Raw genomic sequence first — 57,008 nt, forward strand, 5'->3', positions numbered from 1 at the left:
CCTCCACACCATCGCCCTGTGACGCTCCGGGCCGCGGCCCGGAGCGTCACAGGGCGATGGTGTCCGGCCTCCTGCGTCCTCCGCTTCGCTCCGGCCGCGACATCTGCAGCAGGACCCCCTGCCGCCGTGGCACGGTCGGCGTGCCGGAGGATCCGTGGTCACCCGCCGGACTCGAGGGCCTGGGAGAAGTCCGCTCCGAGCTGCGACATCAGGTCCCTGAACTCCTTCTCGCTGATCGCCTCCCGGAGCACGGCCAGTACGGCCCGCACGCCCCGGTCGGCTTCCTCCTCCTTGAGCATGGTGCGTTCGGCCACGCGCCGCACGCCGTCGGAGTGGCCGAAGCGCTCGATGCGGTCCGTGGATCCCCGGCGCACCGCCTCCGCGAGGCCCTCGGGGAGTTCGGTGATCAGGTCCCTGGCCTCCCCGGGGCTCAGCCTGTGGGCCAGCGTCTCGAGGGTGGCCCAGGTCAGGTCCGCCGCCTCCTGACGGCTCAGTCCGGTGCGCTCGGCGACGGTACGGACGAAACTCCGCTCATCCATGCGTCGTCCTCCTTCGCTGCTGTGTTGCGTCGAACGGCGCGGCCCCCTGCCAGCCTGCCACGCCGACCCGGTCCGCGCCCGCGCACGGACGGCGGTGACCACGACCGGCCAGGACGGTGTTGAAGACGGACATCAGCAGGTGTGAGCAGGTGTGAGCAGGTCCGGGCGTGGGGACCCGAGCTACCCGACCTCAGGGAGGCGTCATGGACGCCCATGTCACTACCCAGAGAAGCCCCATCGCCACGGTCAATCCGTACACCGGTGAAAGGGTTCGCGAGTTCCCGGCGCTGAGCCCGGAGGAAGTGGGGCGCGCGATCGACGCGGCGCACCGTGGCTTTCCCGACTGGAGGGCCCGGTCGACGACCGACCGTGGGGCCGTCGTGCAACGTGCCGGCCGGCTCATGAAGGAACGCAAGGAGGAACTGGCGCGGTTGCTGACCCTCGAGGTCGGCAAGCTGATCAACTCGAGCCGTGCGGAGGTCGACCTCGCGTCCGACATCCTCATCTACTACGGCGAGCACGGCCCCGAGCTGCTGGAAGAACGACCCCTGCCGGTGCCCGACGGCACGGCCGTGCTGGTGAACGAGCCGCTCGGCGTCCTTCTCGGTGTGATGCCCTGGAACTTCCCGCTGTACCAGGTGGTCCGATTCGCGGGTCCGAACCTCGTCCTCGGCAACACGATCCTGCTCAAGCACGCGAGCAGTTGCCCCCAGTCCGCACTGGCACTGGAGCAGCTGTTCAAGGATGCCGGTGTGCCGACCGGGGTCTATACCAATCTCTTCGTGCGCGGCAGGGACGTCGGAAACATCATCGACGACTCCCGTGTGCAGGGAGCGTCACTGACCGGAAGCGAGCGCGCGGGCATGAGCGTGGGTGAGATCGCCGGCCGCAACGTCAAGAAGTCCGTCCTCGAGCTCGGTGGCAGTGATCCCTTCGTCGTGCTGGACGGTCACAACCTCGAGCGCACCGTGTACGCCGCGTTCCTCGGCCGGATGGGCAACACCGGGCAGTGCTGCGTGGCGGCCAAGCGCTTCATCGCCCTTGCCGACGTCTACGACGCCTTCCTCACCGGGCTGCGTGACCGGATGAGCGAGGTGCGGCCGGGAGATCCGGCCGACCCCGCCACCACGCTCGGCCCGCTGTCCTCCGAGGCCGCGGCCGAACACCTGATGGAGCAGGTCCGCGACGCGGTGGACAAGGGGGCCACGGTGGTGCTGGGCGGCGGGCGGCCCGACCTGCCGGGCGCCTTCGTCGAGCCGACCATCCTGACCGACGTCACACCGGACATGCGGGCCTACCACGAAGAGCTCTTCGGCCCCGTCGCCACGGTCTACCGGGTCGAGGACGAGGACGAGGCCGTGGCACTGGCCAACACTTCCCGCTACGGCCTGGGAGGCGCGGTCTTCGCCGCCGACCCGGAACGTGCTCGCGGGGTCGCGAACCGGCTGGAGGCGGGCATGGTGTGGATCAACCACCCGACCGCGTCGCGACCGGAGCTGCCCTTCGGCGGCATCAAGCGCTCCGGCTACGGGCGCGAACTAGGCGACGTGGGCATCGTGGAATTCGCGAACCGCAAGCTCGTGCGCTACGTGGACGCCGACGCCCCGATCGCGGAGGTGCTGGGCTGACCTCCGAGCCGGTCGACCGACCGGGCTCGGCGGATGCCGCCCGGTCGGCCGCGCTCGCTCGGCAGATGCCGCCCGTCGGAGGCTGAAGTCCTGGTTCTTTCCGGCGAGGAGTCAACCGGGCCCGCCCAGCACGATCTTCCACACTCGGGTCGCCACCTGGAGGTTCAGCCGGTCCTCGACGTCCGCGAGGTCCTTGCCGCTGATGTCGCGGATGCGCTGGAGCCGATAGCGCAGCGTGCTGCGGTGGATCGCCAGGGATTCTGCGGTCTCGTCGTAGTTGCCGCCGCAGTCGAAGTACCGGGACAGGGTCTCCACCATGGCCGCTTGGTGCCGGGAGTCGTAGTCGATGAGCTGCCCGAGCCACTCCTGGACGAACGTCTCCAGTTCCCGGTAATCGTTGCCGGGTCCCAGGATGCGGTAGATGCCAAGCTCTTCGAAGAACGACGTGCCACAGCGTTGGCGGCAGTGACGGCGCACTTCCAGGGCGCGCTGCGCCTCCTGGTAGTGGTGGGGGATGTCGGCCAGGGAGTCGCTACAGGCGCTCACCCCGATCGTCCCGGACCGTGTCCCGGTCTCCCGGGCGAGCGCCTCGTACAGCGCGTGGGCGTGCGGTCTGTCGTCCGCGATCAGGACGACGTGGTCGGAGCGGCGGGTCAGCAGCGAGCGCATGCCCACGGCAGAGGCCGCCCGGCCCACGGTCTGCGTGAAGGAGTCGTCCGCGGTCCGGTTCGACCACTGCACCACGACGACGTAGTGGCTGCGGTGCAGGTCGTGTCCGACCGCCTCGGACCGGGCGTAGGCGCTCGCCTGGTCCGTCCCTGCCAGGAGGTCGTCGGCCAGTTCGCGGTGCAGCCTCAGCTCCACTTCGGCCAGATTGCGCAGATGCGCCAGCTCCAGGGCGAGCGACGTGGCGGCGTGTCCGAGGGCGAGCAGGGTGTGCTCGTCGGCCTCGTACCGGGCATCGACCAGGGCCAGCACGCCGAGGATCTCGCCGTGCCGGCGGACCGGCATGATCAGCCGGTCCTTCATCCGCACCGGCCCCACTTCCCTGGCGACGTCGTGCAGTATTTCGTCCCGGCGCACGGGGTCCGGTTCGGGATACGGGTCGGGGCGGCCGGGCCCGGTCCAGGACCTCAGCCGGCCGAAGCGGTCCTCGACCAGCGCTGGAAGCCCGGTGAGTCTGTGCAGTGCGCGGGTGATGGCTTCCTCGCCGCCGCCCGAGGCGGCGACGTCGGCCATGAGCGCATGAACGGCCCGCTGGTACCCCAGCTCAGCCGCGACGGAGATCAGCTGCCGCTGGAGGGCTGTGCGTTCGTCCCTCAGTCGGCGCAGCTCCAGCGCGTCCTCGCGTTGACGGCGGTGTGCGGAGGCGACTGACAGGGCGGCAGCGGTCTGCCGGACGAGCGTGGCGAGCAGGTACCGCTCGGTCTCGTCGGGCCGGGAGCGGGACGTCACCACGAGGTAGCCGTGGAGCCCCTCAATGCCGCGGAGCCCCAGGGCCCGGCCCCAGGGCCTGCCGGGTACGGTCACGGGGCCGTCCTGCCCGGCCAGCTCTCGCACCCTCCGGCCCACGGACAAGGCGTGCATCTGCCCGTTCCTCGGGCTGGGGACCAGGTCGCCGCCCACGTTGAGGTACCCGGCCTCGGCACTGTACGGCCCCGCGGCGGCCATGTGGTCCATGGCCAGGCGCAGGATCTCGCCCTCGTCCGAGGCCTCGAACAGGGCGCGGGAGAGCGCGACCAGTTCGTGGAGGGCATGGTCTGATGGGGTGCGAGCGGGTGGGAGGGGCCCTCCGCGCGCGGCCGTGGGGTGCCGCCGCACTCCGCCCCGCGGAAGGTTGCTCTTCCGGCCGGAGTATCGGTGGTACAGGCTGTGCGCCCGACTGCCGGCCATGGGATCACTCCGTCCCTCGGAGCCTTCAGGAGAGGCGTTCCGCGTACCCGCCCCCGGGCCGGTTTACCCGAGATATGCGTATTCGTTCTCCCGTACTCGTGGGGCCGGGCCCTGTACTGGGAGGACGAGGAAACCTGGTCGTACCCCGCCTGCACCTGTCAGCGAGGGCCGGCGTCTCACGGGGCGGCGACGTTATGCCGGGGACATCCTGGGCACTGGGGACCGGCGGGGCAGCGAGAAGGGTCCGGTGATACGGGTGTCGTCGCAGAGCGTTACGCGCGTGACTCTCCTGGCGGACCCGGACACGCCGACGGAGATCGCGAAGCACCTGGCCCGGGTCCTTCCTGCTCGGCTCGCCCAGAGGTCGGGCCAGGGACGACGGTTCGACGTACAGGTGGTCAGTGAGCCCTTCACCGCAGGGACCGAGGACCTCTCCACCGTGATGCGCCGGATCATAGACCGTAGGAGAGCGGAGAACTGGGACATCGTCGTCGCCCTCACCGACCTTCCACTGCACTCGCATGGGCGCAAGCTCGTGGTGGACCTGAACCATGAACACGGCGTGGCGCTGCTGTCCCTTCCTCCGCTGGGGGGTCTGCGTCTCAAGAGAAGAGCCCTGCGGGCGGTGGAGGAAGCCGTGCTCAGCTTGGCGAGTCCGCCGGCCACCGGGGCTGGGGAACCTCCGCAGCGTCGGAGGCTGGGACGCTTCGTCAGTCGTCTCGCGCCTGTTCACCGGGGCCCGATCGCCGAGGAGGAGCCCGCTGATCTGCGGTACGTCGTCAGCGGGCCGCGCGGGTACCTCAGGGTGCTGGCCGGTATGGTCCGCGCCAACCGGCCGTGGCGGTTGGTGCCGGGCCTGAAGAAAGCCCTGGCCGCCGCACTCGCCACGGGAGCCATCGCCAGCGTGAACTCCACCATCTGGAGCCTGGCCGAGTCCCAGAGCACGCTGCGCCTCGTGATCGCCATGGTCGGGTCTGTCACGCTTATGATCGTCTGGCTGATCGTGGACGCGCACCTGTGGCATCGATCAAAAGACACCTCGCCGGAGGAGAGGAAGAGGACGAGCCTCTACAACGCCTCGACGATTGTGACCGTGGGTTTCGGGGTTCTTGTCTGCTACGCGGGTTTGCTGGTCGTCAACCTGGTGTGGGCGCTGTTCATCCTCAACGACCGAGTGTTCGCCTCCACGACACACACTCCGCTGCACGCCTCGGAGTACTGGACGTTGTCCTGGCTGGTCGCTTCGATTGCCACAGTGGGCGGCGCGCTGGGATCGGGCCTGGAGAGTGACGAGGCGATCCGGGCGGCCGCCTTCTCCAAGCGCGAACACGAACGTCGCCGGATGCTGCAGGAGGACCACGGTGACGAGGAGCCGTCTTCGAACGGATCTCGCCCGGAGCAGCAATGACGCGGGGACGACCGCCACTTCGCCGGAGACGTCGATCTTCTGATGTCCGGTGGCGATGCCGCGGAAACTCTCGGGCTGGCTGAAGCATCCCTCGATCCGGTTCCCGCGGCTCCGCGAAGCCTGTCAGACCTTGATCCGCGATGACGTGATCAGGACGGCGGCGTGATCGGCCCGGGCCGGTGCGGGGGCGCGGATCCGTCCCAAGAGAGCGCGCGCACACGCTGGACCGTCCGGTGACGGCGGCCTGCCCCGGTTCGCCGCACGCGCCCTCCCGTCGCGCCCACGGTACCGGCGGAAAGAGCAACTCCCGCTCCAGGCGTTGAGTTCGTGACGTTGTGTCACCATGCCGTCATCCATCACCCAGTGACCTTCGAAGACCGGCCCTGGTTCGTGCTCATGGGTTGGTCGATCGGCGCATGGTTGTTTCGGGTGGAGGGCTGGCGGGGACCCGGGCGGAGGGTCGTCGGCGGGCCGGTGTTGTGCCGGGGGGCCGGCGGCGCCCTTCCACCTGAACAGGGGTGAACGGCTTCCACAGGCGTGCCGGAGCGAGGGCCCGGGCCTCGGCGGGTTCACGGGCTCGGGGCTCCTTTGCGCCGTTTCCGTCACCGTTGCGCTGCGGCCGTGCCGCTGCACCCCAGGCGCCCGCAGACATCGCACGGACTCACGCGGCTACGGGGGCAGCCCGGGAGATCGCCGTTCAGAAAGGAACGAAGTCGTGAAGAAGCCCACAGCAAGCGGCGCGGTCTCCACCGTGGTCGAGATGGGAACCGAGGCCCTGAGCGCCGCGGTCTCAGTGGCCCGCCGCGCCGGCGAGGCCATCCGATCGGGAGCCTCCCACGCCCGGGAGACCGAGCCGCGCTGGCACGTGATGACAATCTACGCGTCCGCCGACGAAGTGGCGCCCGGCGGAAAGCTGCCGGAGCCGCTCGCCCGGCTCGAGGACGCCATCGACACCCAGTTGCGCCCCGCCCCCGGGGACCGCGGAACGGAACTGGCGGCCCGGCTGCGCGACATGGAGCATGCCGGGCTGCACGACACCTCCGAGCGGGAGACCGGACACGACCCGGTCCAGGAACTGCGCACCGCGCTGCGACACGCCAAGGCGCTGGTCGAGACGGGTGAGGTCCTCCTCCCCGACTGGCCGCCGACCGACCGGCCCACGGTCACCGGGCGCCCGCTGGACAAGATGATCGAGAAGGCTCAAGGTGGTGGACGGCTGTGAAGGCACTGACCTGGCAGGGCACCAACAACCTGTCCGTGGAGGAGACACCCGACCCCGCGCTCCGCAATGAGCAGGACGCGATCGTCAAGGTGTCGCAGACCGTGACCTGCGGTTCGGACCTGCATCTGCTGGGCGGGTACATCCCGTTCATGCGGGCCGGCGACATCCTCGGCCACGAATTCATCGGCGAGGTCGTGGAGACGGGACCGCGGGTGAAGCGGCACAAGGTAGGCGATCGCGTGGTGGTCTGCTCCTTCATCTCCTGCGGCCGCTGCTGGTACTGCAAACAGGGTCTCTTCTCGTTGTGTGACAACGGCAACACCAATCCCGCCATCACCGAGCACCTCTGGGGTTCCGCCCCAGGCGGCTGTTACGGCTACTCCCACGCCCTGGGCGGCTTCGCCGGGAGCCACGCCGAGTACATCCGCGTCCCGTACGCCGACCAAGGGGCCTTCCCGGTACCGGACGCCCTGGACGACACGACGGCGCTGTTCGCCTCCGACTCGGCGCCCACCGGGTGGATGGGTGCCGATCTCGGCGGGGTGAAGCCGGGCGACGTGGTTGCCGTGTGGGGGTGCGGAGCCGTCGGCCAGATGGCCGCGCGGGCCGCGATACTGCTCGGCGCCGACCGGGTCATCGCCATCGACCGCTTCGAGTACCGCCTGGACATGACCCGCCGGCACATCGGTGCGGAGACCCTGAACTACGAAAAGACCGACATCGACGCCGAACTGCGCGAGAGGAGCGGCGGCCGCGGCCCGGACGTGTGCATCGAGGCGGTCGGCATGGAGGCCCACAGCTCCGGAGTGCAGCAGCTCTACGACCAAGCCAAACAGCAGCTGCGCCTGCAGACCGATCGATCCGCCGCCGCACGCCAGGCCATCCAGGCATGCCGCAAGGGCGGCAGCGTATTCATCCTCGGCGTCTTCGCGGGCTTCGCCGACAAGTTCCCGCTGGGCGCGGTGATGAACAAGGGCCTGACCCTGCGCGGCGCCCAGCAGCACGGCCACCGCTACATCCCCATGCTCCTGGAGCGCATGGAAAAGGGCGAGCTGAAGACAGCCCACCTGGCCACCCACGTCATGCCCCTGGATGACGGGCCGAAGGGATACGAACTCTTCAAGGAGAAGCTCGACGGGTGCGTACGCGCGGTCTTCCAACCCGGCCGGTGATTGAAGCGTATGGACCAGTGACCGGACGGCGTTGGCCCGTGCCGGCTCATCACCGAAGAACTCGAACGGTCTTCAGGAGGACTGGGGGCGTACCGGCTTCACCGCGCCTCGTCGGCGCCCCTGTCGTCGGAGCGGGCTGCGCCAACTGGTGGGGCGTTCAACCAGGCCGGCCGAGTGCTGCCGACGGACGCAGGTCCTCCTCGAGTTCTTCGGCCATGGCCGCGCCGGCCAATGCCCGTCCCAGTTTGAGAGCGTCCAGCGCTTCGGGGTCCACGAAGCTGCCGTCCTCCCGCACCTCACTGTTGCCGGGGTAGGGGGCCGCGTAGACGCCCACCTCCCCGAAGTCGCCGCTGCTGTCCTGCAGGCAGGCGACCCGTTCCGGGGGCGCTCCCCTGAGCTGGAAGATGAGGCGGACGTGGGCTGCCGGCCGTACGGGGAGCAGCCCCACGTCGCGCGCCATCCGCGCCGTGCCCAGGCCCGCGCACACCACGGCCGTTGCGTCCGCGGCCCGTCGGATGCCACCTCGGGAACCCGGTCCATTCGATCGCCGACATGTCGTGCCCTCAGCCGGGCAGGCTTCAATGTGCTGCGGACGCGCAGCGCACGCAGGTCTTCGCCGCCGGCCGAACTTCGAGGCGCTCCGTCCGGATCGGCTCACCGCATTGCTCGCAGCGCCCGTAGTCGCCTCTCTCCAACCGCTCCAAGGCGTGATCCAGATCGTTCAGATGCTCGCGCGCCTGGGACAGCAGGGCGGCGACGTGCGCCCGCTCGAAGGCCGTGCTCGCCCCTTCCGGGTCGTGCTCGTCGTCAATGGCCACCAGCGCGTTCGCCTCGACGATCCCTTCGAACTCACGGCTCAGGGCGGATATCTGCTGCAGTGTGCTGACACGGTCGGCCGCGAGCAGCGCACGCGCCGACTCGCTCTGGTGTGCGGGAAAAGCCGCATTATTGCACGAATCACTCATACCGGAGGAAACCTCCTTGCCTTGTGCTGAATTCCCGGGTCTCGGGCACGACGACGGCCTCAGCGATGACGACGTGGGCGGCCACGCTGGTACTGCTTCGGCCATGGGACGTCGTCACCCAGCACGTGGGCCGCGCGGAGCGGCCAGGTCGGGTTGCGCAGCAGTTCACGCGCGAGCATGATCGCGTCGGCCGAGCGGTCCACGAGAATCTGGTCGGCCTGCTCCGGTGCGGTGATCAGGCCGACCGCGGAGACGGGCAGGGCCGCGCCCTCGCGGACGGCTCGGGCGAAGGGCACCTGGTAGCCGGGCTCCACCTCGATGCGGGCGTTGTGGACGAGCCCGCCGCTGGTGACGTCCACCAGGTCGACGCCGTGGGACACCAGGTGCCGCGACACCTCCACCGTCTCCTCCGGGGTCCAGCCGCCGTCGGCCCAGTCCGTGGCGGAGAAGCGTACGAACAGCGGGCGGTCCTCCGGCCAGTGCGCCCGTACGGCGTCGGTGACCTGGACGAGGAAACGGCTGCGCCCGTCGAGATCGCCTCCGTACTCGTCGCTGCGGTGGTTGGACAGCGGTGACAGGAACTGGTGCAACAGATAGCCGTGCGCAGCGTGGATCTCCAGAACCTCGAAGCCGGCGGACAGCGCCCGCGCGGCCGCCTCGCCGAAGGCCCGGACCAGAGCGCGGATGTCGTCCGCACTGAGCTCCCGCGGGGTCGGCCAGTCGCCGAACGGCAGCGGTGACGGTGCCACCGTCTGCCATCCACCGGCCTCCGGTCCGACGTACTCGTCACCCTCCCAGGGCGGTGCCGTCGACGCCTTGCGGCCGGCATGGGAGATCTGGATGCCGGCGATGGCTCCCTGCCCGTGGACGAAGTCGGTGATGCGCTTGTACGCGGCGGCCTGCCCGTCGTCCCAGATGCCGGCGTCGGAAGGGGTGATCCGGCCCTCAGGTTCCACTGCCGTGGCCTCCTGCATGACCAGGCCGGACCCGCCGCGTGCCAGGGAGCCGAGATGGACCAGATGCCAGTCCTGCGGATACCCGTCGACCGAGCTGTACTGGCACATGGGGGCCACCCAGGACCGGTTCGGGAAGGTCGTGCCGCGGAGGGTGAGCGGCGAGAAGAGACGGCTCATCGGAGGCCTCGCAGGGGGATGGGGGACGACGGGTGCCCCGCAGCCGTCGAGCCGTGACGGCCCGGGCTCGTACGGGGCGCCCCTCACGGTCCGTGCACCCGGGTACCCGGCCGCTGGTGGCACACACACCACCGGCCGGGCGAGCTTCGCCGAGGTGCCGGCACGCGGCGTCCCGGTCCGCGGTCCGGGTGAGGCGGCGCAGCTCCCGGGAAACCACCACGTGCAAGGGTGACCACCTGCGCAGAAGCAGAAGGAAGGCTCTCGCAGAACCGCCCGCTGCTCCGAGTGTCTGCGCACGTTCCCCGGGGCCGGCTCCGCTCGTCGGTGTCAGCGGCACATGGTGCCGCGGTTCGTCGGCGCGGTCCTCACGGCTTGAGGACGACCTTCTCGCAGCGGTCCTTCTTGTTCTTGAACAGGTCGTAGCCCGTCGGTGCCTCGGTCAGGGGCAGCCGGTGGGTGATCACCCGGGTGGGGTCGATCCTGCCCTGCTCGATCAGACCCAGCAGCCGCTTCATGTACCTCTGGACGTGGCACTGCCCGGTCCGCAGGGTCAGGGACCTGTTCATCCACGCACCGGCCGGGAACTTGTCGATCAGTCCGGCGTAGACGCCGATGACCGACACCACACCACCGCTGCGGCAGGACAGTATGGCCTGGCGCAGGGCGTGCGGCCGGTCGGTCTCGGCGCGGACCGCCTGCTTGGCGCGATCGAAGAGCTGGATGTGGGAGGCACCGTGGGTGGCCTCCATTCCGACCGCGTCGATGCACTTGTCGGGGCCGCGGCCGCCGGTGAGTTCCAGCAGAGCCGACCGTACGTCGACGTCCTCGAAGTCGACGGGCGTGTAGCCCTGGGCGGCGGCCATCTCCAGCCGGTAGCTCTCCTTGTCGATCGCGATGACCTTTTCCGCGCCCAGGACGCGGGCGCTGTCCATGGCGAACTGGCCGACCGGGCCGGCGCCCCAGACGGCGACGACGTCACCTTCGTCGATGTCGCACATGTCGGCGCCCATGTACCCGGTCGGCAGGATGTCGGACAGGAAGAGCACCTGCTCGTCGGCGAGGTCCGAATCGACCTTGAGAGCGTTGACGTCGGCGAGCACCACCCGGGCGTACTCGGCCTGGCCGCCGGCGAAGCCACCGGTGAGGTGTGAGTAGCCGTAGATGCCGGCGACGGGGTGACCGAAGAACTTCTCGGAGAGGCCGGCGTTGGGGTTGGTGTTCTCGCAGCACGAGTACAGCTCCGCGCGGCAGGCCACGCACGCGCCGCAGGCAATGGGGAAGGGCACGACGACACGGTCGCCGACGCGCAGTTTGTCGTCGCCGATGCCCGGTCCGACCTCGATGATCTCTCCCATGAACTCGTGGCCCATGACGTCGCCCTTTTCCATGGTGGGGACGTAGCCGTCGAGCAGATGGAGGTCGGAGCCGCAGATCGCCGCTGAGGTGATCTTCACGATGGCGTCGCGGCGGTTCAGGATCGAGGGTTCGGGGACGTCCTGCACCTCGACCGAGTTGCGTCCCGTCCAGCAGTTCGCCTTCATGCCAGGGCCTCCTTCAGTTCGTCTTCGGTCAGCGGTCGGGCCGGGTGCTGCGGGAACTCCCGGCGGGCCCGCTTGCCGCCGGGTGCGCCCTCGGAGCGGACGACCTCGCCGATCTCCGCGACCTGCTTGAAGCGGCGAAGGTCGTCGTCCAGCTGCTGGTGCGGCTCCTCGCCGAAGTAGCGGGCTGCGGCCTGGCCCAGCGCCCCGCCGGGCAGGTCATAGCGCAGGGTCACCCGGATCTCCGTGCCGCGGCCGCCGGGGGCGGGCGTGAAGCGGACCTCGCCGGAGTTGTCGACGTCGGCACCGGGTACCGACCGCCAGGCGATCAGCCGGCCGGGGACGTCCTCAGTGATCTCGGCGTCCCACTCGACCGTCCTGCCGAACGGCGCGCTGGCCCGCCAGTGGCTTGTGCGCGGGCCGGTGATGCGCACCTCGTCCAGGTGCGCCATGAAGTCCGGCAGTCGCTTCAGGTCGCGCCACAGGCCGTACACCTCGTCCGGGGGCCGGGTGACGGTGGTGGTCGCGGTCAGTTCCATGGGAGTGCTCCTACGCGTGCGGGTCACGGCCGCGTAGACGTCCGTGGCCGTGATCGCGGTGACCCCGGCGGTCGCGGCAAGGGTGCGGCCGAGGCCGCGGCCGTCGTGGTTCTTCAGGGCCCGGGTCAGCATCGTCAGATCCATCAGGTCGCCGCTGACGCGGCCCCAGAGCCAGGCGGGATGCGGCCGCCCCAGCAGTCCGGTCGCCGCCGCCAGCTCGCGCACTCCGACGGCGGTCGTGGCCAGACGATGCCGGGGGGCGTCGTCCACGCCCAGTGCCCGGGCGAAGCGCCCCGGGGCGACGACCTGGGGGACGCCCATGAGCGCACTGGCCCAGCCGAGGCCGCGGACGAGCGGATCGTGCTGCAGGGTGGTTTGGGTGTCTGTCTTCATGGGGGCTTCAAAGGTGAGGTGGGGGGAAGAGAGGCGGGTCACGTGAGTGAGAAGCTGAAGCACGCACAGCGGACGACGCCGGACTGACCGCGTGGTCCGCGTTCGGCCCTCAACCTCCGTGCCCAACCGGCGCAGTCGTCCGGTCGCGGCGTACGTGACGCGTGCCATGGGCTTGCCCAGCATCATGACCGGCCCAGATCCATGGCATTGACTTGAGGGATGGGCGCGGGCCTGGCGTGGAGGTCCGCACCGGTCAAGCTGGGCGGGCGGAATCGCTGGCCGTGTTGCCGGGCCGGAGGCGGGGGGTCGCCGTTGTGAAGGGCAGGACCACGTACTGGCCGACCTTGACCTTGCGCACCGCCGAGCCGACCTGCACGACCTGGCCCATGTTCTCGTGTCCCAGGGTCCGGCCGGACTCGAACGACGTGTTGGTGGTGGTGATCTTGACGATGATGTCGCACGGATGCTCGATCTTCGCGTCCGGCACGTCCTTCACCGCGACCGTGCGCGGTCCCTCATATACCGCTGCTTTCATGATGACTTCCCTACACGCCACGGCACGGCCGCAGCGCAACGGTGACGGAAACGGCGCAGAGGAGCCCAGAGCCCGTGAACCTGCCGCGGCCCGGGCCCTCGCTCCGGCACGCCTGTGGAAGCCGTTCACCCCTGTTCAGGTGGAACGGCGCCGCCGGCCCCCCGGCACAACACCGGCCCGCCGACGACCCTCCGCCCGGGTCCCCGCCAGTCCTCCACCCGAAACAACCATGGCGAGTCGGGAGGGACGCAGGTTCTGGCCGCTGCCGTAGAACGCACGGAACTTCATGATCAGGGGCCGGCGCGCCGGCCTCAGGACGCCGGGGTGACCCGGATGCCGACGGTGCCCCGCGTGCCCCGGCGCAGTCTGCTGCCGAGCAGCGTGAGACGGCCGAACACTCCGTACTTGCGGGCGATCAGGCCCCGGTAGCGTGCGGTGGTGGCCGGGTCGCAGATCTCCGCGGTCGCCGGCAGTTGGTCGCCGGTCGGGTTGCCACGCACGTCGCAGGGCCCGACGAGCACGTCGGGCCGGTTGCGGATCCGCTTCACCTTCCAGGAGCCGGCGGCCGTCCACACCCCCAGCGCCGCACCGTCCCGGACCACCCACACGGGGGTGGCGACCGGGGTGCCGTTCTGCCGGTAGCTGGTGATCAGCACGTACTTGCCGGCCGCGAGCCGCTCCACCACGGTGTCGTCCATGCGCGGCAGTGTAGGCAGCCGCCCGCGGAAAATGACATCCGTGGCACGGCACGGGAAAGGTAGGGTCGGACAGGGAGCTGACCTGGCATCACGAGGACGGGACGCGGCCGATGACGGAGGGTTCCTTCCTCGAGGTCGCCTGCGACGAGTCGGGGTCGGACGGTGAGAACCTCACCGGCGGCAACACCGACGTGTTCGCCCACGCCAGTGTGCGGCTGCCCGTGGCGGTCGCCGCCGGGTGCGTGCGGGAGATACGGGACCGGATCCGCTCCCCCGCCGAGGAGTACAAGGCCAACCACCTGCTGCGGGAGAAGCACCGGGCGGTGCTGGAATGGCTGCTCTCCCCTGCCGGCCCGCTGTACGGGCACGCCCACGTGCACCTCACCGAGAAGGCGTTCTTCGTCGTCGACCGGGCCCTGGGCGTGCTGCTCGGCGACTCGGCGGAGGCGACGGCGCTGTACCGGGCGGGGCCGGCGGCGTTCGGCGGGGAGCCGTGGCGGCACTTCCTGGAGGCGGCCAACCACCTGCTGCGCGTGCGGCACACCGCGGATCCCGCGGCGCCGGCGGACGACTTCCTCCGGGCCGTGGAGGCGCTGCGCGGCAGGCCCTGCGACGCGCGCGTCGCGGCGACGCTGGCGCGGCTCGCCGGCAGCCGGGCGCGCGCCGACGACTTCCGGACGCGGACGCTCGACGGTCCCGCCGTGGCCCCCCTGCTCAACCCGCTGCTGCCCGCCATCGTCCGCACGGCGGCCCACTGGAGCGCGGACGGCGGCCCCGTCCGGCTCGTGCACGACCAGCAGAACATGCTCACGGCGGACCGCGTGGAGTGGATCGTGCGGACGGCCCGGCAGGAGGGCATCCACCTGGCCGGGCTGAGGCTCGTCGACTCGCGGGAGGACCCGCGGGTGCAACTCGCCGACTTCCTCGCCGGCATCGCCCGCAAGCTCGCCTCCGACGAGCTGAACCGGCGCGGGGAGGCGGGGCTGACCGCGCTGCTGCGGCCCTATGCCGGCGCGTCCTCCGTGTGGGGCGACGCCGCGAGCTGGACCCGTCTGGGCCCGCCGGCGCCCGGCCCCGGCCCTGCCGCGCGGCCGGGCGCGGCCACCACCTGCTGACCGGCACGCTCCCGGGGCGACCACCCCGTGCTGAACACGGGCGGCCCTCGCCACGTATGGAGGACGGGCGTTCGACGACCGGAGCGCCCCGCGGTGTTACGGCCGCGTCTTCGGGGTTCGGGAGCCACGCATGAGGCACGTACGACGACGGGTCGTCCGGCGACTGACACGGCTGGCGGCCGTCGGCGGACTCGTCCTGGGAGGAGCCATGGTCACGCAGGCCATGGCGAGTGAGCCGGCCGGCACGTCCGCGGCGCCGCACAGCTCCACGCGCATGTCCGCCGGCACGGGAGCCGGCCTCGTGACACGGCTCGGCGCCTCCCGTACGGCCGGCAGCTGGATCGGCTCCGACGGGCGCCCCGTGGTCGCGGTGACCGACGCGGGGGCGGCGGCCGAGGTGCGGCGGGCGGGCGCCGAGGCGAAGCTCGTGCGCCACAGCCTGGGCGAGCTGAAGTCGGCGACCGCGGCCCTGCGCGCGGCGCCCCGGGTGGCGGGTACCGCGTGGGCGGTCGACTACCGGACGAACGAGGTCGTCGTGCAGGGCGACAGCACGGTCTCGACCGCGGACTGGTCACGGCTGACACGGGTCGCCGAGGGCATCGGCGGTTTCGTGCGCATGGAGCGCACCCGGGGCACGTTCACCACCCGCCTCAACGGCGCGCAGCCGATCCTGTCGACCGGCGGCCGGTGCTCGGCGGGGTTCAACGTGACCGACGGGCGCAGCGACTTCATCCTCACCGCCGGGCATTGCGGGCCCACCGGCTCCGTCTGGTTCGCGGACGGCCGTGCCGCGCGCCAGATCGGCAGGACGGTCGCCGGCAGCTTCCCGGGCGACGACTTCTCCCTGGTGCGGTACGCCGCGGGGCGTGCGGGCGACGGGGCGGACGTCGTGGCGGTCGGCGGCGGAAAGGGCGTGCGGATCACCGGGGTGGCCGATCCGGACGTCGGTCAGCGGGTCTTCCGCAGCGGCAGCACGAGCGGGCTCCACGACGGCCAGGTCACGGCGTTGAACGCGACCGTGAACTATCCCGAGGGCACCGTCTCGGGACTGATCCAGACCACGGTGTGCGCCGAGCCGGGGGACAGCGGCGGCCCGCTGTTCTCCGAGGGGATCGCCCTCGGCGTGACCTCGGGCGGCAGCGGCGACTGCGCGACCGGCGGCACGACGTTCTTCCAGCCGGTGACCAAGGCGCTGTCGGCGACGGGCATGAAGCTGATCGTGGCGGCGGGGCAGGCGCCCGGCGGGGCCGCCGGCTCGTCCGCCGCCCCGTCCGGCTCGGCGACGCACAGCGCCGTCGCACCCGGTGCCGCCTCCCCCGGCTCGTCGGCTCCGGCGGCGGGCGGCGCGGACGGGTCCGACCCGCTGTCGCTGCTCATGAATCCCCGCAACGCCGGACCGGGTCTACTGGTGATCGCCGGCAGTCTGATCGCGCTGGTGGCCAGCCGGTGGCTCCGGGCCGAACAGGACCGCAAGGCCTACCGCCGCCACTACTCCGCCAACTGGGGCTGAGCCGGACCGGGGCGAACCGGCGACGGCCGCCCGGCGGTGGCCGCCGTGCCCGCCGTTCGCCGTGGCTGCCGTGCCCGCCATCCGCGTCCGCAGTCTGCCTCGGTGGCGCGGTCCGGCGGCGACAGAGATGACGGCGCCTGCGGAGGACGACGTCACCGGGCCGAGCCGGGCGACGGGAGGCCGCGACGCGCACGCGGCGGGACGCCGAGGACGGGACGCGGACGCCGATGCCGGACGGGCGGGCGAGGCGGGCGCCCCTCGCGTTCGGGGGTGCGCCGGGGCGGTGGGCCGACGGGGGACGGGACCGGGTGAGCGGCGCCGCGACCGGTCGTGGCCGGCCGGTGCGGCGAGGCGGGCTCAGGCCGCGCTGACGCGCTGCGGAGCCGCCACGGCCCATTCCAGGACGAGCCGCCGGTACTCCTCGCGCTGTTCGACGCTCAGTGTCCCGCCCGACCGCAGCCACAGGGCCCGGATCTCCTCGTTGACCTCGTCCGCCGATCGCCCGGAGACAGGCTCAGGAGTGGAGGACATGGTGTGAAGCATACGGGCCACCGCGTGAAGACGATGTGAGGTATCACAAGCAAAGCGGACCTTTTGGACGTGTTGCTGCTCACGTCATCTGCCAACGGACGCCGGTGAGTTCGGCGCGCGAGCCACCGGACCGCCGCCCGGCCCCGCCGCCGCGCGGCTCGACCGCACCGGCGCCCCGCCGGGTGGCGGCACGAGGCGGCGCCGCGGGCGGCGGCAGCCGGGTGCACACACGGCGGAGGGATCGAGGCCCCCCGGGCCGGCCCGCTCAGGTGCCCGGCTTGCGGCCGTAGACGTAGACGTCGTCGCCCTTCTTCAGCAGGGACCAGTACTTCTTCGCGTCCTTGGTCGTCATGTTCACGCAGCCGTGCGAGCCCGGCGGGTTCCACATGCTGACGCCGACCGAGTGGAAGGCCTGGCCGCCGTCGAAGAACTGGCTGTAGGGCATGGGCACGTGGTAGATGCTCGACACGTGGTCGATGTGCCGCCAGTAGACCTTCTTCAGGCCGGTGCGGGTCTCGTAACCGTCGCGGCCGGTGCGCACCGGCACGGGCCCGTAGACGAGCCGGCTGCCGTCCTGGATCCAGCTGAGCTGGAGCGTGAGGTTCACACAGGCGATGCGGCCCTTGTCGACCGGACACCTGCCGTCCCTGTTGGGCTTGTCGCCGACGGCCTTCTGCTTGTTCATCAGGTTCATCACACCCCAGGTCACGGGGCCCGCGTAGCCGATGTTCGGCGTGATGCCGTGCCGGTTCTGAAAGGCCCGGACGGCCTTGCAGTCGGCGGCGGACTGGCGGCCGTCCACCGGGCGGCCGAGGAACTTCTCCACCTGCTTCTGGTACGGCCCGGTCTGCGTCGTGCAGCTCGCGGCCTGCGCCGGCGTGGCGCCGAGTGCGAGCGTGAGCGGCGCGACCAGCCCCGTGACGCCGAGCGCCACGGCACCTCGTCTGCCCATGTCCCTCATGTCCGTGCTTCCCCCTTCGTACGGTCGTGCGGACTCTGACCACTAGACCCCGGCAGGGGACCGCCGGTTGTACAACCGCTCCTGCTGAGACGAAACGGTGACAGTCGGCCGTGCGCGACCGCTCGCCGGGACGCCTGCGGCCGGCCGCGGCTCAGCGCTCGCCGCCCGTACGGACGGCCTGGAGGAAACCGGAGTTGACCGCGGTGAGGCCGCCGTCGACGACGAGGGTCGTGCCGGTGATCCAGGCCGCGTCGCGGGAGGCGAGGAAGGCGACGGCCGCGGCGACGTCCTCGGGCTCGCCCACGCGGCCGAGGGGGTACAGCCCCCGGACCGCGTCGAGTTCGGCGTCCCGCCCCTCCCAGGCCGAGGTACGGACCGTGCCCGGCACGACCAGGTTGGCGCGGACCCCGCGGGCGGCGGCGTGCCCGGCGAGGGTGCGGGTCAGGGAGGCCAGACCCGCCTTCGCCGCGCTGTAGGCGTGGTTGCCGAAGTCCTGCAGCCCGTTGACCGAGCCGATGCCGACGATCGCGCCGCGGCCGGTGGCCGCCAGGTGGGGCAGGGCGGCCCGGCAGCAGCGGTAGGCGCCGGTCAGGGTCACGTCGAGATCGCGCGCCCACGCCTCGTCGGGCCCGTCCTCGAAGAGCGGGCTGTCCGGCGTGCAGTGGGCGGCGCTGTTGACCAGGACGTCGAGGGAGCCGAGGGTGCGGGCCGCGTGTTCCACGGCCGTCTCCACGGACGTCCGGTCCGCCACGTCGCACCGGAACGCCTGGGCCGGGAGTCCGCGATCCCGCAGACGCGCCGCCGTCCTCTCGGCCTCGTCCGCGTCCACGTCGGTCAGCAGGACCCGCGCCCCCTCCTCGGCCAGCCTCCGCGCGACGGCCGCGCCGATGCCGCGGGCCGCCCCGGTCACGAGTGCGCCGTGTCCGTCGAAACGCCTGGAGTCCGTCATGCGCCCGAACCTACCGCCGGGACGATCACCGGGGCAGAGGGCGACCGGTCATTGCACGTCGCGCACGCCGACTCCCCACTCCTCACGCCCACTTACCGTTCCGTACGTCAACCCCCCTTCCGCCGCGGCCCCGTGACCGGCGGCGCCGACGGGAGGCCACCGGCGGTGCCGGCGTGGACGGCGGGTCCACGCCGGACCTTTCGACGCCCCGGACGAGGCGACCGCCGATGGTGCCGGCTCGGACGGCGGCTTCCGCACCGGGCGCACCGGCGCCCCGCCGCTGTCGCCGGCGATGCCGCGCGAGCGCGGGCGGTCAGCGGTAGCCGGACGTGTCCGCCGGCCTTCCCGCGTCCTGCACCTCGACCAGGTAGCGCCAGGCGTCGGGACGGCTGCCGTCCAGGTCGGTGAAGCCGTACTCGCGGGCCAGTCCGCCGCTGGACAGGGAGCGGCCGTTGAAGCGCGCCACGTGCGGGTCGGCGGCGAGGGCGGCCACGGCGCGGCCGACATAGCGCGGGGTCTCGGAGATGGCGAAGTGGGGCACCCGCTCCACCGCTTCGCGCCAGTTGTCCTCGCGCACGCCGAAATGGTCCAGCATCATCTCCGAGCGCAGCCAGCCGGGGGTCAGCGCGAGGGCGGTGGCTCCGCGGGGGCCGAGTTCGTGACCGAGCGCGAAGGCCATGCGCAGGACGGACGCCTTGGCGAGGTCGTAGAAGAAGTTGACGCGGTAGGTGTCCCGGTTGTACTCGGCGGTGCCGTCCGTCATCTCGACCACCAGCCCGCCGGGCCGGCGCAGCAGCAGGGGCAGGGCGTGGTGGCTGGTGATCGCGTGCGTCTCCACCGCGAGCCGCAGCAGCCGCAGGCCGTCGTCGAGGTCGTGCTCCCACACCGGGGTGTCCCAGGCGAAGAGGTTCTCACCGCCCCAGATGTCGTTCACCAGGACGTCGAGGCGGCCCTGTTCGCCGGCGACGCGGTCGACGAGGGCGCGCACCTGGTCCGGTTCCAGGTGGTCGGTGGGGACGGCGATGCCGTGGCCGCCGGCCTCGGTCACCAGGTCGGCGGTGTCCTCCACGGTCTCGGGGCGGTCGTACTCCGAGCGCCGGGCGCGGGTGGTGCGTCCGGTGACGTAGACGGTGGCGCCGGCCGCACCGAGCTCCACGGCGATCCCCCGGCCCGCTCCCCGTGTCGCACCCGCCACCAGCGCGACTCTGCCCTGCAGTGGCCCCGGCATGTCCGGCCTCCCGTCCGTCACCCGCCGACGCCGTCCGCCGGCATCGTCCTGTCGGTCGTGACCGAGGATGCCGTGAAAACCGGACACCTTGTGTCGCCCTTTTCCGGCGCACCCGAACCGGCACGACGGCGGCGCGCCGGCGCCGGACGGCGTGCGGCGCCGCCCGTGCCTCCGGCCGGCGCCGCACACGGTCCGGCACCGTGCGGACGGGCGGTGCGCGTCAGTGCCCGCGGGCGATCCACTCCTCCAGGTGCGGGGCCTCCGCCCCGATGGTGGTGGAGTCGCCGTGGCCGGTGAGGACCTTGGTCTCGCCCGGCAGCGTGAGGAGGCGCTCGCGGATCGACGTGATGATGGTCGGGAAATGGCTGAACGAGCGGCCCGTGGCACCCGGTCCGCCCTTGAACAGGGTGTCTCCGGTGAACACGGCGGCGAGCCCCGGGTCGTACAGGCAGACCGCGCCGGGCGCGTGGCCCGGAGTGTGAAGGACGGTCAGGTCGGCGCCGGCGGCCTCGATCACCTGCCCGTCGACCAGGTGCTCGTCGGGGTCCCGGTCGGGGTGGGTCTGCTTCCACAGGGGCAGGTCGTCGGCGTGCAGCCAGATGACCGCACCCGTCAGGTCGGCCAGCTCGGGCGCGGCGTTGATGTGGTCGTTGTGGCCGTGGGTGCAGAGGATGGCGGTGAGCCGGCGGTCGCCGACGGCCTCGGCGATGGCGCGGGCGTCGTGGGCGGCGTCGATGACGACCGCCTCGTGGTCGTCGCCGACGATCCAGACGTTGTTCTCCACGTCCCAGGTGCCGCCGTCGAGCGTGAACTGCCCGGAGGTGACTAGGCGTTCGATGCGGGCGCTCATCAGAACACCACCACCGAGCGCAGGACGTCGCCCTGGTGCATCCGCTCGAACGCCTTCTCCACCTCGTCCAGCTGGATGGTCTCGGTCACGAACTTGTCCAGCGGCAGGCGGCCCTGCAGGTGCAGGTCGACGAGCATCGGGAAGTCGCGGGTGGGCAGGCAGTCGCCGTACCAGGAGGCCTTCAGCGACCCGCCGCGCCCGAAGACGTCCAGCAGCGGCAGTTCGAGCTGCATCTCCGGGGTGGGCACGCCGACGAGGACGACCGTGCCGGCCAGGTCGCGGGCGTAGAAGGCCTGCTTGTACGTCTCCGGGCGGCCGACGGCCTCGATGACGACGTCGGCGCCGAAGCCGCCGGTCAGCTCGCGGATCGCCTCGACCGGGTCCGTCTGCCGGGAGTTGACGGTGTGGGTGGCGCCCATGGTGCGGGCGGTCTGGAGCTTGCGGTCGTCGATGTCCACGGCGATGATCTTCGTCGCGCCGGCCAGGTAGGCGCCCACGACGGCCGCGTCGCCGACGCCGCCGCAGCCGATGACGGCGACGGAGTCGCCACGGCCGACGTTGCCGGTGTTGACGGCCGCGCCGATCCCGGCCATGACGCCGCAGCCCAGCAGGCCGGCCGCCGCCGGGGAGACGGCCGGGTCCACCTTCGTGCACTGGCCGGCCGCGACCAGGGTCTTCTCGGCGAAGGCGCCGATGCCGAGGGCCGGCGTGAGCTCGGTGCCGTCGGTGAGGGTCATCCTCTGGGTGGCGTTGTGCGTGTCGAAGCAGTACCAGGGGCGGCCGCGCCGACAGGCGCGGCACTTACCGCACACGGCACGCCAGTTGAGGACCACGAAGTCGCCGGGCGCGACGTCGGTGACGCCGTCGCCGACCGACTCCACGACGCCGGCGGCCTCATGGCCGAGCAGGAAGGGGAAGTCGTCGGTGATGGCGCCCTGCTTGTAGTGCAGGTCGGTGTGGCAGACGCCGCAGGCCTGGACGGTCACGACGGCCTCTCCCGGTCCGGGGTCCGGGACGACGATGGTCTCGACGCGCACGGGCTCGTTCTTGCCCGGTGCGATCACGCCGCGCACTTCCTGCGCCATGGTGGTGCTTCCTTCCGTCGGCCGGTGTCCTCCTTCCGACCCTACGCGCAACCGATCGGTGACCGCACGGTTGGCCCGCCCGGGACCCCGGCCGCCGTGTCGACGTCAGCGGCAGGACCGGATCACGGCCCCCACCAGGCCCCTTGGGCGGTGCGCCCGGTCCCCGGCAGGAACGCGTGCCACGCCGCGGTGGTCACCGGCCGGTCCCCCGAAGCGGCGGAACGGCTCACCGCCGGTTCCGGCCGCCCCGCGGGCGTGGGCGTGCGTCAGCCGCAGCACCAGGACCGACAGCGGATGCGGTACGACGTCGATGTGCGCCTCCAGCGGCAGGCCGGGCAGCCGCCGGTACTCGCTGCGCGGCAGAGACGACGCCCGTCGCCCCCGACCGCCGGGGCAACTACGGCAACCAGGTCCGCGACCTGCCCGAGACGGCCGGGTGGCTGACCCGGCTGCAGGCCTCGCCGCCCGCCGCTGACCGCTCCCCTCCCCCGCTCCCCCAAGGAGATCCGACATGGCCGACCCCACGACCGTCTGCCCGCGCTGCGCGCACGGCACCGTCGAGCACGTCCACGCCTCCCCCGTCCCCGGTGTCCGGGACCGGCGCCCCTCGGCCGCCGGGTCCCCCGCCGGCCGCAGCGTTTGCCGTGGCCGCGGGGGCGGAGGAGCCTCGGAGGTGAGCCCGCCGCGGTCGGCTCGGCACGGCCGCGGTCCGCGGAGGAGGTCAGCATGGCTACCACGCCACCCCCCACCCTCGACACGGAAACGCTGCGCCGGTGCATCGAGGGGGACAGCGCGGCGGACCTCGTGTCGCTCTACGCGGACGACGCGGAGGTGCGCATCGTGGACCGCACCGCCCAGCCCAGCCACCCCAAGGTCCTGCAGGGCCGCGCGCAGATCGGCTCCATGCTCGACGACGTCTACAGCCGGGACATGACGCACCGGCTGGAGCGTTGCGTCGTCCAGGGCGACCAGGCCGCCTTCGTCGAGTCCTGCCAGTACGCGGACGGGGTCCGCGTACTGGCGGAGTCGATGCTGTCGCTGCGCGACGGCAGGATCAGTGAGCAGGTCATGATCCAGGCATGGGACGAGTAGGCAGGCGCCGGGCGAGGTTCCGTCTGGCCCGGGACGTTCTCGGCTCGCGCCGGGCCGGGGCGGTCCCGCTTCCGGCCGGAGGGCCGGCCTGCGCGGCGCGACGGCGGGTGTGTCCGTCCCGCTGCTCCGCCGGGCACTGGGCACGCCGCGGCCGGCCCTGCCCCGCGTCCCTCACGCCCGCGCGCGCCGCTCACCCGTCGTGACCGGCGATTCGGCCGCTGGTTTCGCACGCCCCGCGCGGCCCCGCACGCCGTGGCCCTGGCGTCAGCGTGACCGGCGGTTCGGCCGCTGGTTCCGCCCGGTCCTGGAAACGGCCGGTGCGGGGCGACCGGTCCTCGGCCGCCGCGTCCGGACGCCGAGCAGTCGGAGCTGTCGCGTCCGGCCGTGGCGCGCGTCCGCCGGCCGGCCTCAGGCGGGAGGCGGGCGCCAGCCCGGTGGGCGCAGGATGCCCAGCAGTTGCCGCACGAGTTCGTCCACGACCTCGTCCAGGGACGCGTCCACCCACCCGGCGCTCCAGTCGTGGAGCAGCCCGTTGACGCTGCCGATGAACGCGGCGGCGGCGATCCGGTAGTCGCGCGGTGCCGCCTCCCCGCGCGCCACGGCGGCCCGGGCCTCGGCGCGGATCAGGTCGACCCACTGGGCGCGGCGCGCCAGGCGCTGCTCCTCCAGGCGCGGGCTGACGCCGATGACCTCGACGAAGGTGATGCGGACCCGGCGCGGATCGGCGGTGACCCCGGCGGCGTACGCGTGGAAGAGCATGGCGACGCGTTCGGCGAGCGGCAGCCCCTCCGCTTCGGCGAGCGCGGCGAGGACCGCCTGTTCGGCCCAGTCGTTGACCTGCAGGTGCAGGGCGGCCAGGACGTCCTCGAGGGTGCGGAACTCCTCGTAGAACTGGCGGGTGGACAGCCCGGCGGCCTCGCTGAGGGCCGCGACGGTGGTGGAGCGGAAACCGGGGGCGCCGCCGAACAGCTCCAGCGCCGCGTCCAGGAAACGCCGCCGCCGCTCGGCCTGTCGCTCGGCGGCGGACTTGCCGCCGTAACGGCCGGTCGGCGCCCTGAGCCTGCCCGCCACGGTCCCTCCCTCGTCCCCCGAGGTTCGATTTTGTCGTGCACGCGCTCTTGTGGTGAAGGGCGCCTCTCCTTACTTTTCAGTAAGTTCACTGTGAAAGCGCGCCTGTTCAGACTTCCGGCCCGCCGCGCACCGCCGTGTCCGTGCGGGCAACCCCCCATCACAGAGGAGAGAGCAGTCATGCCCGCCTCCAGAACCAGGCACCTTCGCTCCGTGGCCGCCGCCCTCGTCCTGACCGTCGCCGCACCCGCCACCGCCGCCACAGCCGGCACCACTGCCACCGCCGTTACCACCGCCGCGCAGGCCTCCTCCGAAACCGCGCTGCGCGAGGTGCTGTTCGTCGGCAACAACTGGGACGGCACCGCCGACGTCATCGAGTCCAGCGGCGACTACGCGAGGATCGGCCGCGTCGACGTCGTCCCCGACCGGGCACAGCGGATGGCGGAGATCAACGCCGACCCCGTCCGGTGGATCTACTTCCAGGCCATCCGCAACGGCGTCGGCGAGGGCCACGACCAGTTCGCCGACGACATGTACACCACCCCGGACGGCACCGCGGTGGTGGTCTCGCGGCCCAGCTTCGCCGACGTGGTCTCCATCGACCTGGCCACCGGCAGGATCAACTGGCGCTTCCCCGTGTCCGGTTACCGCGCCGACCACATGGCCGTCTCCCCCGACGGCACCCGGGTGGCGGTCTCGGCGTCCACCGCGAACACCGTGCATGTGCTGGACATCCGCACCGGGAAGCAGCTCGGCTCGTTCGCGACCGGCGACAAGCCGCACGAGAACGTCTTCACCCGGGACGGGAAGTACATCTGGAACATGTCCATCGGGGACGTCAACACCTCGCTGGACGACCCCGGTTGGGACTGGACCAAGGGCGACCGGCACATCACCGTCGTGGACGCCGCCACCTACCGGCAGGTCCGCACCATCGACATGCGCCGGCGCCTGGACGCGATCGGTCTGAACGACTTCTCGGACGCGGTGCGGCCCGCCGTCTTCTCCCCCGACGAGTCCACGCTGTACTTCCAGGTGTCCTTCTTCAACGGCTTCCTGGAGTACGACGTCGCCGCCGACAGGATCACCCGGGTGAAGACCCTGCCGAAGAACCCGGCGACCAGCGAGGACCGCACCACCTGGGTGAACGACTCCCGCCACCACGGCATGTCGATGAACCCCGCGGGCACCAGGCTGTGCGTCGCGGGCACCATGGACGACTACGCCACCGTCGTGGACCGCGCGACCCTCCAGGAGGGGCCGCTCGTCACCGCCTCCAAGCCCTACTGGGCCACGGTCAGCGGTGACGGCAAGGACTGCGTCGTCTCCGAGAGCGGCGCCGACCGGGTCACGGCGATCGACTTCGCCACCGGGCGCAAGACCGTGTCCGTCCCGGTCGGCGACCACCCGCAGCGCGTCCGGCTGGGCCACGTGCCGGCGGACTGGTCCGGCTCGTCGGCCGGGTGACGCTCTCCGCCCCGCGCGGAAGGACGACCGGGGCAGCCGGCCGCCCCGGTCGCTCGGCGTCCCGGGGCGGGCGCCTGCGCTGATCAACGGCGCCACGGCACGGAGAGCCGGACGGGCGCCGGGCGGCGGACCACCGCCCGGCGCCGGGCTCGCCGCACTCGCCGCCTCCCGGGTGCGGACATAAAGTGACCTGCGTCACCTCGGTCACCGACTGCCCTGGCTTCCGCCCGCACCGTCCCTGGAGGGCGCATGACCCACATCTCGGTGAAGGTGGACGGCACCACGTACGAGGACGACGTCGAACCCCGGCTGCTGCCGGTCCACTACCAGCGTGACCGCCTGGGCCCGGCCGGCACGGAGTACGCGGTGACGGTCCCAGGCCGTGACAGGGGCGGAGCGGGCGGCCGGCCGCCGGGGCCCCGGACGGTTCGCCCGCCGGCACGGGACGGGCGCGGCCCCGGCGGGGGGCCGGCCGTAGTGGAAGGAGCGGAGTGTGCGTGACATCCTCCCGGTGCTCGGGCGCTGGTACGCGGCTCGGGCGCCGTTCGGTCTGGCCACGGTCGTCTCGGTGAGCCGCAGCGCGCCGCGCGACCCCGGCGCGGCCATGGCCGTCGGCCCGGACGACGAGGTCGTGGGCAGTGTGTCCGGGGGCTGCGTGGAGGGTGCGGTGTTCGAACTCGCGCGGGAGGTCGTCGCGAGCGGCGAGGCGCGCACGCAGACGTTCGGCTACAGCGACGAGGACGCGTTCGCGGTGGGACTGACCTGCGGCGGTGAGATCACCGTCCTGGTCAGGCCGGTGACGCCCGAGTCCGATCCGGCGTTCGGCGCGGTCGCGGCGTCGGTGGCCGCGGGCGAGCCGGTGACCGTGGCCACGGTGGTCGGCGGGCCCGCGCCCCGCGGGGCGGCGTTCGCGGTGTGGCCGGAGTCGGTGGCGGGCACGCTGGGCGCCCCGGGTCTGGACGTCGCGGTGACCGCCGACGCGCGCGGCGAACTCGCCCTCGGCGCCACCGGCCTGCGGCACTACGGACCCCACGGCGAGCGGCGCGAGGACGCCGTCACCGTCTTCCTGCACTCCTTCGCCCCGCCGCCGCGGATGCTGGTGTTCGGCGCGATCGACTACGCGGCCGCGGTGGCCCGGATCGGCGCGTTCCTCGGCCACCGGGTCACGGTGTGCGACGCCCGCCCGGTGTTCGCGACGCCGAACCGGTTCCCGGACGGCGTCGAGGTGGTCGTGGACTGGCCGCACCGGTACCTGCGCGGCACGGACACCGACGAGCGCACCGTGATCTGCGTGCTCACCCACGACCCGAAGTTCGACGTCCCGCTGCTGGAGGAGGCGCTGCGCCGGCCGGCCGCCTACATCGGCGCCATGGGCAGCCGGCGTACCCACGACGACCGGCTGAAGCGGCTGATCGAGGCCGGGCTCACGCGGGCCGAGCTGTCCCGGCTGCGCTCGCCGGTCGGACTCGACCTCGGGGCGCGCACCCCCGAGGAGGTCGCCGTGTCCGTCGCCGCGGAGATCGTCGCGCTGCGCTGGGGCGGCAGCGGGGCGCCCCTGACCGCGACCGCCGGAGCGATCCACCCGGCCGGCCCCCCGAGCACCGAGGAGTGAGTCATGGAACGGCACCACGAGTTCACCGCCCCCGTCCCGGTCGAGACGAGACCTGGCGGGCGCTCGTCGACATCGAGCGAAACAGCGACCTGTCGGTGACCGGGCGCCCGGCGCAGTTCGGGCGGGGGCTGGGCGAGGTGGGCGACCGGCTGGTGGGGCAGTTCGCGCAGTGCCTGTCACGGCAGCTCACCCGGGCGGCGGCGCAGACGCCCGCCGAGGCCGGGCAGGAGCGTGTCGACCGCGTCACCGCGGCCTCGGCACAGTCGTCCGTGGGGCGCGAGCGGAAGACCACGGAGCCCGGGCCGATCAACGTGCTCCGCACCGCGGGGCTCCCCCCGGCCCGGCGGGCCGCCGTCGTGGCGTCCGGCGCGGCCGTCGTCGTGCTCGTCGTCGTGTGCGTGCGCGGGCTGCGGCGGTCGTGAACCGGTGGCCCCGGGCAGATGGGCCCGCCCGGATTCGCCGGCCCGGCACTTTTCCGGTGATTTTCCGGATTCCGCAGTGTGGGGTCGGAAGGAAGGGGTAGTCGCCGCACGACGGATGAGGCGTGCATGGCCTCTGCCGCACATGTGCAGCAAACCGTACGTGGGAAGGAGGTCCGTGAGAGCGCACACTCGCAACGCTCGGGCCGCTTCCATGCGGGGAGTGGCCCGGCCCCTCCCGAGAAAGGCATGAACGACCTCGGGGCGGCCCCTGACCGGGGGTCGCCCCTCCTCCATGTCCGCCGCGCGTTCAGCCGTGCCGCCGCGCGCTGGGCCGCGGCGCCGCCGTCCCCGGGGCGGCGGCCGGGTGGTCCCGGCGCCGGGCGGCCGCCGCGCCGGAAGCGCCGCGCTGCCGGTCTCAGCGGCGCGGCAACCGGTGGAGTGCGACGTCCGTGAGCCGGCCGTCGGCGGCCTCCATCGTCATGTACGTGCAGTACGGCTGACGGCGGCGGTCGGTCGGCGATCCCGGGTTGAGCAGGCGCAGCCCGGAGGGCGCGGTGGTGTCCCACGGGATGTGGCTGTGGCCGAAGACCAGCACGTCGAGCTCCGGGAAGCGGGCGGCGCAGCGGGCCTCGCGGCCCTGGGCCGGGCCCGTCTCGTGAACGGCGCCGAAGCGCAGTCCGCCCAGTTCGGCGCGGGCCACCTCGGGGAGGCGGGCGCGCAGCTCGGGTCCGTCGTTGTTGCCGTACACGCCGATCAACCGGCGGCTGCGATGCTCCAGCAGGTCGAGGGTGGCGACGTCGATCCAGTCCCCCGCGTGGAACACCACGTCGGCGCGCGGAAGCTCGGCGAGCAGTTGGCCGGGCAGCTCCTTGGCGCGCTTGGGGAGATGGGTGTCGGACATCAGAAGCAGACGCACCGGCTCAGCGTACTGCCGGGCACCGGGCCCGCTCGTTCGGTCCTCAGGTCGAGCTGTTCAGGCTGAACTGGACAGTTTCACCTGACGGTCCTACGGTGACGGTATGGATCATCCTCCTGTCGAGGTACCGGCCGGGATCTCGCTCTCCGCCGCGCGCGCCGCGCGGGACCTGCGCGTGATGTTCAGCCGGCTGCGGCGCCGGATCCGCGAGGTCGCCCAGGACGAGGACCTCACGCCGTCGCAGGTGTCCGCGCTGGCACTGGTCGGCAAGCACGGCGCCGCCACGGCCAGTGCCCTGGCCTCCGCCGAGGGTGTCCGGCCGCAGTCGATGGCCGCCACGCTCGGCGCGCTCGACCAGCACGGGCTGATCCGGCGCAGCCCCGACCCCGACGACGGCCGGCGCCAGCTCGTGACGCTGACCGACGCGGGACGCGAACGTCTGGAGGGCGACCGGCAGGTCCGCGAGGAGTGGCTGGCCCGGGCCTTCGAGGACCGGTACACCGAGGAGGAACGACGGACGCTCGTCGAGGCTTTCGCCCTGATGGAACGGCTGACCCGGGCGTGATACCGAGGCCGGCCCGCACCGTCCGGACGAGCCGGGGGGCGGACCGGCCACCGCCGGCCGGCTTCGACCGCCGGCTGGTCGCCCCCATGGTCCTGGGCTCCGTCCTGAACCCGGTCAACTCCTCCATGATCGCCGTGGCGCTCGTCCCCATCGGTGCCGCCTTCGGGGCGCCCCCGGCGCGGACGGTGTGGCTGGTGACGGCGCTGTACCTGGCCACGGCCGTGGGACAGCCGGTCGTCGGACGGCTGGTGGACATGTACGGTCCCCGCCGCCTCTACCTCCTGGGCACGGCCCTGGTCGGCGTCGCCGGGCTGCTGGGCGTGTTCGCCCCGTCGCTGGGCGCGCTGATCGCCGCGCGGGTGCTGCTCGGGCTCGGCACCTCGGCCGCGTACCCGGCGTCCATGCAGCTCACCCGGCGCGAGGCCGAGCGCACCGGCCGGGACAGTCCGGCCGGGGTGCTGACCGCGCTCGCCGTCGCCAACCAGACGGTCTCCGTGGTCGGTCCCGCGCTCGGCGGGCTGCTGATCGGCGCCGCCGGCTGGCGTGCCGTCTTCACGGTCAACCTGCCGCTGTCCGCGGCCTGCCTGGTGCTCGGCGCACGGCGGCTGCCGAAGGAGAGCGGCACGGCAGGACCCCGGCGCGACGTCGACCTGCCCGGCATGGGCCTGTTCGCCGCCCTGCTCGTCTCGGTCATGCTGTTCCTGATGCAGCCCCGGCTCGCTCACTGGTACCTGCCGCTGCTGGCCGCGGTCGCGGCCGCCGCCTTCGCCGCGCGGGAGCTGCGCCGGGCGGAGCCCTTCGTCGACCTGCGCGTCCTCGGCGGGAACCGGCCGCTGCTGGCCACATACCTGCGCCAGCTGCTCGGCTACACCACCTCGTACGCCTTCATGTACGGCTACACGCAGTGGCTGGAGGAGGGCCGGGGGCTGAGCGCGTCGGCCGCCGGACTCGTGCTGCTGCCGCTGTCGGCCAGTGCGCTCGCCGTGTCGAGCCTCACCGGCCGGCGGGAGGCGATACGGGTCAAGCTGGTCGTCGGCGGCGTCGTCCAGGTCGCGGCCTGCGCCGCCCTGCTGCTGGTCGGTTCCGGCAGCCCCCCGTGGGTGCTGCTCGCGGCCGGTGCCGTGATGGGCGTCCCGCAGGGGCTGATCGGCCTCGCCAATCAGAACGCGCTCTACCGGCAGGCGGATCCGGCGCGGATCGCCTCCGCCGCCGGGCTGCTGCGCACCTTCATGTACCTCGGCGCGCTGGCGGCGTCCGCCGCCACGGCGGCGTTCTTCCCGCACCGCGCCGACACCTCCGGCCTGCACGACCTGGCGCTGTTCATGCTCGCCGGATCGGCGCTCCTCCTGGCGAGCACCCTCCCCGACCGTTCGCTTCTCACGCTCACCCCCCGAAAGGCCTGACCATGGCACTGACCGCCCTCGACCCGCGCACCGCCCTCGTCGTGATCGATCTGCAGGCCAGCATCGTCGCGGCCCCCACCGCGCCCTACTCCGGCGCCGACGTCGTCGCCCGGAACGTGGAGCTCGCCGACGCGTTCCGCGCCCGTGACCTGCACGTCGTCCTGGTACGGGTCTCCTTCGCCGCCGACTTCGGCGACGTCCCTCCCGGCCGGACCGAGGCGCGGGGCTCCGGCGGCGGCCGTCCCGAGGGCTGGGACGTCATCGTCCCGGAACTGGCGGGCCACGACGGCGACATCACCGTCACCAAGCACAACTGGGGCGCCTTCCACGGCACCGACCTGGATGTGCAGCTGCGCCGCCGCGGGGTGACCCAGATCGTGCTGACGGGCATCGCCACCAGCATCGGCGTGGAGTCCACCGCACGTGCCGCGCACGAGCACGGCTACCACGTCACCCTGGTCACCGACGCGATGTCCGACCTCGACGGGGAGGCCCACCGGGGCAGCGTGAAGCACATCTTCCCGCGCCTGGGCGAGACGGGCACCACGGCCGAGGTCCTCGAACTGCTGGCCAAGACGCACGGGTGACGATCGCCGGCCGGGCGCGACCGCGCGTACCCGGCCGGCGCTCCCCCGCTCAGCCGCCGGCGAGCTCCCGCCGGTCAGCCGCTGCCGGTGCCGCCGCTGCCGAACGAGCCGCTGGAGCCGTCCTCCCAGCGCGGGCGCGACTGGTCGTCGCTGCGCCGGCTGCCGGAGGAGCCGAGTTCGTGCGGGGTCAGCCGGCGACCGGTCTCCTCGGCGGAGGGGACCTCGTCCGGCTCGCGGCGCTGCCGTGTCTCGTGGGCCGGCCCGGAGTCGGGCAGCGTCGGGTGCTCACCGCGCCGCGGCGTCCTGGGTTCGCGCTGTTTCACCTTGATGCCGAGCCGGACGGCCCACACCAGGGCGCCGGCGACGACCAGACCGCCGACGACGGCGAGGACCACGCCGAGGGCCGGGCCGGACGCGGCTGCTTCGTACCGGATGGTGTCCATGGACGACGACTACCCGGCATCCCCGTGAATACGTGGCCCACGGGTCAGGCCGACGGTCCGGGATCGCTGCCCTCGCCGTCGCGTGCCGCCCGTTCGACGTCCGCCTCGATCTGCGTGCGGGGCCGGCCCTCGTCGCTCGCGTACTCGTTCACGGCGGCCTGCAGGTCACGCGCCAGGTCGCGCCAGGCCCGCAGGGCCGTCTCGTACGTCTGGGTCTGCACCCCGGTCCACCGCTCCTGCGCGGGCGGCCCGTACTTCGCCCGCATCTGTTCGACGCGGGCATGCGCCTCGTCCGCGGCGCGCTGCTTCGCCACCAGCTCTTCGAAGGTGTGTGACACAGGGAAAAACCCTACGCACGGCCGCCTCGCCGCGCCGCCTCGACGTGCCGGGCCGGTGTCCGCCGCACCCGTGTGGCGGGGTGGCCGGCGCGTCCTCCCGGTGCCGGTCCCTCACCGGTTGAGCACCAGCTCGCCCCACACCTGCTTCCCGCCGCCGGCGGGCAGCGTCCCCCAGGTATCCGACACCGCCTCGACCAGGAGGATCCCGCGTCCGCCGGTCGCCTCCCAGCCGATGCCCGTCGGCTTGACGGGGCTGCGCGGCGAGGAGTCGGCGACGGCGACGCGCAGGCGGTCGCCGACGAGGGAGAGGTCGAGACGGACCTGGCCGCCGGTGTGCACCAGGGCGTTGGTGACCAGTTCCGAGACGACGAGGAGGACGGCGTCCGCGTCCTCTGCCACTCCCCAGGAGCGCAGGGTGCGCCGGGTGAAGCGGCGGGCGTGCCGGGCCGCCTCCGGCACCCGCCACACCGTCCAGCTCTCCCGGAGCGGGTGCACGGCCATGCCGTCGTAGCGCACGAGCAGCAGGGCGATGTCGTCGTTGCGGCCGGCGTCGCCGAGCAGGGCGTCGGCGACCAGCCCGAGGTGGGCGGGGTCGGCGGCGGCCAGACCACGGGCGAACCGGTCCATGCCCTCGTCGATGTCGGCGCCGGCGGACTCCACGAGGCCGTCGGTGGTCAGGGCGAGCACGGTGCCGGGCTGGAGCCGCAGCGGCGTCATCGGGAAGTCGGCCCCTGTCTGGACGCCCAGCGGCGGTCCGCCGTCCGCCTCCGCGGTCTCGACCCGGCCGTCCGGGTGGCGCAGCAGGGGCGGCAGGTGCCCCGCGCGGACGCACCAGGCGGATCCGGCCTCCATGTCGACGTCGACGTAGCAGCAGGTGGCGAAGAGGTCCGTCTCCATGTCGAGCAGGAGGCGGTTGGCGTGCGAGACCACCACGTCCGGGGGGTGTCCCTCGGCGGCGTAGGCGCGCAGCGCGGTGCGCATCTGGCCCATCAGCGTCGCGGCGCCCGCGCTGTGGCCCTGGACGTCGCCGATGACGAGGGCGACGTGGTGGTCGGGCAGCGGGATCAGGTCGTACCAGTCGCCGCCGAGCTCCAGGCCGGCCGTGGCGGGCAGATAGCGGGCGACGGCCTCCGCGCCGGGCAGCCTCGGCAGCCGGCGGGGCAGCAGGGTGCGCTGGAGCATGCCGACGAGTTCGTGTTCGGCATCGAAGGCCCGGGCGCGCATCAGGGCCTGGCCGGCCAGGCCCGCGGCGGCGGTGAGCAGGGCGCGCTCGTCGGGGCTGAAGTCGTGCGGGGCGTCCCAGCCGATCAGGCAGGCGCCGGTCACCCGGCCGCCGGCGGCCAGTGGCAGCGCGGCGAGGCCGCCGCGGCCCACGTCGGCGAGGGCGGGTTCCAGGTCGGTCGCACCGGACCAGATGCCGGCCCGGCCCTCGCGCAGCACGGCGGCCAGGGTGGGCATGGACCGCACGGGCGCGTCGGGCCACTCGGTGCGCCACTCCTGGCGCCACAGCTCGGGCCAGGCCTCCGGCTCCGGCGGGTCGAGGACGGTGACGACCAGGCGTTCGTTCTCCAGTTCCGCGAGGGCGATCCGGTCGGCCTGGAGCGGCTCGCGCAGGGCGGCGACGACGGCCCCGCCGACGTCCCGGACGGTGACCGCGGTCGCCAGGGCCGCCGCGAGGCGCTGGACCCGGGCGACATCGGTGACGCCGGGACGCAGGGTGGAGGCGTCGGCGACGGTGCCGACCAGACGCGCCGGCCGGCCCTCCCCGCCCGGCAGCAGCCGTCCGCGCAGCCGCAGCCACTTGGGCGGCCCGGCGGCCTGCAGGACGCGGAACTCCAGCTCGCGCTCCCCGATGGACATGTGGTCGGCCTCGACCACGGACATCAGCGACGGAAGATCCTCCGGCACGGTCAGGGCGAGCAGCGTCTCGACCCTGCCGTCGAAGTCGGCGCGGGCGATGCCGAACAGGCCGAGGAGCCCGTCGCCGGCCTCCACCCGCCCGCTGTCCATGGCGAGGCTGAACGCGCCGGCCGCCGGCCGGCCCGCGCGGGCGGCCGCGGCGGGGGCCGGACAGTCGACGGCGCCGGCGATCAGTTCGAGGCACGCGCGGTCCTCGGGGCCGAACCCGCCGGGGGCCTCCGTCACCGCGAGCAGACAGCCGCCGGTCTCACCGCGCAGCGGCAGCGCGGCCAGGGAGACGTCCCCCTCGGGCATCCGCCGGGACTCGGCGTACCCGCTCAGCTCCTCGGGCCTCAACCACACGGCCCGCCCGGTGCGATGGGCCTCGGTGACGGGGAAGCATCCGGTGCGGGGATAGGCGTCCCGCAGTCCGTACAGCGTCCTCGGCACACCGGCGGCCTCCGCGAGGCACAGTGCGCCGCTGCGCTCGTCGGGCGTGTAGACGCCGGCGAACGCGGCGCCGCCGAAGACGAGGGCCAGTTCCAGGATCCGGCGGAGCCGGCCGGGCGCGGCGGGCTCGCCGATGACGGACGCCACAGCACGCTCGGCACGCGCGGCCTTGGTTCCCCGTACCGTTGCGCCCTCTCCGACCACGTTGGCCACTACAGCGCTTATGGGCCGTGCGCGCAGCCCCCTGTGACGGGTTCCGCGGACGTGCGGGACCCCGCTCGGGACGCGGACGGTGCCGGCGGCCGGCGGGCGTGCGTTCCGTGTGAACGCCGAGCGGGCATGACCGCCCTGCCGCTTCCGTCCCCGGTTCGAGGACCGCGTGCCCGGCGCTTGCGCGCGGCCGGAGGTCCCGCCGGCTGCCGGGCGCCGGACCGGGGGACACCGTCGGGGCCGTGCGCGACGGTTCATCGAGGACGCATGGGGCCAGTTCGACAACGACCACATCCGGCCCGGCGCCCCGCTGTTCCCGAGCGAGCGGAAGAACGCCGACGGTTCCGCACGCCGGGTCGGCGACGACGCCCTGCGCAACGGCCTCGACGACGCCGTCGAGGCTCATACTCCGGGCTGGGCAGACAAGTTGACGCCGCGGGTGCTGCGGCATTTCTGCGCGTCCGAACTCTAGGGGAATGGGCTGGACTTGCTCGCGATGCAGGAGGTCTTGGGACATTCCTGGATCGCTACCACCATGCGGTACATCGACGTGCAGCAGAGCCGGGTCGAGGACGCCTGGACCACCGGGATGGAACGGGGCGCGAAGCGGCTGGAAGGACTGGCCCGATGAGGTGGAACCCGCGGCTGACCGCCGCGATGTCGACCTCGGCAATCGCCGGACGCCGGCCAGGCTGTCGTAGGGCAGGCCCACACCCTGCGCGACGAGCACACCGCCCTGCGCGGCCCGGGCACGGGCTGGCACCTGCACGAGTACCGCCGTTCCGCCCTGACCCATCGGCGAGCAGGGTGCCTCGCCGCATGCTGATGGCGAAGTCCCGGCACAAGAAGCCGGAAGAACGTCCGCCGCTCCTTCAACCCCTCCCCCGAGGTGATCTCCGAGCTGTTCAGCTTGCTCGCCCCGGGTGACGCCCGCCGTTGACCGCCTGCGCCGGGCAGGGCCGGCCCGCGTGGGCGGGGGCGCTCAGCGCGGAATGACCCAGCCCGGTGCCCAGGTCCCGGCGGCGTCGTGGCCGGCCGTCGTGGCGGCGAGGTGGGTGCGGAGGGTGGCGAGCGCTGGGTGGGGGTTGTCGCGGTGCCAGAGGAGCGAGTGCGGGTAGACGGGTGTCGGGTCGGTCACCTGGATGCGGCGCAGGCCGTGGTCGGCCGGCCAGATGAGGCGGGTGTGCTCACCCATGAAGGTGGCCAGGGCAGGGGTGTCGGCGATGGTGTCGAGGAGCGCGTCGGAGCCGAAGTTGGGGCCGGCCACCTCGATGGTGAGGCCGAACTCGGCGACCAGGTCGTCGTAGTAGGCGCCCCACTCGGTACCGGGGGCGATGCCGGGCATCCAGATCCGGTGCCCGGTGAGCTGGGCGACGGTCACCGACCGGGCGCCCGCCAGTGCGTGGGCGGGGCCGGTGAGGAGCTGGAGCGGCTCGTCGAGCACCCGGGCGGAGGCGATGTCCTCGGGAAGAGGTCGGCCGGGCGCGGCGACGGCGCGGAAGGACGCGTCGATCGCACCGGAGCGAAGGGCGGCGACGGCGGTCTCGATGTCGAACAGCATCATCACGTCGAGGTCGATCTCGGGGTGTGCGCGATGGAAGCCGCGCATCAGGCTCGACTGCGCGCTGCGCGAGGCGATCACGTCGACGCGCAGCGGACGGCGGCCGGGGCGCACGGATTCGCCTGCACGCTCGGCGACGCGCAGCAACTCCCGTGCGTGGGGCAGGAACACCTGACCATCGATGGTGAGCTCAGCGCCACGTGGGGCACGGGTGAACAACCGCACGCCGAGGGTGCGCTCCAGCGCGGCGATGCGTTTGGAGACGGCCTGCTGGGTGATCGACAGGTCGGCGGCGGCTTTCTGAAACTGGCCCGCTCCCGCGACGGCGACGAAGGTACGTACTGCTTCGAGATCCACGCCGACCCACCCTAGTGAACAACCGGTCGTTGTGGATTGCCGGCAGATCGGTTGTTTGACCTGCTGTTGTCCTGCCCGCTTACCTCTCATCGGTCAACGTCGGCTTGTTCGGGTGGGACATCAAAGGGAGTGCGCTGAGCATGGTGGGCAGGAGACGGTTGGGCCGGCAGTTCGGCTGGCTGTGGGCGTCCTATGCGGTGAGCGCGTACGGGTCCGGGCTGGGGTTCGGGGCGTTGCCGCTGATCGCCGTGCTGGTGCTGCATGCCGGACCTGCTGAGGTGTCCGCGCTCTCCGCGGTGGGGCCTGCGGTGGGTGCGCTGATCGCGGTGCCGCTCGCGCCGTGGGTGGAGTTCCGGCGCAAGCGCCCGGTCATGATCATGATAGACCTGGCCCGGTTTGCGGCCATGGCGACGATCCCCGTCGCCTACGCCTTCGGACGGCTCGGTTTCGTCCAACTGCTTGTGGTCTCGGCCGTGGTCGCCGCAGCCAGGATCTTCTTCAACGCGGCCGGGGGCGCCTACCTCAAGGTCCTCGTCCGACCGGATGACCTGCTCGTCGCCAACGCGCGGCTCGAGTCCACGAACTGGAGTTCCATCGCGGTCGGGCCACCACTGGGCGGGGCGGCGATCGGCCTGTTCGGGCCGGTCACCACCGTGGTGGCCGACGCGCTCAGCCACCTGCTCTCCGCGCTGGGCATCACCGCGATCCGCGGCCGGGAAGAAGGAACGCGAACAACCGACAAGAACCTGGTCCGGGCAGGCGCACTGCTCGACGGTTGGCGACACATCATGGGCCACCCCGGGCTGCGGCCGCTCTACCTCAACCAAGTGCTCGTAGCCGGTCTGATCATGGCCACCGAACCGCTGCTGGCCGTGCTCCTGCTTCGCCAGCTCGGGTTCCCACCCTGGCAGTACGCCCTCGCCTTCGCCGCCCCCTGCCTCGGCGGGCTCATCGGCTCCCGGCTGGCCCGCCGGGTCGTGGCCCGCTTCGGCCGGCACTGGGTCTTCCGGACCGTCGGCACCCTGCGCGCCGTCTGGCTGATCGGCCTCGCCTTTGTCCGTCCCGGCGTCGTCGGCCTCGTCACCGTGATGGCCGTCGAGCTGGCAATCATCATCAACATGAGCCTGTTCAGCCCGGTGCTCGCCACCTACCGGCTCGAACAAACCCCAAGGCATCTCGTCGCCCGCACCCTGTCGGCCTGGTCGATCGGGCAGCAGGCGTTCATCGCCGTCCTCAGCGCGCTGGGCGGGCTGCTCGCCGATGACACCAGCCCACGCACCGCTCTCACGGCCGCGGGGCTGCTCATCCTGACCACCCCGTTCCTGCTTCCCCGACAGGAACAGACGTCGCACCACGAGCCGGAACTGTCCCGCAGTCACTCATGAGCCACCACAACTTGCCACTCGCAGGCCACGCCGCGTCAACCTGGCACACCACCGGTTATGGAGAACTCGCGTGAACACTGCCCCGCGCTTGACCCCCCTCACGCCGCTGGACTACACGGCGCCGAACCGGGTTTGGGCTTGCGCAGCGCGGGGCGCCGCTGGCCGCCATGCACCGGAACCGTACTGGCGCAGGGACGAGGGGCTGCAACTCGGCATCGGGCCTTCCTCTTCGGTCTGGAGAAGGCCGCGCGGGTCGAGGCGGAGACCACGCGGCAGCCGCCGGCCGCGTTCTTCGAGGCGGCGCCGGGGCACATGTGGGCGTGGGCGCGGGCGCGGCGGTGATGCCGGGGACGACGTCGAACCGGTGTGCCGGCGGCGCAGCGGGCCGGGGTGAGGGGGGTCTTGGTCAAGACCGGGAAGTATCCGCCGGAGACGCATGAGGCGGCGAGCGGTACGCCCGATCATGCGATCGACTCGTTCGCGGATCTGCCCACGCTCGTGCGGGAGTTGAGAGGGCCAGCTCAGCGGCACTCCTCCACAGAGCGGAATTACCGTTTTGGACGCTTTTAGTTCATTTGTTCTTGACCTCCGGGATGCCCGCTGGCCAGAATGGCCGTAGATTCGCAACGTAGACGTACCGGGGAGAGGACAGCGTACGTATACGTGCACTGGGAGCCTCTTCCCATGTCAGGAGGCCGTGCTGATGACCGGCACCGACACCCGCTCACTCTCCACCTCCCCGTGCACGGACCTGAACGGACCGCCGGGAAACACTACGCCGCAGCTCACCGTCGTCGTGCCGACCCGGAACGAGCAAGAGGTGATCCCTCTGCTGCTGCAATCCCTGGGGGACGCTTTTTCGCGCCTGCCCGTCGAGGTCCTCTTCGTCGATGACAGCGACGACGACACCCCCGCCACCGCCGCCGCTCACGCCGCGCTGTGTCCAAGACGCGTTCGGATGGTGCACCGCGCGCCCGAAGAGCGCTCGGCGGGGCTGGGGGGCGCGGTAATCACGGGAGCACGGCAGGCGCGCGGCGCGTGGGTGCTGGTGATGGACGCCGACCCGCGGCACCCACCGGAAGCGGCGGCGGCAATCGCCCGGACCGCCCTGGGACACGACGCCGACATCGTGGTAGGGACCAGCCACCCCGGATCGGGCTCCAGCGCCGGCCTGGACGGCGCCGGACGGTCTGCCGCCTCCAACGGCAGCGCGCTGCTCGCGAAAGCGTTCTTCCCACGCTGTCTGGCCACGGTCTCCGACCCGACGAGCGGGCTGTTCGCCTTCCGCAAGGACGCCGTCGACCTGGACCGGCTTCATCCGCTGGGGTTCAAGATCCTTCTTGAGCTCCTCGTCCGCAATCCGTCGGCGCGAGTGGCCGAGGTGGCTTGTACTTTCGCGCCGCGCGCCGCGGGCCGGTCCAAGGCATGGCTCCGCGAGGGGATCACCTATCTGCGCCATCTCGCACGGCTGCGCGCGGGACGCCGACAGAGCGGTGGGCACGCCGGTGAACTCGGCCGATTCGTCGGGTTCGGGCTCGTCGGAGCGAGCGGTGTCGGAGTGAACACGGCCGCCCTGTGGTTCTTCTACAGCCTCCTGAGCATCCCGGCCGTGCTGGGCGCGACCCTGGCGACCCAGGTGTCCACGGCCTGGAACTTCGCCCTCGTCGAAGCCCTTGTCTACCGGGGCACCGGCCACGGCATCCGTGCAGGTCGCGGAGTCCGCTTCTTCGCGCTGAACAACCTGTTACTGCTCGGCCGCCTGCCGGTCCTGGCCTGGCTGGTGGGCATCGGAATCGGAGTCCTCACGGCCAACGTCGTCACCCTCGCACTGCTGTTCCTGCTGCGCTTCCTGTTCAGCGACCGGCTCATTTACAGGGCCGGCGACCGTCCCACGGCGAAGCGAGATCCGGTGCGCACGCTGGTCGATCCCGCGGCTCCCGCCACCACGCCGTCCACGGCGCACGGCGGGCACAAGCGGACGCGGTACCTCTCCCACCGCTACGACATCGCCGGCCGGGTCACCGTCGGATCCCAGGTTCCACTGCCCGAACTGGAGTTTTTCCGCTGCCAATGGCTGTCAGCGACCGACTGCGACATCGTCGTCCGGGTCAGCGACATCGGGCGCCGCACGCCGCATCACCGTACCGCCCTGACCGAACTCGCCCGCGAGGTCGACGGCTGCCCCGCGAGCCTGCGGTACGAAGAACAACTCGGGCGTCTGGGTGCCAACTTCCGGGTCGATCTGGGCCACCCGATCTCCGTGGAGGTCAGCCCACTGCTCGCGCATTCCCCGCACGTCGTCTACACCAACGTGATCGAGGCCCTGCTGCGCTTCGTCCTCGTACCCCGCGGCTGGATGCTGCTGCACTCCGCGTGCCTCGATCTGGACGGTACCGGCGTGATGCTCTCCGCCCTGACCGACACCGGAAAGACCGCCACCGTCCTCAGACTCCTGCGCGAGCACGACTGGCGTTTCCTCTCCGACGACATGACCTTGATCGACGCCGACGGACACGGGCTGTGCTTCCCCAAACCGCTCACCATCAGCGCCCACACGCTCCGCGCGGTCCACGCCGACGACCTGACCAGAGCGGAATGGATGAAGCTGATGGTGCAGAGCCGGCTGCACTCCAAGGAAGGCCGCTCGTTCGCCCTCGCTCTTGCCCGCCTCAACCTGCCCATCATGGCCATCAATGCCCTCACCCAGATCGTGGTGCCACCGCCCAAGTACGCCGTCGACCGGCTCGTGCCCTGCACCATCGGCACCACCACCGAGGTCCGGGACCTGTTCGTCATCGAGCGGGGCGCCCCCCGGCTGGCCGAGGTGCCGTACGACGAGGCGCTCCGGCGGCTGCTGGGCAACACCGAGGACGCGTACGGCTTTCCCCCCTTCCGCTACTTCGCGCCGGCGCTCACGATCGACGGCCTCGACCACGCCCACCTACGCATCCGTGAACGGGAGATCCTCTCCGGGTTCCTGTCCGGCGTGCGGGTGCGGATACTGGCCTCCGACTGCTTCGGCTGGGCCGACGAGATACCCCGGCTGCTGGCCCGGGAAGGGGGGCAGGCGGCTTCCTCCACCCGCGCCGACGGCGTGGAATGGCCGCACTCGGCCTCGCGGTTCGAAACTCCGCTCGCCGCGCCGGATGCCCGTCGCTCGATGCGCGCCGGAGGACCGCCATGACGCGGCAAGCCCGCACAGACCTGCACGCGACGGGGTTCCCCGCATTCCGCACCCAGTCCCTGCCTGGCCGGTGGGCGAGATCGTTCCACTCCGCGGTGCTGGGGTTCCCGGAACCGGCCCACCCGCCTGACGGAGGGTCAACGAGGTCATCCAGTAGTCAGCCGCGCTGTCCCCCCGCCCTGGAGCAGGCCGTGACCGCCTCCGCGGAGGAGCGGCGCTGCTCCTGGACGTCACCCTGGTTCCCGCCTGGCGGTGCGTCGCCGTAGTGACCGAGGCCAATTCGATGTCGGGGCGTCGTCGGTGGTGATTCATTTCCGCTGGGGGTGGCTTGCAGGCAAGGTTTGGGAGGCGGTGTCGTCCGTCTCAGATCCACGTTTTCGGTCCCGGAGAGAATCTCAGGGGAAGCAATGGGCACAACTGCGACTGGACCGGAGCCGCCACCCCGTCGGGAATCGTTGTTGCGTCTCGTCGGCAGAGTCAACCTGCCGCTTCTCGGCATCGTCGTCCTGGCTGCGGTCCTGCGACTGGTGCAACTGCAACGAATCGGCCTGCGCGGTGACGAGGCCGTCTACGCCGGCCAGGCCGGCGTGCTGGCCGGCGCCCACGAACTCGACCGCTACTTCATACTGATCAGCCGCGGGAATTCGAACTTCCTGCTGTATCAGGAGATACTGTCGGTCGTATTCCGGGTATTCGGGGTCGGGGACGTGTCAGGGCGGGTCGTCTCCGCTGTGTTCAGTACACTGACAGTGCCGGTGGTCTACTGGATAGCTCTGACGTTCTATGGTCGGCGCAGCGCTCTGTTCGCAGCACTCATGTTCGCGATCAGCGGCTATTCGATCTCGCTGGGCCGGCTTGCTCTGCTGGACTCCACGCTTGCATTTTTCGGCACGCTCACCATTCTCTGCGCGGTCAGGCTCGTGCACACCGAGCGCCCCGGGTGGCTGTACGCCATGGCGGCCGCCGCCGCGCTGACCATCCAGGCCAAGGTCACTGGCGGCCTCGCATTGGCGGTGGCGATCGGCTACGTCGCCTTCGCCGGGAACGTACGCAATCTCGCGACTCCCCGTCGCGTGGCCCTCGCCATGCTCACAGCGGTGGTGGCCTGCGTGCCGGCGATCATACAGATCGTTCAGCACTGGGACACCTTCAGAGATTTCCTGGGATCGAGCCTGCGGCGGAACAGCGCCGTTCCGTGGTACTACTACGAGAAGTTGTTGCTCTCCTACGAGGGCGCGATCATGGTGGCGTTGTGGGTCCTGGGGGCCGCCCTGGCTGCCCGCCACCGAACCCGTGGCGACAAGCTGTTGCTTCTGTGGGTCTTCGCGATGGGCTGTTTCTATTCGCTCTACTCCCTGAAAGCGTTCAACTACCTCCTCCCGGTGATTCCGGCGTTGTCGATCCTCGCCGGTCGTGCGCTCGGTTCGGTCTCCTACTCGGTGCGACGGCCGCAAGTTGTGCGGTGGGCGCCTGCCGTCCTCGCGCTCGCGGTGATCGTGACGGCCGTCCCGAACATCACAAAGTCGTTCGACGACAGGCCCTACCCTGGTCTGCGCGAGGCCGCCAAGTGGATCGCGTCGGAATCTCCTCGGGATGCAGGCGTGATGGTCCTGTCCGACGGCTCGGCACAATACATCTTCGCTTACTACGCGCACCGCGATTCCTATCCGTTCGGGCGCTTCAACCTCGCGACGATCCTGCCGGGGGGAACGATCGTCCCGGCATCCGCTCCAACAGGGGGTGCGCGGACACCACGGGACTGGGTGACGGAGTGGCCGAACCGGTTGATTGCGGACGGGACGGTGTCGTACCTCGTCTACTACACCCCTTGGGGGGACGACCCGCCAACGGAAGACCAGGTGAACCGCACGGTTTGGCATCGCCGCCTGCAGATGTTTGTCGAGCGATATCACGGCCAGTTGGTCCACGTCGAATACCGCCACCACGAGGCGCGGACATGGATCTACCGACTGACGACCCGCCGCCCCCGGCCGGTTCTTGGCGCCGAGATCAACGGACCGACAGTTTCCTTGACCGGTAGCGGTTTTATGGCGAATTCGCGGCTCACGGTGACGTACAACGGAAAAGTCGTCGCACGTGGTCGTTCCGACCTGAAGGGCGCGGCCTCCGTCACGATGGCCATGCCGTCGGGGACCCGGCCACGATCTCTGCTCGTCATGACGGACTCAGCGGGCCGGTATGCGTCGCTGGTGTTTCCCAAGCCGACGCGATTGGAGGCACGGCCATGAGGCAGCGCGAGGTGCCCACGATACTCCGCCGTCCAGTGAGAGACACCGAGGTCGAATCGCTCGTCCACCGGTTGAGCCGCCGCCGGTCCGCCGTCGCCGCTGCCGTGGCCTTCGCGGCCGTCGCTTCAGTTCTCATCGCTCTGCTCGTCCCGCAGCGGACTGACACCCCGACCGCCCCGAGTTGGAGCAACGAGGGAGTTCCTTGCCGGAGCGAACCGCTTACGCACGTCCACAACCCCACACGGCTGACCGTCGTCGCCGACTGCGCGACCGTCAGCGGGATCGTACGGAAGGTGCAATACCGACCCACTGATGGCAATATGCGCCTGACGGTTGCGGTGGACGAGAAGTTCCGGCGCTTTCTCCGCTCGGCAAACCAGGGCCTCCTCAATGTCGAGGTGATCCCGCCCGACGCCCGGTACGTGACGATCCCGTCGGTGGGCGAGCATGCGACATTCTTCGGCTCGTGGGTCCTCGACCGCAACGAGCGGCGTGCCGCCGAACTGCATCCGGCCTGGCGGATCGTGCCCGATGGGGTCTCCGTGGCGCAGGCGACGCCGTCGCCGAGGAAGGGCTCCGGCAAGCTGTCCGTCACTGTGGACATGCCGAAAGGCGTCGCGATCGGGGAACGGTTCCAGGTCCTCGTGCGAGCACGGACGTCGACGGCGACGAAGACAGCCGCGGCGAGCGAGGTGCACGTGTTCGCCGAAATCACGAATGCCGCGGGAAAAGGTGTCGATTGGAAGGCTGCTACGACGAACTCGCTCGGCTCCACCAGCATGACCTTCATCGCCCTGCACGCGCCGGGGATCTTCGTGGTCCACATTTATGTCAGCAAGGAGGGGCAAGCGGTCGCTGTCAGCGAACCGCTCACCATCAGGCGGAGGTGATCGGCGAAGCCCCTGGTCACCCAGAGGCGTCGTCACGAGCGGCGAGCGCGGCCTATGCGGCCGTGGTTGCCGTTGAGGAAATACAGCGGGAGGCGCTGCGCCCCGGCACGGCCCAGTGAACGGCCGGAAGTGCCAGGCAGCGTGGCGAGCGCGTGGTCGGGCAGTGCACAGGTCACGGCCGCTGTGGCGGAGACCGCCCATCACGTGCGGACGCTTCGGTGAGATGCGGCTCGATGAGGAGTCGGGCTGAGGGGGGAACCTGGACACGCTCGAGGTCCGACGTGCCGTTGTGCCCCTTGGTACTTCGGCCTCACGGGCAAGGGCAGAGCGCACCCGCTATTGCGCCTGTCAGCCGCATGGATACCACTGCTGATCGATGCCTTGTGGCTGCGGGCTGGAGAACTCCGGACTGCGGGCGGCCGACTGCCGGTGCCGGCTGCCGACCGTTCGCCGCGGTCGCCCACCGGCCGATCGTTCTATCGCTGAGTGCTGAGGGGCTGACCCCCACCACGCAGCGCCCCCGGCACTCGGAGTCCGCCGGAGAACGCATGCGGTCCGGCCCTCCCGCCGGAGGGCCGGACCACTCACTGCCGGCCGGAACCGCGGGTGGGCCGGCAGTGGACAGGGGACGAGCCGGTCGGCGGCCGGACGCCGCGACGACGGCAGTCAGGGGAGGACCCGCCGCGCTGCGGGCCGGCCGCCCACCGGCTCCCGGATCCCCGCCCCGGCTCGGGGAGAGCCCAGTGCCGGGCTCGAGCCGGATCCGGGGCTCGTGGGGGACGGGGTCAGCGGGTCGCGGTCATCCCCGAGGAGTCGGCCGCCCCGTGGCCCGACCCGTCGCCGGGCGCGCCCGCTCCGGCACCGGACTGGTGACCGTTCCCGGACTGGTTTCCGGCACCCGGCTGCTCAGCCGCCCCGGACTGGTCGCCCGCACCGGCGCCGCCGCCCACCTGGTCACCGCCGGCCTGCTGGCCGCCCCCGGCCTGCTGGCCGCCGCCCGCCTGGGAGCCCGCGCCGTTGCCGGCGCCGAGCGTCGCGCCGGTCGCCTGCAGGGCGGTGGTGACCGGCTGGAAGAAGGTCTCACCGCCGGACGTGCAGTCGCCGCTGCCGCCCGAGGTCAGGCCGACCGCGCTGCCGTCCTGGGTGAACAGCGAACCGCCGCTGTCGCCGGGTTCGGCGCAGACGTCGGTCTGTATGAGGCCGGTGACCGTGCCCTCCGGGTAGTTCACCGTGGCGTCGAGGCCGGTGACCGTGCCGTCGTGCAGGCCGGTCGTGCTGCCCATCCGCAACACCTGCTGTCCGACGGCGGCGTCGGCGGCCTGCGCGATCTGGACGGTCTGCCCGTTGCCGGCGTTCACCTCGCTGGGCGCCTGCGTCGCCGGATCGTCGTACTTGACGAGGGCGAAGTCGCCGTTGCCGGGGAAGACGGCCTGGTCCACCGTGGCGATCGGCTGACCGTTCTGGGAGTCGGACCACTGCTGGGCCGCGACACCGCAGTGCCCGGCCGTCAGGAAGGCGGGACTGCCGTCGCTCGCGGTGACGTTGAAGCCGAGCGAGCAGCGTGCGCCGCCGCCGAAGATCGCGTCGCCGCCCGAGACGAACGTCTTGAAGGTGCCGGCCGACTTCTTGAGGGTCGCCATGCCCGAGCCGAGGCTGTCGACGGTCGACTCCAGCCGGTTCCACCTGGCGCCGGTGACGGTGCTGTCGGCGGTGACCACGATCTTGTTGGTCCGCGGGTCGACCGCCCAGGAGGTGCCGGGGATGGTGGCCTGCGTCTTCAACGTCCGGGTCGCCGACTTCAGTTCGGCCGTGCTGTTGTCGACCTGCCGGACGGCCGCGCCCGCCTTCTTCGCCTGGACGACCACGGCGTTGTTGTCGCCGCCCACGACGTTGACGACGAGCTGCTGCCTGGCGCTGTCGTAGTAGGAACCGGCGAAGGCGTCACCGAGCGCGCCGGCGAGCTGCGCAGCGAGGTCCGAGGCGTCCGCCGCCTTGAGGGTTCTGGGGGTGGCGTCGTCCGCCGCGCCGTCCTGGGAGGCGTTGGCGTTGGGGAGCAGCAGGGCCGCCGCTCCGAGCGCCGCCACACTGCCCGCCGCGATCGCGGCCTTGCGCTTCGGAATTCGCTTGTGACTCAAACTTCTCGACCTCCCGGGTACGGGGTCTGTGCCGCCGTTCGGCAGCCGGTTGGGGCGCCTGGATGGCTGTTGGTACGCAGGAGGGGAGGGAGGCGTTCAATCCCGTTCGCCAACTTCCGCCGGACCGCGCCGAATCGGCCGCCACCGGTGACCGGGCGAGCCGTGCGCGGCTCGCGCGAGCACCGTCCCCGTCACCCTGGGCAGAAACGGTCCGCGATCATTCATTGACGATCAGTGACGGACACTTACCGGAATCCGAGCTTCAGTGAATCTGCACACCGGCCACGCAATGAGGCCACCCCGCACAGCAGATCTGCACATCCGCGCGCCCCCTGGCACGCCTTTGGCGAGGAGTGCCGGATTCGCCGCCCCGCTCGCGGACGCCGGCGGGAGCCGCAGCGGTGCCGCATGTGAAGAAGTCGCCGGAAAGACGTGCGCACGCCTGCACGGTTCTCCGACCGCCGGGGAGCAATTGCCCTGGTGGGAGCGCTGGTTGAGTGGAAGCCGCACGCCGCGCCGTGCTTTGATCCATCGCACCGCGGCAGCCGCGGGGCTCCGAAGCCGGGCCTGCGGCGCTCGCGGGTGCGGCCGACCGTCTGTCCCCAGAGGGGGCCGCTCCCCCCTTGAGATACCCATACGAAGGGAAGTTCCAACATGAACTCCACCCCCCAGGTTGAGACCGTCGAGATCTCCGACGCCGAGCTCGACAACGTCTCCGGCGGCCTGTCGGTCAACGCTCTCGGCACCGCCACCGGCCTGGTGGACGGCGTCGCCCCGGTGACCGGCCTGGTCGACATGGCCGTCGGCACCGTCGAGGGTGTGACCGGCCTGAACGTCGCCCCGGTCACCAACCTGGTCGCCGGTCTCTGATCGCACCGCGTAGCCGCTGAGTCCCGGAGCCGCAGGCCGGCTCCGGGACTCACGGATGCCCCCAGACAGCTCCTCCCGCACGTCCCACAGGTGAGGGAAGTTCCGTGCAGTTCCGCCAACAGGCCCTCGCCAAGCTCCAGTCGCCCGAGGAGCTCGATCTCCCGGTGCGGCTGGCCCGGCCCCAGGGCTGGCTCGTGCTGTCCGTCACGCTGGTCGCCATGGCCGCCGCCTCCGTCTGGGCGGTGACGGGGTCCGTCGCGGCCACGGTCGGCGCGCAGGCCATCCTCACGCACGGGCAGGGCAGTTACCTCCTGCAGAGCCCGGTCTCCGGCCAGGTCACCGCGGTCCTCGCCAAGGAGGGCGAGCGGCTGCCCGCGAACGCGCCGGTGCTGAAGGTGCGTACGGGCGACGGCGACACGGTCGTCCGCACCGTCGCCGCGGGCCGCGTCACCGCGCTGGCCGCCACCATCGGGCAGATCGTGCAGACCGGCGCCGACGTGGCCGCCGTCGAGAAGGTCGCCCACGCCTCCGACCCGCTGTACGCGACCGTGTACGTCCCCGCCGAGAACGCCGCCGCCATCCCCGCCGACGCCCCCGTCGACCTGACCGTCGCGTCGGTGCCGACGCAGCGGTACGGCGTGCTGCGCGGCCATGTGGCGTCGGTGGACCGCTCCGCGCTGTCGGCCCAGCAGATCGCCGCGTTCCTCGGCGACGGCCAGCTCGGTCAGCAGTTCACGAAGGACGGGCGGCCGGTGGCCGTGACGGTCCGGCTCGACAGGTCCGCCACCACCAGGAGCGGCTACCGGTGGTCCTCCGCCGGCGGGCCGCCGTTCCGGCTCGACTCCATGACCCTGGCCGGCGCTTCGATCCGCCTGGCCGACCAGCGCCCCGTCGATTGGCTGCTGCCGTGACCACCGCCCAGGAGACCCGCGGCCGCCGGCGCGCCGCACCGCCCCCGCGCCGCCCGGTGCCCACCCGGCGGCGCAGACCCGTCCGCACGCCCACCGTGCTGCAGATGGAGGCCGTCGAGTGCGGCGCCGCCTCGCTCGCCATGGTGCTCGGCCACTACGGCCGGCACGTGCCGCTGGAGGAGCTGCGCATCGCCTGCGGCGTCTCCCGGGACGGCTCACGCGCCAGCAACCTGCTGAAGGCGGCGCGCAGTTACGGCCTGACCGCCAAGGGCATGCAGATGGACACCGCGGCCCTGGCCGGCGTGCAGGCGCCGGCGATCCTGTTCTGGGAGTTCAACCACTACGTCGTCTACGACGGCATGGGCCGCCGCCTCGGCCGGCGCGGGGTGTACATCAACGACCCCGGCAAGGGCCGCCGTTTCGTGCCCATGGAGGAGTTCGACACCAGCTTCACCGGCGTCGTGCTCGTGCTGGAGCCCGGACCCGGTTTCGAGCGCGGCGGAAGCCGGCCCGGCGTCTTCGGCGCCCTGCCGGCCCGGCTGCGCGGCACCGCCGGCACCCTGCCGGCGGCGGTGCTGGCGAGCCTGCTGCTGGTGGCGGTCGGCGCGGCGGTGCCCGCGCTGAGCCGGACCTACATCGACACGTTCCTGATCGGCGGCCAGACGTCGCTGCTGGGCGTGCTGTTCACGTCGATGGCGGCGTGCGTGCTGCTCACGGTCGTGCTGACCTGGCTGCAGCAGGCCAATCTGCTGCACGGCCGGATCATCTCCTCCACGCTGTCCAGCGCCCGCTTCCTGCGCCATCTGCTGCGGCTGCCGGTCACGTTCTTCGCCCAGCGCAGCCCGGCCGACCTGGTCCAGCGGCTGCAGTCCAACGACGCGGTGGCCGAGACACTGGCCCGCGACCTGGCGGCGGCGGGCGTCGACGCGGTCGTGGTCGTGCTGTACGCGGTGCTGCTGTACACCTACGATCCCCAGCTGACGTTCGTGGGCATCGGGGTGGCCCTGCTCAACATCGTGGCGATGCGGGTCGTCGTCCGGCTGCGGGCGACCCGGACGGCGAAGCTGCGCGCGGACACTGCCCGGCTGACCAACACGGCCTACACCGGGCTGCAGCTGATCGAGACGATGAAGGCGACCGGCGGCGAGGACGGCTACTTCCGCAAGTGGGCCGGTCAGCACGCCACCACGCTGGACGAACAGCAGCGCCTGGGGGTGCCGAGCGCCTGGCTGGGCGTGGTCGCGCCGACGCTGGCGACCCTCAACAGCGCGCTCATCCTCTGGATCGGCGGCCTGCGGGCCGTCGAGGGCCACATCTCGATCGGCCTGCTGGTGGCGTTCCAGGCACTGGTGGCCCGGTTCACCGCCCCGCTGACCCGGCTGAACGGCGTCGCGGGCCGCATCCAGGACTTCGCGGCGGACGTGGCCCGGCTCAAGGACGTCGAGACCTTCCAGGCCGACCCCCTCTACGCCCGGCCCGGCGCCGGGGACTCCACCCGCCGCCTGCGCGGCCACGTCGAGCTGGAGAACGTCACCTTCGGCTACAGCCCCCTGGACAAGCCGCTGCTCACCGGGTTCGACCTGACCGTCGGGCCGGGCCGGCAGGTGGCGCTGGTGGGCGGCTCCGGCAGCGGCAAGTCGACCGTCTCCCGCCTGATCTCGGGCCTGTACACGCCCTGGGAGGGCACGATCAGCATCGACGGGCAGCGGCTGGAGGACATCCCGCGCGGCGCGCTCGCGGCCTCGGTGTCCTTCGTCGACCAGGAGGTGTTCCTCTTCGAGGGCACCGTCCGCGACAACGTCGCGCTGTGGGACCCGTCGATCCCGGACGACGCCGTCGTCGAGGCGCTGCGGGACGCGGCCCTGTACGACGTCGTGATGCGCCGCCCCGGCGGCATCCACAGCAGGGTCGAGCAGGACGGCCGCAACTTCTCCGGCGGACAGCGCCAGCGGCTGGAGATCGCCCGGGCGCTGGTGCGCCGGCCGAGCATCCTCGTCCTCGACGAGGTGACGAGCGCGCTGGACGCGGAGACCGAACTGGTCGTCATGGACAACCTGCGCAGGCGGGGCTGCGCCTGCGTGGTGATCGCGCACCGCCTCAGCACCGTGCGCGACAGCGACGAGATCGTCGTGCTCCAGCACGGCACGGTCGTGGAGCGCGGACGGCACGACGAGCTGGTGGCACGCGGCGGCGCCTACGCCGCGCTGGTCAGGGAGCGATGACAATGACGTCCCCACACGGCGGAACCGAGGGACACGGTGACGACCTCGTACTGGGCGCGCTCGGCTCCCTGGGCACGCGGATCGACTGCGCCGGGCTGACCCGGCTCGAACTGGAGGGCCCGCAGGTGCTGTGGCTGGTCGCGGCCGGCGCCGTGGACCTGTTCGCGGTCGACGCCGGGCAACAGGGCCACTGGCACCACCTGGGCCGGCTGGAGGCGGGTTCCCTGCTGCTCGGCCCGGTGCCGGGCCCTCAGCACACCCTGGTCGCCCGGCCCCTGCGGGACTGCGTGGTGCACCGCGTCGGACTGCGCGAGCTGTACCAGCCGGCGAGCACCCAGACATGGTCCTACGACGAGTACGGCAACCCGCAGTACGTGCCGCCGACGTCCAGTCCGCTGGAGTACGCCCTCGCGCTGGGCGTCGGCCGCAGCCTGTCCGTCCTCTTCCAGGCGCCGATGGCCGGAGACCGGGCCGTACCCGCGGCGGGTGGCCCCGCGCGGGCGGACGCGGGCGTGGGGGACGACGACGTCTTCTGGATGCAGGTGCCGCCCGGCAGCGTCCAGTACGGAGCGCTGTACGGCGCCGAGGCGGCGGCCGACCTGCTGATGGACCCTGCCGTCTGGCAGAGCATGGTCGACCAGCAGTACCGGCTGCTGACCGCGCTGGACCGGTGGATCGAGGAGCGGGAGCGCACCCACGAGACCCGGACGGCGGCCGGCATCAAGGCCGGTGAGGCGGTCCGCGCGCAGGCCGACCGGACGCTGCTCGCGTCGATCGGGCGGTCCTCCCGGCGCGCCACGACCGCCGACGCCGACGCCACCTACGCGGCGTGCAGGCTGGTCGCGCGCGCTGCCGGGATCACCCTGGCCGCCGCGCAGAACGGCACCGGCGGCGACCGGCTCGACCCGGTGGAGCAGATCGCCCTCGCCTCCCGGATGCGCACCCGGGGCGTCCGCCTGGAGGGCCGTTGGTGGCGGGAGAACATCGGACCCCTGGTGGGCCACCGGGCCCTGTCGGGGGCGCCGGTCGCGCTGCTGTGGCGACGCGGCGGATATGTGGCGGTGCACCCGGCGACCGGCCGGGAGACACCGGTGGAGAAGGCGAACGCGGAGGAGTTCGAGCCGCGCGCGGTGATGTTCTACCGTCCCCTGCCCGAACGCCGCCTCGGCCCGCTCGGCCTGGTGCGCTTCACCCTGGGCGGCACCGGCGGCGACCTGCTCAACCTGCTGGCCGGCGGCCTGGTCACGGTCGCCCTCGGCGCGCTGGTGCCCGTCGCCACGGGCAGGGTGCTCGGCCAGTACGTGCCGGAGGCCCGGGAGGGACTCATCACGCAGGTCTGCCTGGCCGTGATGATCAGCGGGGTGGTGGGGGCGGCCTTCATGCTGCTGCAGAACCTGACCATGCTGAGGCTGGAGGGCCGGATCGAGGCCACGCTCCAGCCCGCCGTCTGGGACCGCCTGCTGCGGCTGCCGACGGCGTTCTTCACCCAGCGCTCCACCGGTGAGCTGGCGAGCGCCGCCATGGGCGTCAGCGCGATCCGCCGGCTGCTGGCGGGCGTCGGCCCGGTCGTCGCCCAGTCGGTGACCGTGGGAGCGATGAACCTCGTGCTGTTGTTCTGGTACAGCGCCTCCATGGCCATGGCGGCGATCGGGATGCTGGTGGTCATCGCGGCGCTCTTCCTCGCTCTGGGCCTGTGGCAGGTCCGCTGGCAGCGCAGGCTGGTCCGGCTCACCAACAAGCTGAACAACCAGGCCTTCCAGACCCTGCGCGGACTGCCGAAGCTGCGGGTGGCGGCCGCGGAGAACTACGCCTACGCCGCCTGGGCCGGGGAGTTCGCGCGCAGCCGGGAACTGCAGCAGCGGGTGGGCCGTATCAAGAACCTCACCACGGTGATGGGCGCGGTGTACCTGCCGGTGTGCACGCTGGTGATGTTCATGCTGCTGGCCGGCCCGGCGCGGGGCTCGATGTCGGCGGCCGCGTTCCTGACCTTCAACACCTCCGTGACGATGCTGCTGACCTCCGTGACCCAGCTGACCGGCGCGTTCGTCTCGGCGGTGGGCGCGTTGCCGCTGTACGAGGAGATCAAGCCGGTGCTCGAGGCGTCGCCGGAGGTGCGGACGGCGAGCACACGGCCGGGCCCGCTGTCCGGCGCCGTCGAAGCGCGCCGGCTGTCGTTCCGGTACACCGACGACGGACCGCTCGTCCTGGACGACGTGTCGTTCGCGGTGCGGCCGGGCGAGTTCGTGGCGATCGTCGGTCCGAGCGGCTGCGGCAAGTCGACCCTGCTGCGGCTGCTGATCGGCTTCGACCGGCCGCTGTCGGGGAGCGTGCTCTACGACGGCCAGGACCTCGCGGCCCTCGACCAGTCGGCCGTGCGCCGGCAGTGCGGGGTGGTGCTGCAGCACGCGCAGCCGTTCACCGGCTCGATTCTGGACGTCATCCGGGGGACGGAGCCGTGCACGCCCGAGGAGGCGATGGCGGCGGCGGAGATGGCGGGGTTGGCCGAGGACATCAAGCGGATGCCGATGGGCCTGCACACCATCGTCTCCGGCAGCGGCTCGGTCTCCGGCGGGCAGCGGCAGCGCCTGATGATCGCCCAGGCGCTGGTCCGCAGGCCGCGGATCCTGTTCTTCGACGAGGCGACCAGCGCCCTGGACAACGAGACCCAGCGCACGGTGATGGAGAGCACCCGCAAGCTGAACGCGACACGGATCGTCATCGCGCACCGCCTGTCGACGGTGCTGGACGCCGACCGGGTCGTCGTGATGGAGGACGGCAAGGTCGCCCAGCAGGGCCCGCCGGCCGAGCTGCTGGCCGACACGGGCGGCCGGCTGCACGAGCTGGTGCGGCGGCAGCTGGCGTGAGACACGGACCGTGACCGCGCGGCGCGGGCGGCGTAGGGACCGGCCGGACCGGGTACCCACCGGCGCATGCGAATCAGCGTGGTGGACGCGGGATCGAAAACGGTCCGGCTGGTGGTCGCGGACGTCAACGGTGGAACCGGTGGAACCGGCGGGGTGCCGCTGCCGGTGCACACCGCCAAGTGGCGGCTGAGACTGTCCGAACCGGCCAGCCCCGGGCAGCATCTCCCCGAGGAGGCGGTGGACCGCCTTGCCGACGCGGTCGGCGAGGCGGCCCGGACCGCGGCCCGGTGGGGCGCGGCCGCCCCGCCGGCCTTCGCGACCGCCGTCGTGCGCAACGCCCCGAACCGTCTGGACGTGCTGCGCACGGTCCGTGAGCGGACCGGGATCGCGCTGTGCACCCTGCCGGGCGAGGTCGAGGCGGAGCTGACGTTCCTCGCGGCGCGGCGCTGGATGGGCTGGCGGTCCGGGCCACTGGCCCTGCTCGACATCGGCGGCGGCTCGTTCGAGGCGGCGTTCGGCCGGGGCCGGCTGCCGGACTTCGTGGCGTCGCTGCCGCTCGGTGCCGGCCGGCTGACCCACGAGTTCCTCGACGGCGGCGACCTCAGCTCCCCCGATCAGCTCAAGGCGTTGCGGCGCAGGGTCCGGCACCAGCTGCGCGACGTCGCCGCGCTCATCCGCTGGGAGGGCCCGCGCACCGCGGTGGCGACCTCGCGCACCTTCCAGCAGCTGGGCCGGCTGTGCGGAGCCGCACCCGGACGGCACGGTCCCTTCGTGGAGCGGCGGCTGCGCCGTCGCGACCTGCGCCGGGCCGTCGGCCGGCTGGCCGCTCTGCCCGCCGCCGAACGCGCGTGGCTGCCCGGCATCTCGGCCCCGCGCGCCGCGCAGAGCCTGGCGGGCGCGGTGGTCGGGCACACGGCGATGAAGCTGACCGGTCTGAAGGAAGTGACCGTCTGCCCCTGGGCCATCCGCGAGGGGATCATGCTCCGGCACATCGAGGACGGCCCGTCCTGGTGGGCGGAGATGTCCCGCCCGAACGAGGAGACGGCACCGCCCGAGCCGGTTCCGCTGCGCCTGGCGACCACCACGAGCTGAGCACGGGCGCCGGCCCGGCCGCACGGCGGGCGCCCGGACCCGGACCCACCGCATCGCAGCCCACCGCCCGCGAAGGAGAGGAGACCACCGTGTCCGACGACAACCGGCACGAGGACCGGCCCGAGACCGCGATCGAGGAGGTACTGCGCGAGGTCGAGGAGGCCGAGAAGAAGCACGTCGACGACTCCGAGGACGCCCGGCACGCGGGCGAGGCCGGGGAGGCCGTCACGCCGAACACGCGGGCGCAGGAGGAGTCCGAGGGCGAGTGAGCGGCGCCGGCCGGCCCGCCGTCCGCATGCCCCGGTCCCGGCCGGGGGCGCTCGGGGGCAGTGTGCCCGGGCGGCGGGTGGCCGTGCGCCTTCGGGGTACCAGGGTGCCATGAACCACCATCGCCGAGGCCCCGAGCTGCCCCCTGCCCGGGGGCCGATCTCCGCAGCCGTGACGGCGTACCTGCGAGGTACGGGCCCCCTGCCGCGGCCCGAGGACACCGACGGCGCGGACCCGTACGGGAACGACGTCCAGCTCGCTCTCTACCTGTGCTACGAGCTCCACTACCGCGGCTTCGCGGAGGTCTCGCCCGAGCGTGAGTGGGACCCGGACCTGCTGCGCGTGCGGGCGGCACTGGAGCGGCGCTTCCTGTCCGCCCTGCGCGCGGACACACCGGCGCACGACAGCCTCGACGACGCTCTCGCCGGCCTCCTCGTCGAGCCCGTGGACGGCACCGGCGTGAGCCACTTCCTGCGGGACAAGGGCGAACTGTGGCAGCTGCGCGAGTACGCGGCCCAGCGCTCCCTGTACCACCTCAAGGAGGCCGACCCGCACGCGTGGGTGCTGCCGCGCCTGTGGGGCACTGCGAAGGCGGCGATGGCGGCGGTCGAGTTCGACGAGTGGGGCGGCGGCCGGGCCGAGCGCGTCCACGCCCGGCTGTTCGCCGACCTGATGACGGACCTCGGTCTGGACACGACGTACGGCCGCTATCTGGACGCGGCGTCGCCGGAGGTCCTGGCGACGGTGAACATGATGTCCCTGTTCGGCCTGCACCGCGAGCTGCGCGGCGCCCTGGTCGGCCACTTCGCCTCCGTCGAGATCACCTCCTCCCCCGGTTCGCGGCGGCTGGCCGAGGCGATGCGCCGCACGGGCGCCGGAGCGGCCGCGGAGTTCTTCTACGACGAGCACGTCGAGGCGGACGCGGTGCACGAGCAGATCGTGCGCCACGAGGTGATCGGCGGCCTGCTGGCCGAGGAGCCGCACCTGGCCGCGGACATCGCCTTCGGCATCGACGCGACCGAGTACCTGGAGGGCCGACTCGCCGCGCGGCTGCTCGACGACTGGCGTGCCGGACGGTCGTCGCTGCGCGTCCCGCTGCCCGCCGTGACGGCCCATACCTCCTGAGCACGGGGGTACACGGGTGCCGTGAATGCACTCGTACTCCCGGGCGTGTACGCCCCTCAGGACGACACAGCGTTTCTGGCCGAGGCCCTGGCCGGGGAGTCCCTCGCGCCGGACGCCGAGGTCCTCGACGTGGGCACCGGCAGCGGTGCGCTGGCGCTTGAGGCCGCCCGGCGAGGCGCCCGCGTCACTGCGGTGGACGTGTCCCGCCGGGCGGTGTGGACCGCCCGGCTCAACGCACGCATGGCCCGGCTCCGGATCCACATCCGGCGCGGCAACCTCTTCGGCCCGGTACACGACCGGTCCTTCGACATGATCCTGGCCAATCCGCCCTACGTGCCCGCGCCCGAGGCCGGACGCACGCCGCGCGGCAGATCCCGCGCGTGGGACGCCGGCGGCGACGGGCGCCTCGTCCTCGACCGGATCTGCCGGGACGCACCCCCGCTGCTGCGAAGCGGGGGTGTGCTGCTGATCGTGCACTCGGCGCTGAGCGACCCGGACCGCACGGTGGCCGACCTGCGCGCGGCCGGTCTGCACGCCGAGGTGACGCTCCGGCGCTGGATCATGTTCGGCCCCGTCATGCGGGCGAGGCAGGGCTGGCTGCGTGAGCGCGGTCTGCTGTCGCCGGCCGACGAGAAGGAAGAGCTGGTGATCGTCCGTGCCGAACGACCCCTCTGACGGCCCCCGCCCCGCCTCCGGTGCCGGCCGTCCGGAGCCGCCGCGCCGGGTGACCATGCAGCGGCGCGGTCCGATCCTGGTGGAGGGACCGGTCGAGGTGGAGCTGGAGGACGGCAGCACGGTCCGCTCCGACCGCTTCCGCGTCGCCCTGTGCACCTGCCGCCGCAGCCGCCGGTACCCCTGGTGCGACACCAGCCACCGCAAGCGGGCGTGACGCGACGGGACGGGGTACCAGGGGCCGGCGGGCGGCCCCACTCCGCCCGCCGGCCCCTGTAGCGGGATCGCAGGACCGCCGTGCCGGGGCTCGCACTCCCCAGTTGCGGGACCCCTCGGTCGTGCACGGCGTTCGTGCGATCCCGGTCTTTTCAGAACGCGAAGACGCTCGTCGCGGCCGCGTTCTTCACGCACTCGTTGGCGAAGGTGCGCTCGTAGGAGACCCGCTTGCCCTGCCAGACGCCGGCGGCCGTGACCACCACGGGGCGGTACTCCCTGGTGCACAGGACGTCGTCCCGGGCCGTCAGGGCGTTGAAGTCGCCGCCTGTGCCGCGCAGTTCGGCACAGGCCTGGGGCGCGGCCGGATGCGTACCGGAGGCGGACGGGGCGCACGTCAGGGTGACGGCGCGCTCGGGGGTGGCGACGGCCGCGCTGTCCCCGTGCCCCACGGTCAGCACCAGGGCCGAGGGGGCGTAGAGCGAGGCGGTGGCGCTGGACGGTGCGGCGAGCGCGGCCCCGGTGAGGGGTCCGCAGACGGCGGTGGCCGTCAGTCCGAGGGCCGCTGCCCAGCGCGCGGTGTTCCGCATTGTGTGCTTCCTTCCGCTCGATTCGATGAGAGACGCCGGAACCGACGCGATCGGTGC

At 72.3% G+C, this 57,008-nt stretch carries 51 protein-coding genes and 3 pseudogenes; 31 read left to right on the plus strand and 23 right to left on the minus strand.

From position 1 onward, the window contains the following. Positions 1-158 precede the first annotated feature (158 nt). Positions 159-539 (minus strand): DUF2267 domain-containing protein, encoded by a 381-nt coding sequence (locus ACWDNY_RS15080; protein ID WP_451646184.1) that lies wholly within the window; start codon positions 537-539, stop codon positions 159-161. A 203-nt stretch (positions 540-742) separates the two neighbouring features. Here ACWDNY_RS15080 and ACWDNY_RS15085 point away from each other — a divergent pair, with 203 nt between their 5' ends. Then, positions 743-2,167 (plus strand): NAD-dependent succinate-semialdehyde dehydrogenase, encoded by a 1,425-nt coding sequence (locus ACWDNY_RS15085; RefSeq protein ID WP_451646185.1) that lies wholly within the window; start codon positions 743-745, stop codon positions 2,165-2,167. Positions 2,168-2,278: 111 nt separating this feature from the next. Here the strand turns inward: ACWDNY_RS15085 and ACWDNY_RS15090 are convergent, their stop codons facing one another. Continuing rightward, positions 2,279-4,060 carry a PucR family transcriptional regulator gene (locus tag ACWDNY_RS15090; protein ID WP_451646186.1) on the minus strand — a complete coding sequence of 594 codons (1,782 nt, stop codon included), beginning with the start codon at positions 4,058-4,060 and terminating at the stop codon, positions 2,279-2,281. A gap of 280 nt (positions 4,061-4,340) precedes the next feature. Here ACWDNY_RS15090 and ACWDNY_RS15095 point away from each other — a divergent pair, with 280 nt between their 5' ends. The 3 genes from ACWDNY_RS15095 to ACWDNY_RS15105 all read left to right on the plus strand — a co-directional run bounded on the left by ACWDNY_RS15095 (position 4,341) and on the right by ACWDNY_RS15105 (position 7,862). Beyond that, a complete protein-coding gene (locus ACWDNY_RS15095) occupies positions 4,341-5,468 on the plus strand; it encodes a hypothetical protein (RefSeq protein WP_451646187.1) in 1,128 nt (375 codons plus the stop codon). A gap of 715 nt (positions 5,469-6,183) precedes the next feature. Next, on the plus strand, positions 6,184-6,690 hold the full coding sequence (locus ACWDNY_RS15100) for a hypothetical protein (RefSeq protein ID WP_451646188.1): 507 nt from the start codon (positions 6,184-6,186) through the stop codon (positions 6,688-6,690). Further along, positions 6,687-7,862, plus strand: coding sequence for a zinc-dependent alcohol dehydrogenase (locus tag ACWDNY_RS15105; protein WP_451646189.1), 1,176 nt, complete (start codon positions 6,687-6,689; stop codon positions 7,860-7,862). The genes ACWDNY_RS15100 and ACWDNY_RS15105 overlap by 4 nt, the downstream gene beginning before the upstream one ends. A gap of 157 nt (positions 7,863-8,019) precedes the next feature. On the opposite strand, the gene ACWDNY_RS15110 is transcribed toward ACWDNY_RS15105, so the two are convergent. From ACWDNY_RS15110 to ACWDNY_RS15140, 7 genes and pseudogenes are all read right to left on the minus strand, one after another. Next, positions 8,020-8,352 (minus strand): hypothetical protein, encoded by a 333-nt coding sequence (locus ACWDNY_RS15110; RefSeq protein ID WP_451646190.1) that lies wholly within the window; start codon positions 8,350-8,352, stop codon positions 8,020-8,022. A gap of 88 nt (positions 8,353-8,440) precedes the next feature. Next, positions 8,441-8,827 (minus strand): TraR/DksA family transcriptional regulator, encoded by a 387-nt coding sequence (locus ACWDNY_RS15115; RefSeq protein ID WP_451646191.1) that lies wholly within the window; start codon positions 8,825-8,827, stop codon positions 8,441-8,443. Between the two features lie 59 nt (positions 8,828-8,886). Next, positions 8,887-9,960 (minus strand): NADH:flavin oxidoreductase/NADH oxidase, encoded by a 1,074-nt coding sequence (locus tag ACWDNY_RS15120; protein ID WP_451646192.1) that lies wholly within the window; start codon positions 9,958-9,960, stop codon positions 8,887-8,889. Positions 9,961-10,325: 365 nt separating this feature from the next. Beyond that, complete coding sequence (locus ACWDNY_RS15125; RefSeq protein ID WP_451646193.1) at positions 10,326-11,501, minus strand: zinc-dependent alcohol dehydrogenase; 1,176 nt, start codon at positions 11,499-11,501, stop codon at positions 10,326-10,328. Further along, entirely contained in the window at positions 11,498-12,430 is a 933-nt protein-coding gene (locus ACWDNY_RS15130) for an SRPBCC family protein (RefSeq protein WP_451646194.1), read from the minus strand. Before ACWDNY_RS15130 ends, ACWDNY_RS15125 begins: the two co-directional genes overlap by 4 nt. A 307-nt stretch (positions 12,431-12,737) precedes the next feature. Further along, positions 12,738-12,965: pseudogene (locus ACWDNY_RS15135) on the minus strand (alcohol dehydrogenase catalytic domain-containing protein); the annotation flags it as partial. A 311-nt stretch (positions 12,966-13,276) separates the two neighbouring features. Next, positions 13,277-13,663: a PPOX class F420-dependent oxidoreductase gene (locus tag ACWDNY_RS15140; RefSeq protein WP_451646195.1), complete on the minus strand. Its 387-nt coding sequence runs from the start codon at positions 13,661-13,663 to the stop codon at positions 13,277-13,279. A gap of 110 nt (positions 13,664-13,773) precedes the next feature. Here ACWDNY_RS15140 and ACWDNY_RS15145 point away from each other — a divergent pair, with 110 nt between their 5' ends. Both ACWDNY_RS15145 and ACWDNY_RS15150 read left to right on the plus strand, forming a co-directional pair. Then, positions 13,774-14,778 carry a DUF3800 domain-containing protein gene (locus tag ACWDNY_RS15145; RefSeq protein WP_451646196.1) on the plus strand — a complete coding sequence of 335 codons (1,005 nt, stop codon included), beginning with the start codon at positions 13,774-13,776 and terminating at the stop codon, positions 14,776-14,778. 130 nt (positions 14,779-14,908) lie between these two features. Beyond that, the gene (locus tag ACWDNY_RS15150) at positions 14,909-16,288 is read left to right on the plus strand and encodes a S1 family peptidase (protein WP_451646197.1); all 1,380 of its coding nucleotides are present in this window, start codon (positions 14,909-14,911) and stop codon (positions 16,286-16,288) included. Between the two features lie 357 nt (positions 16,289-16,645). On the opposite strand, the gene ACWDNY_RS15155 is transcribed toward ACWDNY_RS15150, so the two are convergent. The 6 genes from ACWDNY_RS15155 to ACWDNY_RS15180 all read right to left on the minus strand — a co-directional run bounded on the left by ACWDNY_RS15155 (position 16,646) and on the right by ACWDNY_RS15180 (position 21,892). Then, positions 16,646-16,831 carry a hypothetical protein gene (locus ACWDNY_RS15155; protein WP_451646198.1) on the minus strand — a complete coding sequence of 62 codons (186 nt, stop codon included), beginning with the start codon at positions 16,829-16,831 and terminating at the stop codon, positions 16,646-16,648. 253 nt (positions 16,832-17,084) lie between these two features. After that, complete coding sequence (locus ACWDNY_RS15160) at positions 17,085-17,780, minus strand: L,D-transpeptidase family protein (protein WP_451646199.1); 696 nt, start codon at positions 17,778-17,780, stop codon at positions 17,085-17,087. A 151-nt stretch (positions 17,781-17,931) separates the two neighbouring features. Next, positions 17,932-18,729: an SDR family NAD(P)-dependent oxidoreductase gene (locus tag ACWDNY_RS15165; RefSeq protein WP_451646200.1), complete on the minus strand. Its 798-nt coding sequence runs from the start codon at positions 18,727-18,729 to the stop codon at positions 17,932-17,934. Positions 18,730-19,042: 313 nt separating this feature from the next. Continuing rightward, complete coding sequence (locus tag ACWDNY_RS15170; RefSeq protein WP_451646201.1) at positions 19,043-19,957, minus strand: SDR family oxidoreductase; 915 nt, start codon at positions 19,955-19,957, stop codon at positions 19,043-19,045. Between the two features lie 220 nt (positions 19,958-20,177). After that, complete coding sequence (locus tag ACWDNY_RS15175; protein ID WP_451646202.1) at positions 20,178-20,807, minus strand: MBL fold metallo-hydrolase; 630 nt, start codon at positions 20,805-20,807, stop codon at positions 20,178-20,180. Further along, entirely contained in the window at positions 20,807-21,892 is a 1,086-nt protein-coding gene (locus ACWDNY_RS15180) for an S-(hydroxymethyl)mycothiol dehydrogenase (RefSeq protein WP_451646203.1), read from the minus strand. Before ACWDNY_RS15180 ends, ACWDNY_RS15175 begins: the two co-directional genes overlap by 1 nt. Before the next feature lie 726 nt (positions 21,893-22,618). On the opposite strand from ACWDNY_RS15180, the gene ACWDNY_RS15185 reads away from it, so the two are divergent. Next, on the plus strand, positions 22,619-22,984 hold the full coding sequence (locus tag ACWDNY_RS15185) for a nuclear transport factor 2 family protein (RefSeq protein ID WP_451646204.1): 366 nt from the start codon (positions 22,619-22,621) through the stop codon (positions 22,982-22,984). Between the two features lie 408 nt (positions 22,985-23,392). Here the strand turns inward: ACWDNY_RS15185 and ACWDNY_RS15190 are convergent, their stop codons facing one another. Continuing rightward, positions 23,393-24,055 (minus strand): TetR/AcrR family transcriptional regulator, encoded by a 663-nt coding sequence (locus ACWDNY_RS15190; RefSeq protein ID WP_451646205.1) that lies wholly within the window; start codon positions 24,053-24,055, stop codon positions 23,393-23,395. A gap of 177 nt (positions 24,056-24,232) precedes the next feature. On the opposite strand from ACWDNY_RS15190, the gene ACWDNY_RS15195 reads away from it, so the two are divergent. The 4 genes and pseudogenes from ACWDNY_RS15195 to ACWDNY_RS15210 all read left to right on the plus strand — a co-directional run bounded on the left by ACWDNY_RS15195 (position 24,233) and on the right by ACWDNY_RS15210 (position 27,553). After that, complete coding sequence (locus ACWDNY_RS15195; protein WP_451646206.1) at positions 24,233-25,519, plus strand: YncE family protein; 1,287 nt, start codon at positions 24,233-24,235, stop codon at positions 25,517-25,519. 249 nt (positions 25,520-25,768) lie between these two features. Beyond that, a pseudogene (locus ACWDNY_RS15200) lies at positions 25,769-25,876 on the plus strand ((2Fe-2S)-binding protein); the annotation flags it as partial. 136 nt (positions 25,877-26,012) lie between these two features. Next, the gene (locus ACWDNY_RS15205) at positions 26,013-27,131 is read left to right on the plus strand and encodes an XdhC family protein (RefSeq protein WP_451646207.1); all 1,119 of its coding nucleotides are present in this window, start codon (positions 26,013-26,015) and stop codon (positions 27,129-27,131) included. Next, positions 27,128-27,553, plus strand: coding sequence for a hypothetical protein (locus ACWDNY_RS15210; RefSeq protein WP_451646208.1), 426 nt, complete (start codon positions 27,128-27,130; stop codon positions 27,551-27,553). The genes ACWDNY_RS15205 and ACWDNY_RS15210 overlap by 4 nt, the downstream gene beginning before the upstream one ends. Positions 27,554-27,968: 415 nt before the next feature. Here ACWDNY_RS15210 and ACWDNY_RS15215 read toward each other — a convergent pair whose 3' ends face one another. Continuing rightward, positions 27,969-28,469: a metallophosphoesterase family protein gene (locus ACWDNY_RS15215; RefSeq protein ID WP_451646209.1), complete on the minus strand. Its 501-nt coding sequence runs from the start codon at positions 28,467-28,469 to the stop codon at positions 27,969-27,971. Between the two features lie 103 nt (positions 28,470-28,572). Between ACWDNY_RS15215 and ACWDNY_RS15220 the strand changes: the two genes are divergently transcribed. Genes ACWDNY_RS15220 through ACWDNY_RS15230 form a run of 3 tightly spaced genes read left to right on the plus strand, consistent with a single transcriptional unit; the run spans position 28,573 to position 31,024 of the window. Next, positions 28,573-29,034 carry a MarR family winged helix-turn-helix transcriptional regulator gene (locus ACWDNY_RS15220; RefSeq protein WP_451646210.1) on the plus strand — a complete coding sequence of 154 codons (462 nt, stop codon included), beginning with the start codon at positions 28,573-28,575 and terminating at the stop codon, positions 29,032-29,034. After that, positions 29,031-30,437, plus strand: coding sequence for an MFS transporter (locus ACWDNY_RS15225; protein WP_451646211.1), 1,407 nt, complete (start codon positions 29,031-29,033; stop codon positions 30,435-30,437). The genes ACWDNY_RS15220 and ACWDNY_RS15225 overlap by 4 nt, the downstream gene beginning before the upstream one ends. 2 nt (positions 30,438-30,439) lie before the next feature. Then, positions 30,440-31,024 carry an isochorismatase family protein gene (locus ACWDNY_RS15230; protein WP_451646212.1) on the plus strand — a complete coding sequence of 195 codons (585 nt, stop codon included), beginning with the start codon at positions 30,440-30,442 and terminating at the stop codon, positions 31,022-31,024. Positions 31,025-31,098: 74 nt separating this feature from the next. Here ACWDNY_RS15230 and ACWDNY_RS15235 read toward each other — a convergent pair whose 3' ends face one another. From ACWDNY_RS15235 to ACWDNY_RS15245, 3 genes are all read right to left on the minus strand, one after another. After that, positions 31,099-31,467 (minus strand): DUF6479 family protein, encoded by a 369-nt coding sequence (locus ACWDNY_RS15235; protein WP_451646213.1) that lies wholly within the window; start codon positions 31,465-31,467, stop codon positions 31,099-31,101. Between the two features lie 44 nt (positions 31,468-31,511). Next, a complete protein-coding gene (locus tag ACWDNY_RS15240) occupies positions 31,512-31,805 on the minus strand; it encodes a hypothetical protein (RefSeq protein WP_451646214.1) in 294 nt (97 codons plus the stop codon). Between the two features lie 111 nt (positions 31,806-31,916). Then, positions 31,917-34,367: a SpoIIE family protein phosphatase gene (locus ACWDNY_RS15245; RefSeq protein WP_451646215.1), complete on the minus strand. Its 2,451-nt coding sequence runs from the start codon at positions 34,365-34,367 to the stop codon at positions 31,917-31,919. A gap of 166 nt (positions 34,368-34,533) precedes the next feature. Here ACWDNY_RS15245 and ACWDNY_RS15250 point away from each other — a divergent pair, with 166 nt between their 5' ends. The 3 genes and pseudogenes from ACWDNY_RS15250 to ACWDNY_RS15260 all read left to right on the plus strand — a co-directional run. After that, entirely contained in the window at positions 34,534-34,836 is a 303-nt protein-coding gene (locus ACWDNY_RS15250) for a hypothetical protein (RefSeq protein ID WP_451646216.1), read from the plus strand. Positions 34,837-34,872: 36 nt separating this feature from the next. Beyond that, complete coding sequence (locus ACWDNY_RS15255) at positions 34,873-34,995, plus strand: hypothetical protein (RefSeq protein WP_451646217.1); 123 nt, start codon at positions 34,873-34,875, stop codon at positions 34,993-34,995. Positions 34,996-35,040: 45 nt separating this feature from the next. Further along, positions 35,041-35,304: pseudogene (locus ACWDNY_RS15260) on the plus strand (site-specific integrase); the annotation flags it as partial. 42 nt (positions 35,305-35,346) lie between these two features. On the opposite strand, the gene ACWDNY_RS15265 reads toward ACWDNY_RS15260, so the two are convergent. Continuing rightward, the gene (locus ACWDNY_RS15265) at positions 35,347-36,282 is read right to left on the minus strand and encodes a LysR family transcriptional regulator (RefSeq protein WP_451646218.1); all 936 of its coding nucleotides are present in this window, start codon (positions 36,280-36,282) and stop codon (positions 35,347-35,349) included. Between the two features lie 140 nt (positions 36,283-36,422). Here ACWDNY_RS15265 and ACWDNY_RS15270 point away from each other — a divergent pair, with 140 nt between their 5' ends. From ACWDNY_RS15270 to ACWDNY_RS15290, 5 genes are all read left to right on the plus strand, one after another. After that, the gene (locus tag ACWDNY_RS15270; RefSeq protein WP_451646219.1) at positions 36,423-37,667 is read left to right on the plus strand and encodes an MFS transporter; all 1,245 of its coding nucleotides are present in this window, start codon (positions 36,423-36,425) and stop codon (positions 37,665-37,667) included. A gap of 390 nt (positions 37,668-38,057) precedes the next feature. After that, the gene (locus tag ACWDNY_RS15275; protein ID WP_451646242.1) at positions 38,058-38,237 is read left to right on the plus strand and encodes an HAD hydrolase-like protein; all 180 of its coding nucleotides are present in this window, start codon (positions 38,058-38,060) and stop codon (positions 38,235-38,237) included. Positions 38,238-38,370: 133 nt separating this feature from the next. Continuing rightward, positions 38,371-40,851, plus strand: a complete 2,481-nt coding sequence (locus ACWDNY_RS15280; RefSeq protein WP_451646220.1) for a glycosyltransferase — start codon at positions 38,371-38,373, stop codon at positions 40,849-40,851. A gap of 458 nt (positions 40,852-41,309) precedes the next feature. Beyond that, on the plus strand, positions 41,310-43,100 hold the full coding sequence (locus tag ACWDNY_RS15285; protein WP_451646221.1) for an ArnT family glycosyltransferase: 1,791 nt from the start codon (positions 41,310-41,312) through the stop codon (positions 43,098-43,100). 35 nt (positions 43,101-43,135) lie between these two features. Continuing rightward, the gene (locus ACWDNY_RS15290) at positions 43,136-43,990 is read left to right on the plus strand and encodes a hypothetical protein (protein WP_451646222.1); all 855 of its coding nucleotides are present in this window, start codon (positions 43,136-43,138) and stop codon (positions 43,988-43,990) included. A gap of 785 nt (positions 43,991-44,775) precedes the next feature. Here ACWDNY_RS15290 and ACWDNY_RS15295 read toward each other — a convergent pair. Then, positions 44,776-46,125, minus strand: coding sequence for a S1 family peptidase (locus ACWDNY_RS15295; protein WP_451646223.1), 1,350 nt, complete (start codon positions 46,123-46,125; stop codon positions 44,776-44,778). A gap of 654 nt (positions 46,126-46,779) precedes the next feature. Here ACWDNY_RS15295 and ACWDNY_RS15300 point away from each other — a divergent pair. The 9 genes from ACWDNY_RS15300 to ACWDNY_RS15340 all read left to right on the plus strand — a co-directional run bounded on the left by ACWDNY_RS15300 (position 46,780) and on the right by ACWDNY_RS15340 (position 56,365). Next, positions 46,780-46,995 carry a type A2 lantipeptide gene (locus ACWDNY_RS15300; protein ID WP_451646224.1) on the plus strand — a complete coding sequence of 72 codons (216 nt, stop codon included), beginning with the start codon at positions 46,780-46,782 and terminating at the stop codon, positions 46,993-46,995. A 104-nt stretch (positions 46,996-47,099) separates the two neighbouring features. Further along, the gene (locus ACWDNY_RS15305) at positions 47,100-47,906 is read left to right on the plus strand and encodes an HlyD family efflux transporter periplasmic adaptor subunit (RefSeq protein ID WP_451646225.1); all 807 of its coding nucleotides are present in this window, start codon (positions 47,100-47,102) and stop codon (positions 47,904-47,906) included. Next, a complete protein-coding gene (locus tag ACWDNY_RS15310; RefSeq protein WP_451646226.1) occupies positions 47,903-50,128 on the plus strand; it encodes an NHLP family bacteriocin export ABC transporter peptidase/permease/ATPase subunit in 2,226 nt (741 codons plus the stop codon). The genes ACWDNY_RS15305 and ACWDNY_RS15310 overlap by 4 nt, the downstream gene beginning before the upstream one ends. Positions 50,129-50,130: 2 nt before the next feature. Beyond that, on the plus strand, positions 50,131-52,992 hold the full coding sequence (locus ACWDNY_RS15315; RefSeq protein ID WP_451646227.1) for an NHLP bacteriocin export ABC transporter permease/ATPase subunit: 2,862 nt from the start codon (positions 50,131-50,133) through the stop codon (positions 52,990-52,992). 66 nt (positions 52,993-53,058) lie between these two features. Continuing rightward, positions 53,059-54,084 (plus strand): Ppx/GppA phosphatase family protein, encoded by a 1,026-nt coding sequence (locus ACWDNY_RS15320; RefSeq protein WP_451646228.1) that lies wholly within the window; start codon positions 53,059-53,061, stop codon positions 54,082-54,084. Positions 54,085-54,173: 89 nt separating this feature from the next. Continuing rightward, complete coding sequence (locus tag ACWDNY_RS15325; RefSeq protein ID WP_451646229.1) at positions 54,174-54,353, plus strand: hypothetical protein; 180 nt, start codon at positions 54,174-54,176, stop codon at positions 54,351-54,353. A gap of 109 nt (positions 54,354-54,462) precedes the next feature. Then, the gene (locus ACWDNY_RS15330) at positions 54,463-55,476 is read left to right on the plus strand and encodes an iron-containing redox enzyme family protein (protein WP_451646230.1); all 1,014 of its coding nucleotides are present in this window, start codon (positions 54,463-54,465) and stop codon (positions 55,474-55,476) included. A gap of 21 nt (positions 55,477-55,497) precedes the next feature. Continuing rightward, complete coding sequence (locus tag ACWDNY_RS15335; protein WP_451646231.1) at positions 55,498-56,151, plus strand: HemK2/MTQ2 family protein methyltransferase; 654 nt, start codon at positions 55,498-55,500, stop codon at positions 56,149-56,151. Next, positions 56,132-56,365, plus strand: coding sequence for a CDGSH iron-sulfur domain-containing protein (locus tag ACWDNY_RS15340; RefSeq protein WP_451646232.1), 234 nt, complete (start codon positions 56,132-56,134; stop codon positions 56,363-56,365). The genes ACWDNY_RS15335 and ACWDNY_RS15340 overlap by 20 nt, the downstream gene beginning before the upstream one ends. Positions 56,366-56,516: 151 nt before the next feature. On the opposite strand, the gene ACWDNY_RS15345 is transcribed toward ACWDNY_RS15340, so the two are convergent. Further along, complete coding sequence (locus ACWDNY_RS15345) at positions 56,517-56,951, minus strand: protease inhibitor (RefSeq protein ID WP_451646233.1); 435 nt, start codon at positions 56,949-56,951, stop codon at positions 56,517-56,519. Between the last annotated feature and the right edge of the window lie 57 nt (positions 56,952-57,008).

The sequence above is a fragment of the Streptomyces sp. NPDC003697 genome (assembly GCF_053587115.1).

Coding starts and splice junctions, on each gene's coding strand:
- ACWDNY_RS15080 (WP_451646184.1), bottom strand. CDS start 539: ATGGATGAGCGGAGTTTCGTCCGTACCGTCGCCGAGCGCACCGGACTG.
- ACWDNY_RS15085 (WP_451646185.1), top strand. CDS start 743: ATGGACGCCCATGTCACTACCCAGAGAAGCCCCATCGCCACGGTCAAT.
- ACWDNY_RS15090 (WP_451646186.1), bottom strand. CDS start 4,060: ATGGCCGGCAGTCGGGCGCACAGCCTGTACCACCGATACTCCGGCCGG.
- ACWDNY_RS15115 (WP_451646191.1), bottom strand. CDS start 8,827: ATGAGTGATTCGTGCAATAATGCGGCTTTTCCCGCACACCAGAGCGAG.
- ACWDNY_RS15120 (WP_451646192.1), bottom strand. CDS start 9,960: ATGAGCCGTCTCTTCTCGCCGCTCACCCTCCGCGGCACGACCTTCCCG.
- ACWDNY_RS15125 (WP_451646193.1), bottom strand. CDS start 11,501: ATGAAGGCGAACTGCTGGACGGGACGCAACTCGGTCGAGGTGCAGGAC.
- ACWDNY_RS15130 (WP_451646194.1), bottom strand. CDS start 12,430: ATGAAGACAGACACCCAAACCACCCTGCAGCACGATCCGCTCGTCCGC.
- ACWDNY_RS15140 (WP_451646195.1), bottom strand. CDS start 13,663: ATGGACGACACCGTGGTGGAGCGGCTCGCGGCCGGCAAGTACGTGCTG.
- ACWDNY_RS15145 (WP_451646196.1), top strand. CDS start 13,774: ATGACGGAGGGTTCCTTCCTCGAGGTCGCCTGCGACGAGTCGGGGTCG.
- ACWDNY_RS15150 (WP_451646197.1), top strand. CDS start 14,909: ATGAGGCACGTACGACGACGGGTCGTCCGGCGACTGACACGGCTGGCG.
- ACWDNY_RS15155 (WP_451646198.1), bottom strand. CDS start 16,831: ATGCTTCACACCATGTCCTCCACTCCTGAGCCTGTCTCCGGGCGATCG.
- ACWDNY_RS15160 (WP_451646199.1), bottom strand. CDS start 17,780: ATGAGGGACATGGGCAGACGAGGTGCCGTGGCGCTCGGCGTCACGGGG.
- ACWDNY_RS15165 (WP_451646200.1), bottom strand. CDS start 18,729: ATGACGGACTCCAGGCGTTTCGACGGACACGGCGCACTCGTGACCGGG.
- ACWDNY_RS15170 (WP_451646201.1), bottom strand. CDS start 19,957: ATGCCGGGGCCACTGCAGGGCAGAGTCGCGCTGGTGGCGGGTGCGACA.
- ACWDNY_RS15175 (WP_451646202.1), bottom strand. CDS start 20,807: ATGAGCGCCCGCATCGAACGCCTAGTCACCTCCGGGCAGTTCACGCTC.
- ACWDNY_RS15180 (WP_451646203.1), bottom strand. CDS start 21,892: ATGGCGCAGGAAGTGCGCGGCGTGATCGCACCGGGCAAGAACGAGCCC.
- ACWDNY_RS15185 (WP_451646204.1), top strand. CDS start 22,619: ATGGCTACCACGCCACCCCCCACCCTCGACACGGAAACGCTGCGCCGG.
- ACWDNY_RS15195 (WP_451646206.1), top strand. CDS start 24,233: ATGCCCGCCTCCAGAACCAGGCACCTTCGCTCCGTGGCCGCCGCCCTC.
- ACWDNY_RS15220 (WP_451646210.1), top strand. CDS start 28,573: ATGGATCATCCTCCTGTCGAGGTACCGGCCGGGATCTCGCTCTCCGCC.
- ACWDNY_RS15230 (WP_451646212.1), top strand. CDS start 30,440: ATGGCACTGACCGCCCTCGACCCGCGCACCGCCCTCGTCGTGATCGAT.
- ACWDNY_RS15235 (WP_451646213.1), bottom strand. CDS start 31,467: ATGGACACCATCCGGTACGAAGCAGCCGCGTCCGGCCCGGCCCTCGGC.
- ACWDNY_RS15270 (WP_451646219.1), top strand. CDS start 36,423: ATGGTGGGCAGGAGACGGTTGGGCCGGCAGTTCGGCTGGCTGTGGGCG.
- ACWDNY_RS15280 (WP_451646220.1), top strand. CDS start 38,371: ATGACCGGCACCGACACCCGCTCACTCTCCACCTCCCCGTGCACGGAC.
- ACWDNY_RS15300 (WP_451646224.1), top strand. CDS start 46,780: ATGAACTCCACCCCCCAGGTTGAGACCGTCGAGATCTCCGACGCCGAG.
- ACWDNY_RS15315 (WP_451646227.1), top strand. CDS start 50,131: ATGACGTCCCCACACGGCGGAACCGAGGGACACGGTGACGACCTCGTA.
- ACWDNY_RS15320 (WP_451646228.1), top strand. CDS start 53,059: ATGCGAATCAGCGTGGTGGACGCGGGATCGAAAACGGTCCGGCTGGTG.
- ACWDNY_RS15330 (WP_451646230.1), top strand. CDS start 54,463: ATGAACCACCATCGCCGAGGCCCCGAGCTGCCCCCTGCCCGGGGGCCG.
- ACWDNY_RS15345 (WP_451646233.1), bottom strand. CDS start 56,951: ATGCGGAACACCGCGCGCTGGGCAGCGGCCCTCGGACTGACGGCCACC.